The 57,671-nt window shown below is 68.5% G+C and carries 47 protein-coding genes, 2 tRNA genes and 1 other RNA gene (1 of these 50 running past the window's edge); 31 read left to right on the forward strand and 19 right to left on the reverse strand.

The window, feature by feature from the left end:
- From sucB to NJ1_RS20450, 7 genes are all read left to right on the forward strand, one after another.
- On the forward strand, positions 1–1,044 hold a 1,044-nt coding region (gene sucB / locus NJ1_RS20420; RefSeq protein ID WP_067696851.1), incomplete at its 5' end, for a 2-oxoglutarate dehydrogenase, E2 component, dihydrolipoamide succinyltransferase.
- Positions 1,045–1,053: 9 nt separating this feature from the next.
- A complete protein-coding gene (locus NJ1_RS20425; RefSeq protein ID WP_067696855.1) occupies positions 1,054–1,953 on the forward strand; it encodes a TIGR01777 family oxidoreductase in 900 nt (299 codons plus the stop codon).
- Positions 1,954–2,239: 286 nt separating this feature from the next.
- On the forward strand, positions 2,240–2,752 hold the full coding sequence (locus NJ1_RS20430) for a GNAT family N-acetyltransferase (RefSeq protein WP_067697130.1): 513 nt from the start codon (positions 2,240–2,242) through the stop codon (positions 2,750–2,752).
- Positions 2,749–3,639 (forward strand): lipoyl(octanoyl) transferase LipB, encoded by an 891-nt coding sequence (lipB, locus tag NJ1_RS20435; protein ID WP_084478560.1) that lies wholly within the window; start codon positions 2,749–2,751, stop codon positions 3,637–3,639. The genes NJ1_RS20430 and lipB overlap by 4 nt, the downstream gene beginning before the upstream one ends.
- 97 nt (positions 3,640–3,736) lie before the next feature.
- Entirely contained in the window at positions 3,737–4,777 is a 1,041-nt protein-coding gene (gene lipA / locus NJ1_RS20440; protein WP_067696858.1) for a lipoyl synthase, read from the forward strand.
- A gap of 301 nt (positions 4,778–5,078) precedes the next feature.
- A complete protein-coding gene (locus tag NJ1_RS20445) occupies positions 5,079–7,268 on the forward strand; it encodes an elongation factor G-like protein EF-G2 (protein ID WP_067696861.1) in 2,190 nt (729 codons plus the stop codon).
- Positions 7,269–7,477: 209 nt separating this feature from the next.
- Positions 7,478–8,221 carry a DUF4191 domain-containing protein gene (locus NJ1_RS20450; RefSeq protein ID WP_174557101.1) on the forward strand — a complete coding sequence of 248 codons (744 nt, stop codon included), beginning with the start codon at positions 7,478–7,480 and terminating at the stop codon, positions 8,219–8,221.
- 87 nt (positions 8,222–8,308) lie between these two features.
- Here NJ1_RS20450 and NJ1_RS20455 read toward each other — a convergent pair whose 3' ends face one another.
- The 5 genes from NJ1_RS20455 to NJ1_RS20475 form a co-directional block, all read right to left on the reverse strand.
- A complete protein-coding gene (locus NJ1_RS20455; protein WP_067696867.1) occupies positions 8,309–8,608 on the reverse strand; it encodes a DUF6510 family protein in 300 nt (99 codons plus the stop codon).
- 2 nt (positions 8,609–8,610) lie between these two features.
- Complete coding sequence (locus tag NJ1_RS20460; protein ID WP_067696871.1) at positions 8,611–9,489, reverse strand: ferredoxin reductase; 879 nt, start codon at positions 9,487–9,489, stop codon at positions 8,611–8,613.
- A complete protein-coding gene (locus NJ1_RS20465) occupies positions 9,489–10,088 on the reverse strand; it encodes a sulfite oxidase-like oxidoreductase (RefSeq protein WP_067696874.1) in 600 nt (199 codons plus the stop codon). Before NJ1_RS20465 ends, NJ1_RS20460 begins: the two co-directional genes overlap by 1 nt.
- Positions 10,089–10,210: 122 nt before the next feature.
- The gene (locus tag NJ1_RS20470; protein ID WP_067696877.1) at positions 10,211–11,137 is read right to left on the reverse strand and encodes an alpha/beta hydrolase; all 927 of its coding nucleotides are present in this window, start codon (positions 11,135–11,137) and stop codon (positions 10,211–10,213) included.
- A gap of 269 nt (positions 11,138–11,406) precedes the next feature.
- Complete coding sequence (locus NJ1_RS20475) at positions 11,407–11,937, reverse strand: RDD family protein (protein WP_067696880.1); 531 nt, start codon at positions 11,935–11,937, stop codon at positions 11,407–11,409.
- A 393-nt stretch (positions 11,938–12,330) separates the two neighbouring features.
- On the opposite strand from NJ1_RS20475, the gene glnA (NJ1_RS20480) reads away from it, so the two are divergent.
- From glnA (NJ1_RS20480) to NJ1_RS20510, 7 genes are all read left to right on the forward strand, one after another.
- On the forward strand, positions 12,331–13,767 hold the full coding sequence (glnA, locus tag NJ1_RS20480) for a type I glutamate--ammonia ligase (protein WP_067696882.1): 1,437 nt from the start codon (positions 12,331–12,333) through the stop codon (positions 13,765–13,767).
- A gap of 182 nt (positions 13,768–13,949) precedes the next feature.
- Positions 13,950–14,408, forward strand: a complete 459-nt coding sequence (locus NJ1_RS20485) for a GNAT family N-acetyltransferase (RefSeq protein ID WP_067696885.1) — start codon at positions 13,950–13,952, stop codon at positions 14,406–14,408.
- 227 nt (positions 14,409–14,635) lie between these two features.
- Positions 14,636–15,544, forward strand: coding sequence for a tyrosine-protein phosphatase (locus tag NJ1_RS20490; RefSeq protein WP_245717490.1), 909 nt, complete (start codon positions 14,636–14,638; stop codon positions 15,542–15,544).
- Between the two features lie 639 nt (positions 15,545–16,183).
- Positions 16,184–17,098: an oxygenase MpaB family protein gene (locus NJ1_RS20495; protein ID WP_067696889.1), complete on the forward strand. Its 915-nt coding sequence runs from the start codon at positions 16,184–16,186 to the stop codon at positions 17,096–17,098.
- Positions 17,099–17,186: 88 nt separating this feature from the next.
- Entirely contained in the window at positions 17,187–18,845 is a 1,659-nt protein-coding gene (locus tag NJ1_RS20500) for a CocE/NonD family hydrolase (RefSeq protein ID WP_067697135.1), read from the forward strand.
- Positions 18,842–20,200 (forward strand): M20/M25/M40 family metallo-hydrolase, encoded by a 1,359-nt coding sequence (locus tag NJ1_RS20505; protein WP_067696891.1) that lies wholly within the window; start codon positions 18,842–18,844, stop codon positions 20,198–20,200. The genes NJ1_RS20500 and NJ1_RS20505 overlap by 4 nt, the downstream gene beginning before the upstream one ends.
- A 357-nt stretch (positions 20,201–20,557) precedes the next feature.
- Entirely contained in the window at positions 20,558–21,397 is an 840-nt protein-coding gene (locus NJ1_RS20510; protein WP_067696893.1) for an alpha/beta hydrolase, read from the forward strand.
- A 200-nt stretch (positions 21,398–21,597) separates the two neighbouring features.
- Here NJ1_RS20510 and NJ1_RS20515 read toward each other — a convergent pair whose 3' ends face one another.
- Both NJ1_RS20515 and NJ1_RS20520 read right to left on the reverse strand, forming a co-directional pair.
- The gene (locus NJ1_RS20515; RefSeq protein ID WP_067697136.1) at positions 21,598–23,046 is read right to left on the reverse strand and encodes a neutral zinc metallopeptidase; all 1,449 of its coding nucleotides are present in this window, start codon (positions 23,044–23,046) and stop codon (positions 21,598–21,600) included.
- A 97-nt stretch (positions 23,047–23,143) separates the two neighbouring features.
- Positions 23,144–24,151, reverse strand: a complete 1,008-nt coding sequence (locus NJ1_RS20520) for an endonuclease/exonuclease/phosphatase family protein (RefSeq protein WP_245717491.1) — start codon at positions 24,149–24,151, stop codon at positions 23,144–23,146.
- 121 nt (positions 24,152–24,272) lie between these two features.
- Between NJ1_RS20520 and NJ1_RS20525 the strand changes: the two genes are divergently transcribed.
- From NJ1_RS20525 to NJ1_RS20545, 5 genes are all read left to right on the forward strand, one after another.
- On the forward strand, positions 24,273–25,094 hold the full coding sequence (locus NJ1_RS20525; protein WP_067697141.1) for a class I SAM-dependent methyltransferase: 822 nt from the start codon (positions 24,273–24,275) through the stop codon (positions 25,092–25,094).
- 47 nt (positions 25,095–25,141) lie between these two features.
- A tRNA-Lys gene (locus NJ1_RS20530) sits at positions 25,142–25,216 on the forward strand.
- A tRNA-Pro gene (locus tag NJ1_RS20535) sits at positions 25,217–25,288 on the forward strand.
- A 27-nt stretch (positions 25,289–25,315) separates the two neighbouring features.
- On the forward strand, positions 25,316–27,601 hold the full coding sequence (locus tag NJ1_RS20540) for a hypothetical protein (RefSeq protein ID WP_067696895.1): 2,286 nt from the start codon (positions 25,316–25,318) through the stop codon (positions 27,599–27,601).
- Between the two features lie 124 nt (positions 27,602–27,725).
- Positions 27,726–29,408, forward strand: coding sequence for a hypothetical protein (locus tag NJ1_RS20545; RefSeq protein ID WP_157574112.1), 1,683 nt, complete (start codon positions 27,726–27,728; stop codon positions 29,406–29,408).
- Positions 29,409–29,599: 191 nt separating this feature from the next.
- Here the strand turns inward: NJ1_RS20545 and NJ1_RS20550 are convergent, their stop codons facing one another.
- From NJ1_RS20550 to NJ1_RS20560, 3 genes are all read right to left on the reverse strand, one after another.
- Positions 29,600–32,620, reverse strand: coding sequence for a bifunctional [glutamine synthetase] adenylyltransferase/[glutamine synthetase]-adenylyl-L-tyrosine phosphorylase (locus NJ1_RS20550; protein ID WP_067696899.1), 3,021 nt, complete (start codon positions 32,618–32,620; stop codon positions 29,600–29,602).
- Between the two features lie 130 nt (positions 32,621–32,750).
- Entirely contained in the window at positions 32,751–34,091 is a 1,341-nt protein-coding gene (glnA, locus tag NJ1_RS20555; protein WP_067696901.1) for a type I glutamate--ammonia ligase, read from the reverse strand.
- A gap of 175 nt (positions 34,092–34,266) precedes the next feature.
- A complete protein-coding gene (locus NJ1_RS20560; protein ID WP_084478586.1) occupies positions 34,267–35,781 on the reverse strand; it encodes an alpha/beta hydrolase in 1,515 nt (504 codons plus the stop codon).
- A 179-nt stretch (positions 35,782–35,960) separates the two neighbouring features.
- On the opposite strand from NJ1_RS20560, the gene NJ1_RS20565 reads away from it, so the two are divergent.
- The 5 genes from NJ1_RS20565 (at position 35,961) to NJ1_RS20585 (ending at position 40,726) form a co-directional block, all read left to right on the forward strand.
- A complete protein-coding gene (locus tag NJ1_RS20565) occupies positions 35,961–37,085 on the forward strand; it encodes a S1C family serine protease (protein WP_067696903.1) in 1,125 nt (374 codons plus the stop codon).
- Positions 37,086–37,201: 116 nt separating this feature from the next.
- Positions 37,202–38,083 carry a 3-methyl-2-oxobutanoate hydroxymethyltransferase gene (gene panB / locus NJ1_RS20570; RefSeq protein ID WP_422615764.1) on the forward strand — a complete coding sequence of 294 codons (882 nt, stop codon included), beginning with the start codon at positions 37,202–37,204 and terminating at the stop codon, positions 38,081–38,083.
- Positions 38,084–38,276: 193 nt separating this feature from the next.
- Complete coding sequence (locus tag NJ1_RS40595) at positions 38,277–38,744, forward strand: hypothetical protein (protein WP_067696907.1); 468 nt, start codon at positions 38,277–38,279, stop codon at positions 38,742–38,744.
- The gene (pip, locus tag NJ1_RS20580; RefSeq protein ID WP_067696909.1) at positions 38,744–39,700 is read left to right on the forward strand and encodes a prolyl aminopeptidase; all 957 of its coding nucleotides are present in this window, start codon (positions 38,744–38,746) and stop codon (positions 39,698–39,700) included. The genes NJ1_RS40595 and pip overlap by 1 nt, the downstream gene beginning before the upstream one ends.
- Positions 39,701–40,726 carry a CHAD domain-containing protein gene (locus NJ1_RS20585; RefSeq protein WP_067696911.1) on the forward strand — a complete coding sequence of 342 codons (1,026 nt, stop codon included), beginning with the start codon at positions 39,701–39,703 and terminating at the stop codon, positions 40,724–40,726.
- A gap of 3 nt (positions 40,727–40,729) precedes the next feature.
- Here the strand turns inward: NJ1_RS20585 and NJ1_RS20590 are convergent, their stop codons facing one another.
- From NJ1_RS20590 to rnpB, 4 genes are all read right to left on the reverse strand, one after another.
- Entirely contained in the window at positions 40,730–42,178 is a 1,449-nt protein-coding gene (locus NJ1_RS20590) for an RNB domain-containing ribonuclease (RefSeq protein ID WP_084478563.1), read from the reverse strand.
- A 14-nt stretch (positions 42,179–42,192) separates the two neighbouring features.
- Positions 42,193–42,372, reverse strand: a complete 180-nt coding sequence (locus NJ1_RS40600; RefSeq protein ID WP_245717492.1) for a hypothetical protein — start codon at positions 42,370–42,372, stop codon at positions 42,193–42,195.
- 497 nt (positions 42,373–42,869) lie between these two features.
- Complete coding sequence (locus tag NJ1_RS20600; protein WP_084478564.1) at positions 42,870–43,742, reverse strand: slipin family protein; 873 nt, start codon at positions 43,740–43,742, stop codon at positions 42,870–42,872.
- Between the two features lie 87 nt (positions 43,743–43,829).
- An RNA gene (gene rnpB / locus NJ1_RS20605) (RNase P RNA component class A) lies at positions 43,830–44,240 on the reverse strand.
- Between the two features lie 30 nt (positions 44,241–44,270).
- Here rnpB and NJ1_RS20610 point away from each other — a divergent pair.
- Positions 44,271–45,158 carry an alpha/beta hydrolase gene (locus NJ1_RS20610; RefSeq protein WP_067696915.1) on the forward strand — a complete coding sequence of 296 codons (888 nt, stop codon included), beginning with the start codon at positions 44,271–44,273 and terminating at the stop codon, positions 45,156–45,158.
- Between the two features lie 81 nt (positions 45,159–45,239).
- On the opposite strand, the gene NJ1_RS20615 is transcribed toward NJ1_RS20610, so the two are convergent.
- Together NJ1_RS20615 and NJ1_RS20620 are read right to left on the reverse strand one after the other, a co-directional pair.
- Positions 45,240–46,664: a bifunctional RNase H/acid phosphatase gene (locus NJ1_RS20615; RefSeq protein ID WP_067696917.1), complete on the reverse strand. Its 1,425-nt coding sequence runs from the start codon at positions 46,662–46,664 to the stop codon at positions 45,240–45,242.
- Between the two features lie 261 nt (positions 46,665–46,925).
- Entirely contained in the window at positions 46,926–47,663 is a 738-nt protein-coding gene (locus NJ1_RS20620) for a zinc ribbon domain-containing protein (RefSeq protein WP_067696919.1), read from the reverse strand.
- Positions 47,664–47,829: 166 nt separating this feature from the next.
- On the opposite strand from NJ1_RS20620, the gene NJ1_RS20625 reads away from it, so the two are divergent.
- Positions 47,830–48,276: an OsmC family protein gene (locus NJ1_RS20625; RefSeq protein ID WP_067696921.1), complete on the forward strand. Its 447-nt coding sequence runs from the start codon at positions 47,830–47,832 to the stop codon at positions 48,274–48,276.
- 284 nt (positions 48,277–48,560) lie between these two features.
- Here the strand turns inward: NJ1_RS20625 and NJ1_RS20630 are convergent, their stop codons facing one another.
- Positions 48,561–49,691, reverse strand: coding sequence for a Nif3-like dinuclear metal center hexameric protein (locus tag NJ1_RS20630; protein ID WP_067697148.1), 1,131 nt, complete (start codon positions 49,689–49,691; stop codon positions 48,561–48,563).
- Between the two features lie 203 nt (positions 49,692–49,894).
- A complete protein-coding gene (gene cobC / locus NJ1_RS20635; protein ID WP_245717493.1) occupies positions 49,895–51,094 on the reverse strand; it encodes an Rv2231c family histidinol phosphate aminotransferase CobC in 1,200 nt (399 codons plus the stop codon).
- A 44-nt stretch (positions 51,095–51,138) separates the two neighbouring features.
- Here cobC and NJ1_RS20640 point away from each other — a divergent pair, with 44 nt between their 5' ends.
- From NJ1_RS20640 to sigJ, 5 genes are all read left to right on the forward strand, one after another.
- Positions 51,139–51,654 carry a low molecular weight protein-tyrosine-phosphatase gene (locus NJ1_RS20640; protein ID WP_067696923.1) on the forward strand — a complete coding sequence of 172 codons (516 nt, stop codon included), beginning with the start codon at positions 51,139–51,141 and terminating at the stop codon, positions 51,652–51,654.
- A 59-nt stretch (positions 51,655–51,713) separates the two neighbouring features.
- A complete protein-coding gene (locus tag NJ1_RS20645; RefSeq protein ID WP_067697152.1) occupies positions 51,714–52,583 on the forward strand; it encodes an SURF1 family cytochrome oxidase biogenesis protein in 870 nt (289 codons plus the stop codon).
- Positions 52,584–53,478: 895 nt separating this feature from the next.
- Entirely contained in the window at positions 53,479–53,823 is a 345-nt protein-coding gene (locus NJ1_RS20650; protein WP_067696925.1) for a YrdB family protein, read from the forward strand.
- A 488-nt stretch (positions 53,824–54,311) separates the two neighbouring features.
- Complete coding sequence (locus NJ1_RS20655; RefSeq protein WP_067696927.1) at positions 54,312–55,283, forward strand: cobalamin biosynthesis protein; 972 nt, start codon at positions 54,312–54,314, stop codon at positions 55,281–55,283.
- A 363-nt stretch (positions 55,284–55,646) separates the two neighbouring features.
- The gene (sigJ, locus tag NJ1_RS20660) at positions 55,647–56,606 is read left to right on the forward strand and encodes an RNA polymerase sigma factor SigJ (RefSeq protein WP_067696929.1); all 960 of its coding nucleotides are present in this window, start codon (positions 55,647–55,649) and stop codon (positions 56,604–56,606) included.
- Positions 56,607–56,683: 77 nt separating this feature from the next.
- Here the strand turns inward: sigJ and ald are convergent, their stop codons facing one another.
- A protein-coding gene (gene ald / locus NJ1_RS20665; RefSeq protein WP_067697154.1) for an alanine dehydrogenase crosses the window boundary here: on the reverse strand, positions 56,684–57,671 show its 3' portion. Its footprint extends 113 nt past the window's final position; the window shows 988 of its 1,101 coding nt (coding positions 114–1,101); the start codon falls outside the window, past its right edge; the stop codon is at positions 56,684–56,686.

The following is a 57,671-nucleotide window of genomic DNA, read 5'->3' on the forward strand; positions in this document are numbered from 1 at the left end:
CCGAAGCCCGCACCGGCTCCGGCCCCCGCCGCCCCGGCTCCGAAGTCCGCTCCGGTTCCGGCCGCGGCGACCCCGGCCGACGAGCCCTCCAGCAACGGCGGCGGTCCGTACGTGACCCCGCTGGTGCGAAAGCTGGCCTCGGAGAACAACGTCGACCTGTCGAGCATCACCGGTTCCGGTGTCGGCGGCCGCATCCGCAAGCAGGATGTGCTGGCCGCCGCGGAAGCCAAGAAGGCCCCGGCTCCGGCCGCTGCCGAACCGGCTCCCGCCGCCGCACCGGCCGCGCCCGCCGCCACCGCGGCCCCGCGTCCGAGCCTGGCGCACCTGCCGGGCACCGTGCAGAAGGCCAGCCGTATCCGGCAGATCACCGCCACCAAGACCCTGGAGTCGCTGCAGAGCACCGCGCAGCTCACCCAGGTGCACGAGGTCGACATGACCAAGGTGGCCGCGCTGCGCAACCGCGCCAAAGCCGCGTTCAAGCAGCGTGAAGGCGTGAACATCACGTTCCTGCCGTTCTTCGCGAAGGCGGCGATCGAGGCGCTCGGGGTGCACCCGAATGTCAACGCCTCGTACAACGCCGATACCAAGGAGATCACCTACCACTCGGTGGTCAACCTGGGCATCGCCGTGGACACCGACCAGGGTCTGCTCTCGCCGGTCATCCACAACGCGAACGACCTGTCGCTGGCCGGCCTGGCACGCGCCATCGCCGATATCGCCAACCGCGCTCGCAACGGCGGCCTCAAGCCGGACGAGCTCTCCGGTGGCACGTTCACCATCACGAACATCGGTTCGCAGGGTGCGCTCTTCGACACCCCGATCCTGCTCCCGCCGCAGGCCGGAATGCTGGGCACCGGCGCGATCGTCAAGCGCCCCATGGTGATCGCGGACGACGGCAACGAGTACATCGGCATCCGCTCGATGGCCTACCTGCCGCTGACCTACGATCACCGCCTCATCGACGGCGCCGACGCGGGCCGTTTCGTGAGCACCATCCGGCATCGGCTGGAAGAGGCGGGCTTCGAGGGCGACCTCGGCCTGTAGGAAGTACGAATGAAGGTCGTGATCGCCGGTTCGTCCGGGTTGATCGGGACGGCGCTCGTCGCGGCACTGCGCCGCGACGGGCACCAAGTCACCCGTCTGGTGCGCCGTCCCGTCCGTGCGCGGGATGAGTTCACCTGGGACCCATCCCGAGCCGACCTGAACGAACGGGCGCTGCGCGACGCCGACGCCGTGGTGAATCTCTGCGGCGCGGGCATCGGGCAGCAGCGGTGGACCGGCAGCTACAAACAGGAGCTGCGCGACAGCCGCATCGTCCCGACCGACGTGCTGGCCGCCGCGGTCGCCGCCATGGGGGTGCCGACGCTGGTGAACGCCAGCGGAGTGCACTACTACGGCGGCGACAGCGGTGACCGCGTCGTCACCGAGAACTCCTCCGCCGGAACAGGATTCCTCGCGAGCCTGTGCGTGGACTGGGAGGACGCCACCCGGGAGGCTTCCGAGGCCGGGGTGCGCACCGTGCTGCTGCGTTCGGCGGTGGTCATGGCACGGCACGGCGGAATGCTGGGGATGTTGCAGCCGCTGTATTCCCTCGGATTGGGCGGCAGGCTCGGCAACGGGCGGCAGTACGTGCCGTGGATCTCGCTCGACGACGAGGTCGGCGGAATCGTCTTCGCCCTGAACAACGAAACCGTCTCCGGCCCTGTCAATCTGGTCGGGCCCGCGCCGGTGACCAACGCGGAGTTCACTCGTGCGCTGGGTCGCGCGCTGCACCGGCCCACTCCCCTGCCGATCCCCGCGTTCGCGCTGAAGCTCGCCGTCGGCGAGCTCGCGGAAGAGGGAATCCTGCACGGCCCCAGGGCAATTCCCACCGTCCTGGAAGAAGCCGGATACGACTTCCGGCATCCCACCATCGGCGCGGCCCTGGCCGCCACGATCGGCCGCCGTAGCTGAGTCGCGGCATCGGGGTCGTGCCCCCCGGGGCAATCGCCCTCTCGATGGACGCGCCGATTTCGCGAGCGCGACGTTCCGGCACCGATCGGCACGCCACGATGCACCGCGTCATAGCGATCGCCGGGCCGCCCGGCCGATATCCCGCAGTCGTGCACACCGACCACCGATGCGGTTGTGTAACCGGCGTGCCGCGTGGGTGTGTGACCGGCGCGATACAGGTCACAGGGGGTGCGGGGATAGCGTGTGGGGCGTGAGCAACGAACCATCGGTGATTGCGCGAGCGGATCTGCTCGTGCGGGACGCGCGTGAGGGTGATCTGCCGGAGATCCTGGTGATTCACAACCTCGCCATCGCGGAGACCACTGCCATCTGGGATACCGAACCCGCTGAGCTGAGCGAGCGGCAGGCGTGGTTCGACGCGCGCGCGGCGGCGGGCTGCCCGATTCTGGTCGCCGAGATCGACGGGGCCGTCGCGGGATACGCGAGTTACGGGCAGTTCCGGCCGAAGTCGGGATATCGGTTCTCGGTGGAGAATTCGGTGTACGTGGCGGATCGATTCCAGCGGCGGGGTGTGGCCGGGGCGCTCATGACCGAGCTGCTGGCGCGGGCGCGAAAGTCGGACGTGCACACCATGATCGCGGCCATCGAATCGAGCAACACCACCTCGATCACCCTGCACGAGAAGTTCGGGTTCCGGATCACCGGGCAGATGCCCGAGGTGGGGTACAAGTTCGGGCGCTGGATGGATCTGACACTGATGCAGATCGTGCTCGACGATGGCGTAACGTCGCTGTCGTGAGCGAGAGCACCACCGCCGCCCCGAGCACACCGGCCGTCACCACGGCCTCAGGCTCCGCCGCCGATACGGCCCGCGGCCCAGTACCTACTTCCGATCAGACCTCGACTTCAGGTCGGGCAGCGCCTCCCGGCTCCTCCGGTGCGACAGCGACCTTTGCGGGCGCGACAGCTTCCGCCCGCCTCGACAGCACTCCCCTGGTCATCGAGGATCTGGGTCTGATCGACTACCGGGCAGCGTGGGAGCGGCAGCGCGAGATCGCCGCCGAACGCGCCGAGGGCTCGGGTCAGGATCGCCTGCTGCTGCTCGAGCATCCGTTCGTGTTCACCGCGGGCCGGCGCACCGAGGCCGCCGACATGCCGATGGACGGCAGCCCGGTGATCGAGGTGGATCGCGGCGGCAAGATCACCTGGCACGGGCCGGGGCAACTCGTGGGTTATCCGATCATCCGGCTCGCCGAACCGGTCGACGTCGTCGCGTACGTGCGCAGGCTCGAGGAAGCGCTGATCTTCGTGTGCGCCGGGTTCGGACTCGAGACCGGCCGGGTCGACGGCCGCTCCGGAGTCTGGCTGCCCGCCACCGACTATCTACCCGAGCGCAAGGTCGCCGCGATCGGTGTGCGGGTGCAGCGCGGGGTCGCCATGCACGGCATCTCACTGAACTGCAATTCGACGCTGGACGGTTTCCAGGCCATCGTGCCGTGCGGAATTCGCGACGCCGGAGTCACCACGCTGAGCCGGGAACTGGGCCGCGAGGTGACGGTGTCCGAAGTTCGCCCGCTGGTCGCCGATGCCATCCTCCGGGCCTTGGACGGCGACCTTCCGGTCACCCGGCACAGCGTCGCGCGACCGGTCCCGGCCGCCGAGAAGGTGCCCGCCGAAGCCGAATGATCACGAGCGTAGGGTGGACAAAGTGACCTCCGTCGATACCCCGACACCCGATAATCCAGCCGGAGCTGAACCGACAGCGACGGTCCCGGACCCCTCCGTGGTTACGCAACCCGCCGCCCCCGGAGCCAACGCTTCGCTCGCGGCCGGCCGCAAGCTGCTGCGCATCGAGGCCCGCAACGCCGAGACCCCGATCGAGCGCAAGCCCAAGTGGATTCGCACCAAAGCCACCATGGGGCCGGAGTACACCGAGCTCAAGGGTTTGGTGAAACGCGAAGGGCTGCACACGGTCTGCGAGGAAGCGGGCTGTCCCAACATCTTCGAGTGCTGGGAGGACCGCGAGGCCACCTTCCTCATCGGCGGTGAACAGTGCACCCGCCGCTGCGACTTCTGCCAGATCGCCACCGGCAAACCCACCGCACTCGATCGTGACGAGCCCCGGCGCGTGGCCGAGAGCGTGCAGGCCATGGGGCTGCGCTACTCCACCATCACCGGTGTGGCCCGCGACGATCTCGAGGACGGCGGCGCGTGGCTGTACGCGGAGACCGTTCGCGCGATCAAGCGGCTCAATCCGAGCACCGGCGTGGAGTTGCTGATCCCGGACTTCAACGCCGTGCCCGAGCAGCTGGCCGAGGTGTTCTCCTCGCGTCCGGAGGTGCTGGCGCACAATGTGGAGACGGTGCCGCGCGTGTTCAAGCGCATCCGGCCCGCGTTCCGGTACGAGCGCTCGCTCGCGGTGATCACCGCGGCGCGTGAGGACGGACTGGTCACCAAGTCCAACCTCATCCTCGGCATGGGCGAGACGTTCGAGGAAGTCACCCAGGCCATGCAGGATCTGCACGACGCCGGAACCGACATCCTCACCATCACCCAGTACCTGCGGCCCTCACCGCTGCACCACCCGGTCGACCGGTGGGTGAAGCCGGAGGAGTTCGTCGAGCACTCCGACGCCGCGACCGCGATGGGCTTCGCCGGTGTGATGGCGGGGCCGCTGGTGCGCTCGTCGTACCGCGCCGGTCGCCTCTACGCGCAGGCGATGGCGCACCACGGCCGCGAAATCTCCCCGGAGATGGCACATCTCGCCGAGGGCGGCACCGCCAGCCAGGAAGCCACCAGCGTGCTCGCGCGCTTCGGCTCGTAGATTTCCCGACGACACCGCAACCGCCGCCGAAGATTCCCGATCGGACTTCGACGGCGGTTGTGTGCTGTCCGGGTGGATGCGGGGACGCACTCGCCGGCGGTCCAGCGGCATTTCGACCGCCGAGCAATCACCGCCGCGAGGTCGCGGACTCTAGTTCCCACGCAGTTCGGTCAACGTTCCGCACCGGGTCGGCTGCTCGTCGACCGGGTGTCACGCGCATCGGATCGGGCGAATCGTGGACGGGACGCGGGTGCCGGTGGGAAGCTCGAAGCACGGCACGAATCGATCTCGGAGCGAGCCAATGGTCGAGCGAACGACGGCGTCCTCGGGCGTCAACGGCAGAGTCTTCACGGCCGAAAGACCGGACGACATACGGAATGTGGCGCTGGTCGGCCACAGCGGATCGGGCAAGACCACGCTGGTGGAAGCCCTGGCCGTGGCCACGGGGGCGGTGGTGCGAGCCGGGCGCGTGGAGGACGGCACCTCGGTCTCGGACTACGACGACATCGAGCAGCGACAACAGCGTTCGGTGCAATTGTCGGTGGTGCCGATGGCCTGGGAGCGGATCAAGGTCAATCTGCTGGACACACCCGGGTACGCGGATTTCGTCGGGGAACTCAGGGCCGGTCTGCGAGCAGCGGACGCGGCCCTTTTCGTGCTCTCGGCCGCCTCGGGCGTGCAGGGAGTCGGCGGTGCGACGCGGGCGCTGTGGGAGGAATGCGCGGGCGTGGGCATGCCGCGGGCGATCGTGCTCACCCATGTGGACACCGCGCGAGCCGATTTCGACGAGATGACCGAGACGTGCCGGGAGGTACTCGGCGGCGGAGTCTCGGAATCGATACTGCCGCTGCACCTTCCGGTGTACGGGGACAAAGGCGGGGACGGCCACCGGCCGGTCGTCGGGCTGATCGATCTATTGACCCAGCACGTCTACGACTACGCGAGCGGGGAGCGCCTGGAAACGCCCGCGGACGACGAGCAACGAGAGGTGATGCGGGAGGCGCGCGATCGGCTCATCGAGGGGATCATCGCCGAGAGCGAGGACGAGACTCTCATGGACCGCTACCTCAGCGGCGAGGACATCGACCTGGGCACGCTGGTGCGGGATCTGGAGAAGGCCGTGGCGCGCGGCAGCTTCCATCCGGTGCTGATCGCCGCACCGCCGCCCGAGGGTGCGCGGCAGGGACTCGGGACGGTGGAGATCCTGGATCTGATCACGCGCGGATTCCCCACTCCCGCTGAGCATCCGGTGTCCGCGACGAGCATGAACGGGAAGGTCTCGGCGCTCACGTGCGATCCACGCGGTCCGCTGGCGGCCGAGGTGATCCGAACCGCCTCGGACCCGTACGTGGGCCGAATGTCGCTGGTGCGAATCTTTTCCGGCACCCTCACCGCCGACGACACCGTGTACGTGTGCGGGCACGGGCCGACCGAGACCGGCATCCACGATTCCAGCGAGCGGGTCGGCGCGGTGTCGGCTCCGTTCGGCAAACAGCAGCGCCCGCTGGGGCAGGCGATCGCGGGCGACATCGTGTGCGTCACCAAGCTCTCGCGCGCCGAGACCGGAGACACGCTGTCCGCCAAGGACTCTCCGCTGCTGATCGAGCCCTGGCACATGCCCGATCCGCTGCTGCCGGTTGCGATCGAGGCACACAGCAAGGCCGATGAGGACAAGCTCTCCCAGGGGCTGGCTCGGCTGGTCGCGGAGGATCCGACGGTGCGGCTGGAGCAGAACCCGCACACCCATCAGCTGGTGCTCTGGTGTCTGGGCGAGGCGCATCGGGAGGTCGCGCTGGAGCGGCTGCGCGCACGGTTCGGCGTGCAGGTGAACGTGATCGAGCATCAGGTGGCGCTGCGGGAAACCTTCGCCACCAACGGTTCCGGCAAGGGCAGGCATGTGAAGCAGTCCGGCGGGCACGGGCAGTTCGCGATCTGTGAGATCGACGTCGCGCCGCTGCCGGAGGGGTCCGGAATCGAGTTCGTGGACAAGGTGGTCGGGGGCGTCGTGCCCCGGCAGTTCATTCCGTCGGTGGAGAAGGGCGTGCGCGCCCAGGCCGCGCGGGGTATCACCGCAGGGTATCCGCTGGTCGATGTGCGGGTGACGCTGCTGGAGGGCAAGGCGCATTCGGTCGATTCCTCCGATGCCGCCTTCCAGCTGGCGGGCGGTCTCGCGCTGCGCGAGGCCGCGGCCGGAGCGCGGATCAGCGTGCTGGAACCGATCGACGCGGTGCGGGTGGTGGTCGCCGACGACTATGTGGGATCGATCCTGGTCGATCTGTCCAGTCGTCGCGGGCGGGTGCTGGGCACCGAGCCGGTGAGCCTGGGCCGCACCGAGATTCGCGCCGAGGTCCCGGAACTGGAACTGAACCGCTATGCCGTGGACCTGCGTTCGCTGGCCCACGGCGCGGCCACCTTCACCCGCAGCTACGCCCGCCACGAGGCGATGCCCCAGCAGTTGGCCGACGGCGTTCGAGCCAAGGCGAAGAGCTGAGCCCGGCTCCATCCGAAAACCGCACCGGGTGATTCAGGAGATCAGATTCGGACGAGTCCGACCAAAACGACGGCGCGCCGGTCGGGGGTGTCGCGGGCGCGTCGAATCCGTGTCCCAACCCCTGGGATACAGCCCGAACCAGACCAGTCGGTCACGCCACGGACGGTCCAGTCGCGACCACGCGCCGCCCGGCCACTATTCTGGACGGCATGGCAGCAGGTAAGGGCGGTACTCCGTCGAAGGAAGCCAAAGCAGCGGCGAAGGCGGCGCGCAAGCAGGCATCGAAGGAACGTCGCCAGCAGCTCTGGCAGGCGTTCCAGATGCAGCGCAAGGAAGACAAACTCCTGCTGCCGCTGATGATCGGCGCGTTCCTCGGCGTGACCGTGCTGTTCCTGGTGATCGGCCTGATCTTCGGACTGCAGTGGTTCCTGCTTCCGGTCGGTCTGCTGCTGGGCGGGCTGGCCGCGTTCATCCTCTTCGGACGGCGCGTGCAGAAGAACGTCTACGCCAAGGCCGAGGGCCAGGCGGGAGCGGCGGCCTGGGTGCTGGACAACCTGCAGGGCAAGTGGCGGGTCACCCCGGGCGTCGCGGCGACCACCCAGTTGGACGCCGTGCACCGCGTGATCGGCCTGCCCGGCGTGGTGCTCGTGGCCGAGGGCTCGCCGTCGCGGGTGAAGTCGCTTCTCGCGCAGGAGAAGAAGAAGGTCTCGCGGATCGTCGGCGACACCCCGATCTACGACGTGATCATCGGCACCGAGGGCGACCAGGTCTCGATCAAGGACCTGCAGCGCTACCTGACCAAGCTGCCGCGCAATATCGACGCCAAGCGCATGGACCTGATCGAGGGACGGCTCTCGGCGCTCGCGACCCGCGGCGGCCCGGCGCTGCCGAAGGGTCCGCTGCCCGGCGGCGCGAAGATGCGCGGCGTGCAGCGCTCCATCCGCCGCCGCTGACACTCGGCTCCACGAAGCCCGCGTCCAACTTGTGGACGCGGGCTTTTTCATGCGGTGAGAGTGGCCGATGGCTCCCGCAGCGATCGATCACTCGGGCACGGGCAAGCAGATCGACGCGCCCGCACCGAGGTCGAGCCAGCGTCCTTCGGGGGTTGTCGTGATGCGGAGGATGACCGTCGAGCAGTGTGCGCAGCGGGCGATGGTCCCCGGACAGTCCAGGTACACCAGGGCGCGAGCCAGGGGCTCGATCACGCCGCAGCCGCCGCAGCGGCAGCCGCAGCCGGTGGGGTCGGTGGCGAAGATCTCGGACAGTGTTCCGGCCAAGGCGTTTCCGTCGAGATAGTGCTCCTCGCCGGTGCCGCTCGCATACGTGTAAGGGTTCGGCATGGCTACTTCCCCGTCGGTCCGAAGCGTTCGGTTCTGATCATGGCCGGGTCGTGTCCGGCGGATACCAGTGCGGCGGCGGCGAATTCGACGAACGGCGTCGGGCCGCAGACGTAGCAGGTGACCTCCGAGCCGGGCGGCAGCGACCACTGCGCGATCTCCTCGGCCGTGAGCCGCTGCGCCGGGCGCTCGAATCCCGGTGGGGCGCTGCGGGTGTAGGCCAGGAAGACATCGATGCCATCGGGCCCCGACTCGGCGAGGTGAACCGGCCCGCCGGATCCGGGGGTTGTCCCACGGCTGCTCTCGCCGACGAGAATCGCACTGTCGACAGCGGCCCTGTCGGCCGGGGCCGCGCTGCCGATCAGCCGTGCCGACTCGGTGCCGATAGCGCTCGAGGCGGACCCGGGCGAGGCGGTCAGTTCCTCGCGGTAGTACAGATCCTCCGGATCGCGCAGGGAGTAGATCACTCGGAACGGGTTGGGGGCGGCGGACTTTCGGCGGGCTCGCAGCATGGCGACGAGCGGGACGATGCCGGAGCCGCCCGCGATGAGGACGGCTGGACCACCGCGGTCGGGGCGCCAGACGAACCAGCCGCCGACCGGGCCTCGGACTTCGATGCTCGCGCCGATCGGGAGGCCGTCGACGAGGTAGCCCGAGACTTCCCCGTCGGGGACGCGCTGGACGGTGAGTTCGATGAGGTCGCCGTCGGCCGGTGCGGCGAGGGAGTAGCTGCGTTCGGCGTGATAGCCGTCGGGGGCGGTGAGGCGCACGTCCATGTGCTGGCCGGGGAGGTGCCCGGGCCAGGCGGGGACGCGCAGGGTGAGGGTGCGGGCGGAGGGGGTTTCGAAGCGGGCGGCGACGAGTTCGGCGGGCTGCCAGCGCATCAGTCGCCCTGGTAGCGCTGCTCGCGCCACGGGTCGCCGTAGCTGTGATAGCCGGCGGCCTCCCAGAATCCGGGCTCGTCCTGGTCCAGGAGGCGAATGCTCTTGACCCACTTGGCCGATTTCCAGAAGTACAGGTGCGGGACCAGCAGGCGAGCGGGGCCGCCGTGTTCGGGATGCAGGTCCTGGCCGTCGAAGGTGTGCACGATCCAGGCTTTGCCGTCGGTGAGGTCCTCGAGCGGCAGGTTGGTGGTGTAGCCGCCGTAGCTGGTGATCATCGCGTATTCGGCCTGGGTGTCGACGTTCTCGAGGAGGTCGTCGAGCGAGACGCCCTGCCAGTCGGTGTCGAGTTTGGACCAGCGGGTCACACAGTGGATGTCCACGTGCGGGCGCGACTGCGGCAGCGACATGAATTGCGGCCAGCTCCAGCTGTACTGGCGGCCCGATTCATCGGTGACCGAGAACTGCCAGCGGTTCAGGTCGACCGTGGGCGTCGGCCCGGTCGAGAGCACCGGGAAATCCTCGGTCAGGTATTGGCCGGGTGGTAGCCGGTCGCTCTTCGGGCGTGGTCTGCCCTGGAACCCGGGCGAAAAAACACTCATCCGATCGCTCCCTCCGACTCAACGGCAGGCGTCCGATCGACACGGGCACCCGATCGGAACTGGGAGTCAGACTACGCCGCAACCTCGGATAACGGGCGATTGCGGCAGGGGCATCCGGATGCTCAGCCGACGTGGCGGCCCAGGAAGCGCACCACGTCGGGAGTGACCGTGCGCCAATACTCCTCGGTGTGCGCACCGGGGCTGACCTGGCCGACCTCCAGCCGCGCCGAGCCGATGAACTGCCGGCAGCCCTCGATGAACCGATCGTGATCGCCCACCCACAGGCCCGTCGGGGACGGCCCGAGCTTGTCGATATTGCGCAGCGGATCCAGCGAGGTCCACTGCTCCTGGTCGGTGAAGGCATTGCGCTTGGACATTTCCGACCAGTTGGTGATCAGGCCGGGTGAGATGGTCGCGATGGCGTTGGCCGGACGTCCGCGCTCGGTGCGGCGGCGCCCGTACAGCAGCGCGCCGAACCCGCCCATGGAGACACCGGTGCAGGCGAACGGTTCGCCGCCCGGTCCGCCGAGCCCGCGCGCGGCCAGCCAGCCGGGGGCCTCGTCCAGCAGCATGCTCATCGGATCGTCACCGGAGTAGTGCTCGTGCCAGTAGTTGTCGCCGCCGTCGACCGCGAGGAAGCCGAACGCGGGGACCAGCCGGGTCGCGACCGCGGCGGCCAGGATGTCGGCGAGCCCGCCGACCGCGGCATTGCGCGCGTTCCCGTGCAGACCGTGCAGCATCAGCGACATGGGCAGCCCCTGGGTGGGCACGCCCGGCGGCAGGATGGTGACGATGTCCACCTCGCGCGAGCGAGCCGCGGAGTACACCCGTTCGGTGCGGATCAGCGGCTCGATGCCGATGGAGGCCGGCGCGACCCCGTTCGGAAGTCGATCACCGTGCAGGGTCCGCGACACACCGTCCGTACCGGGAGTGGCGTTGACGCCCGCACTCACCGCCGCTCCGGCCGCGACCAGGCCCAGCAGGCCTGTGGACGCCAGCAATGACCGACGGCCGATCTTTCGAACGGTCGCGCGGTGTTCCTGGTCCATGGATCCTCCATCAGCACATCAACAGCTATCCCTCATCACGAGCGCATACGCTGCACGACGAAGAACGGCCGCCACGATACCGATCGAAAGCAACACAGGGTGAACGTTCGGCAACATCTGGCACCAGGGTGCACAAGCGCACCATGGGTAATCGACATCGAACCCATGATCGTTATAGATGGCGACTATTGGAATCCCGACGCGCCGAATTACGGGCATCGATATGGATGCCCGGAAGTAACCGGATCACAGGTCCGGACGAGTGCGGATCAGCGGCTGCGAACCAGGCCGGTGCCGGTGGCGCGGTCGTGCATGCCACGGCCGTCGGCATCGGTGAACAGGGCCGGAACCACGAAGACCAGGATGGCCTGACGAGCGAGCGCCCGGACGAAACCGACCGGCGCCGCGATATCGACCCGCGCGACCCTCAGTTTCAGGAAGTACTGGCCCGGTGTGAAGCCGAACAGCGTCACCGCGCCGACCCCGAGCACGAACCAGACCAGCAGGGTCGGCGTGGACAACGAGCCCATCACGACCACGAAGTTCGAGGGCGGCTGCTGACCGGGGGCGAGATCCATCTTGGAGATGATCCTGTCCGCATCCGGCCGCACGATGATCGCGGCCAGACCGATCGAAATGAACCAGTCGACCACCAGCGCCGCGATCCGGCGGGCCATCGGAACGAGCGCGCCGACACCCGCTTTGGGGAGTCCGAGATCCTTGCCGGGATAGTCACCGGGCGATGCTTCTCCGGGATCACCGTTCGGTCCGGACAGCCAGGAACCGGTCATGCGCGCCATGAACCCAGCTTATGCGTCCGGTTTTCCGGCCTTCCGCACCCCATGCGGGACGTGACGCGCGCAACCCTCCAGCGTCTCGAGTTGCCGAGCGGGTGCGGATTGGTGAGGATTCTCACCAACACGCGCCGTCAGGGTGTGAGAGCCCTGTTTTTTCGGCGTCGCGGTGGTCCGTTCCGTGTGGTCAGTGGCAGGATATCGGTGCTGGTCGAGCAACACTCGACTGTCGAAATGGTGGCTCCGAGACCCCGGGGGCACCGCCGAACCCCCGGCCAGCTGTACGTGTAACACTGGCGAAACACAGCCTTGATTGCGAGGAAACACCGCGTCCATAGCGTCTGGACGCGACGAACCCATGCGATAACCGGCTGGGAACCGATCCGTAAGGAGTACTAAGTGGCGTTCAGCACGGCCGACGAGGTCATCAAGTTCCTCAAGGAGGAGGAGGTCGAATACGTCGATATTCGCTTCACCGACCTCCCCGGTGTGCAGCAGCACTTCTCGATCCCGGCGAAGGCTTTCACGGCCGACCTGGCTGAAGAGGGCCTCGCGTTCGACGGTTCGTCCGTCCGCGGCTTCCAGTCGATCGATGAGTCGGACATGCTGCTGCTGCCCGACTTCAGCACTGCGCGGATCGATCCCTTCCGGGCCGCGAAGACGCTGAACCTGAACTTCTTCGTCCACGACCCGTTCACTCGTGAGGCCTACTCCCGCGACCCGCGCAACATCGCGCGCAAGGCGGAGGAGTACTTGAAGTCGACCGGTATCGCCGACACCTGCTACATCGGCGCCGAGGCGGAGTTCTACATCTTCGACTCGATCCGTTACGACTCGGCCATGAACGGCGCCTTCTACGAGATCGATTCGATCTCCGGCTCCTGGAACACCGGCGCGGAGTACAACGCCGACGGCACCCCGAACCGTGGCTACAAGGTTCGCAACAAGGGTGGTTACTTCCCCGTCGCGCCGTACGACCACTACGTCGACCTGCGCGACACCATCTCGACCAACCTGCAGAACGCGGGCTTCGAGCTGGAGCGCGGCCACCACGAGGTCGGCACCGCCGGTCAGGCCGAGATCAACTACAAGTTCAACAGCCTGCTCGGTGCGGCTGATGACCTGCAGCTGTTCAAGTACATCGTGAAGAACACCGCCTGGGCGCAGGGCAAGACCGTCACCTTCATGCCGAAGCCCCTCTTCGGCGACAACGGCTCGGGCATGCACGCCCACATGTCGCTGTGGAAGGACGGCAAGCCGCTGTTCCACGACGAGGCCGGCTACGCGGGTCTGTCGGACATCGCGCGTCACTACATCGGCGGCATCCTGCACCACGCCCCGTCGCTGCTGGCGTTCACCAACCCGACCGTCAACTCGTACCACCGCCTGGTGCCGGGCTACGAAGCCCCCATCAACCTGGTGTACTCGCAGCGCAACCGCTCGGCTGCCGTGCGTATCCCGATCACCGGCTCGAACCCGAAGGCCAAGCGCATCGAGTTCCGCGCGCCTGACTCCTCGGGTAACCCGTACCTGGCCTTCGCGGCCATGCTGATGGCCGGCATCGACGGCATCAAGAAGAAGATCGAGCCGCTCGCTCCGGTCGACAAGGACCTCTACGAGCTGCCGCCCGAGGAGGCCAAGAACATCCCGCAGGCCCCCACCTCGCTGGCCTCGGTCATCGATCGCCTCGAGGAAGACCACGAGTACCTCACCGAGGGCGGCGTGTTCACCCCCGACCTGATCGAGACCTGGATCGACATCAAGCGCAGCCAGGAGATCGCCCCGATCAACCTGCGCCCGCACCCGTACGAGTTCGAGCTGTACTTCGACGTGTAAGCCCGACCTGCATGTGCGGCCTGATCACCAGGCCGTCGGTACGCAGAAGTCGATAACGAAGCGGCGGTGACCATTGTTCGAAATGGTCACCGCCGCTTCGTTTTTTCCGCGACCGCGATAACGGGTATCGGTCTGGATAGAAATCGTTTGTCCGATCGAGTCCGGTGGAATGTACTGCGGGTATGACGTTTTTCTCCCCTGCCGTGCGTGTCGCCACCGTTGATGATCTGGACGCGGTGACGGCGTTGGCTTTTTCGTTCTACACCGAAGACGGCGTCGTCAGCGATGAACGGGCGCTGGGTGCGAATCTCGCGGTGTTGCTGGCCGCGCCCGGGGTGCGGGTCGCCGTCGTGGATTCGGGAGAAGGGCTGCTCGGCTACGCCCTCACCAGTACCGGATTCGGTCTGGAGAGCGGGCCGATCGCCGTGCTCGACGACCTTTTCGTGCTGCCCGCGGAGCGGCGGCGCGGGCTGGCGGGGCGGCTCATCGACGACAGTGCCGCCTGGGCGCGCGAGCGCGGCTGCCCATCGCTGGAGTTGGTCGTGGCGCCGAACGGTCGCGACGTCGGACATCTGTTCGCCTACTACCTCGCGCGCGGTTTCCACGACGACGGCCGTCGCCTGCTGAGCAGGCAACTCTGAGCGGAATATGTGAGTTCGCGGGAGGATTGCCCCGGGGGCCGGTTTCTGATATCCATATTTCTGATCCGCATATGTCGGGGTGGAATTCGGTTGGGGCGGAAGGGAAAACGCTCTCGGGGCGGATGTCCAGGGGTGGTCCTGGTGGGCGGGTGGAGAGTCTTCGTGGGTGGGACGGTTCACAGGTTGCGGGGGTTGTGTGAACGGGTGCTTACCTACTGTCTCGGGCCATGAAGGTCAATTCATTTGCACGGGTTAAATTTTCGATTCTGACAATGGCGGTGGCCGCGGTCGCGGTGTGCGGAGGGACGACGGCGACGGTGGCTTCCGCCGATCCGGCGGGCCTGGCGGCGGCCGGGACGAAGATCGAGTTGCAGGGGGCGGTGAACGTCCGGGATCTGGGCGGGTATCGCACCTACGACGGGGAGAAGATCAAGGCCGGGAAGGTGATTCGGGCGGACGCGCTGGGGAAGTTGACCGATGCGGACGTGCAGAAGCTCGGGACGCTGAAGGTGCAGTCGGTGATCGATTTCCGGACGCCGCTCGAGGTGCAGGTCCTGGGGGCGGACCGGTTGCCGTCGGGAGTCAGCGCGGTGTCCCGCACGATCGACGACACCGGGATGTTCGCCAAGATGAATCAGGCGATCGGGTCGAAGGATCCGGCGCAGCAGCAGGCATTGCTGGGGGACGGCAAGGCCGAGCAGATCATGGCGGACATGTACCGCAGCTTCATGAACGCGGACTCGCTGTCCAAGTTCGGGCAGACCGCGCGGGATCTTGCGGAGACGAAGAACGCGACCCTGTTCCACTGCACCGCGGGCAAGGATCGCACCGGCTGGATGTCGTACGTCCTGCTGCGGGCGGTCGGCGTGCCGGAAACCACCGCGCGCCAGGATTATCTGCTGTCCAACCAGTACCGGGCGGCCGCGGACAAGGCACTGCGCGATCAGCTGAAAGCCGGTGGGATCATGCAGAACCCGGACCTGCTCATTCCGCTGCAGGAGGTGCGCGATGACTATCTCGACGCCGCCGTGCAGGCGATGGAGGACAAGTACGGCGACTTCGGCAAGTTCCTCACCAAAGGGCTCGGCCTGGACGCGGGAACCATTCTGAAGCTGCGCAAGAACCTGGTCAGCTGAATTCGACGCACCTGACAATTCGGCTCAACTGACAACTCGACTCACCTGACAACTTGCCGGAGGAAGTCGGCGGGCCCCGGCACGGAACCGTGCCGGGGCCCGCTCGATCCGCGGGAGTCGCGACGGCATCGACCGGCGACCATCGCGACTCCTGCGAATCAGCTATCTCGAAGCGGTGCCGAGGACCGCGGTCGGGGCGTACCCGGCCAGTCGTCGGGCCCGCTCGTCCGGGGTGTAGGTATGGCGCGCTACGAATTCACGTAGGTGGTCTCGCACCGCAACGAACACCGTGGGCGAGCGAACGAAACTCGCCGACATCACGCTCATGTGCACTCCCGTTCGCTGTCACACAGCACCTGATTCAACAGTGTTCCGTTGAATTATGTTGTGCTGGTTACTTGTTCGTGACGGTCAACCGCACGCTGCCTACAGCACACCGCAGCGGCCTCCGCCGAACAAGATCTGGGGTATCGGATTTACGGAACTTTTCCGGGCGAATACCCACCTCGAGCGGGTTGTCCCGTCCCGCGCGATCGGTGTGAGGGTTGCCACTCGTCGGAGATGATGAGAAGATTTACAAGTAATTCTCTCATCGTGTCGTTGCCGGGTTCCGGCAGCCTGTGATCAAAGGAGATCACCATGACCGCCGCCGTCGCGCCGCTCGATCATGCGACCACCGCTCCCCGTCCCGAGCGCCGCCCGTTCGGGCCCGGCAGCCGGATGTGGGAAGACACCGGCCTGATCACCTTCTCCCTGACCGCGGGATCGGCCTTCCTGTTGCAGACGATGGAGCCGAGCATCGCGGCGGTCGTGGACGAGCACTCCAGCTTCCGCACCGACGCCCTCGGCCGCGCCGCCCGCAGCATCGCCTCGGTGATGATGTGGATCTACGGCGGCGAGGAGGCACTCGGCGAGGCCGACCGCCTGCGCGCGATGCACGCCACCCTGAACTCCACGGACGCCCAGGGCGTCAAGCACCAGGCGCTGTCCTCGGGTCCGTGGGCCTGGGTGCTGCACACCGCGATCTTCGCCTTCACCGAGGGCAACAAGTACTTCTCCACCGAGAAACTCACCGAGGAGGCGAAGGAGTCGTACTACCAGGAGGTCGTGCAGCTGATGCGCAACTTCTCGGTGCCGCCCAAGGAGATTCCGGCCACCTTCGCCGAGTGGGAGCCGTGGTTCGCCGATCAGGTGGAGAACCACCTGATCGTCACGAACGTCGCCTACGACTATCTGAAGGTCTCGCGCGAGCTGGCTCCGCCGAAGCAGGTTCCGGCCGCGCTGCGTCCCCTGTGGCGCGCCACGACCGCGCCCATCGGACGCATGCAGAACTTCTTCACCGTGGGCACCACCCCCGAGATCATTCGCGAGAAGCTCGGCCTGGAGTGGTCCGAGCAGGACGAGCGCACCCTGCGCGTGCTGGGCTGGGTCATCGGCCGCACCGTCCCGAAGCTGCCCGAGCGGGTGCGGTATTTCCCCATCGCCTACGAGGCACGGCGCGTGGAGCGTGACCGCGCGCGGCTGCGCAAGATGATCGCGCTCCGGCCGATCTGACCGCGGCCGAGGCTCGGCTCCGCCGGGCGCACCCTGTTTCCTGGGGCTGGCTTCGCGAGGCGATACCCACGAAGGTCACTATGTGATCATGCGGATGGTGTTGTGGCGGGCCTTGATCGGCCTGCTGCTGGTGGTGGGTTGTGCGGCGGTGCCGGGGCAGGCGAGTGCGGACGCGGACACGATCTACCAGTGGCGCGAGGAATACATCACCGCGCCCGACGGCACACGCCTGCACGCGGACATCCTGCGACCGGCCGGAATCGCGGACGACGCGCGCACGCCGGTGGTGATGACGGTGAGCCCCTACCGCGCGCATCTCGCGTATCTGAGCCAGCCGCGCGTCAAGGGCGGCCCGTCCACCGAGAACCTGCAGGCGGAGCTGTTCCTGAAGGCGGGCTACACCTATGTGGTGGTGGATCTGCGCGGCTTCGGCGGGTCGAACGGCTGCCCGGACTTCGGCGGTCCGGGGGAACGCTCGGATGTGAAGACCGCGGTCGAATGGGCTGCCGCGCAGCCCTGGTCGACCGGCAGGGTCGGGCTGAACGGCACCTCGTACGAGGCGTGGACCGGGCTGATGGGGTTGGCCGAGAAGCCGGCCGGGCTGGCCGCGGTCGCGGCGTTCGAGCCGGTGGTGGATCCCAATTCCTACCTGTACATGCAGGGCGTGGCGTGGAAGTTCTCGCTGAAGCCGATCAGCGAGAACGGGGTTCGGCCGGGTGACTTCGCGGGCTTCGAGCATCTGCTGATCGCCTCGACACCGGGATATCCGACCGATTCGCCCGAGTACCGCGCCAATGCCACCGCTGTCGACGCGGGCTGCTATCAGCGGTATCTGGCCGACACCACGGATCACGACGACTCCACCGCGTTCTGGCAGGAGCGGGACCTGGTGCAGCGGGTGCGCGGCAACACCATTCCACTGTTCCTCGGGCAGGGCTTCATCGACTACAACACGCGCGCGGATCGGGTCTTCCAGCTGTGGAACGGGCTCGGCCCGGGTGAGCACAAGGCGTGGTTCGGGCAGTGGGGGCACCGCAATTGCACCGACAAGTGCGGCACCCCGAATTTCGATTCCGAACTGCTGGCGTTCTTCGACCGGCATGTGGCCGGCAAGGATGTGACGGTGCCGGGACCGCGCATCACCGTCAATCAGTTCGACGGGGGCTGGCGGTCGGAGACGGCATGGCCGCCCGCCGACAGCCGGTCGGTCGAGGTGGATCTGCGCACCGGCGGTTACACCGATCGAGGGCTGACGCCCGGGGCGGACCGGGATCTGTGGTCGGTCAGCCAGCCACTCGCACAGGATCAGCAACTGTCCGGAATCACCACGGCCACACTGGGTCTCGACGGTCCACCGACCGCCTCGGTCACGGTGGAGCTGTACGACATCGCGCCGGACAATGTGGCGACCGTGATCACCCGGGGCATCGCTCCGGTGACGCCGACCGCTCAGGTGCGGCTGCTGGCGCAGGACTGGCCGATCCCGGCGGGGCACCGGATCGGGTTCCGGATCACCGACGTGGTGGACGACGTATGGGCGCACTCCCCCGCGTTCGCTCATGTCGGCGTGACCGCGGCGCACGTCCGGCTCCCGATGCTGACGGCCGTGCGCACGCCCGACCTGCCCGGCGGACTTCCCGAGGGAATTCCCAAGTGGCGCGCCGAGAAGTCCACCCCGCTGGCGGCGGATCTGATCGACAATGCAGCGGTGAGCATCGACTTCCCGCCGCGCACCGGCGCCCGATGACCGGTACCGACCCGGCCGAGCCCACGGTCGACGACGCCATCGCGGAGCGGCTCGCCGCGGCGCTGCGGTGTGCCACCGTGTCCTTCGAGGACCCGGCCGATATCGACCTCGGCGAATTCGACCGGCTGACGGAACATCTCGAACGCAGTTTTCCGCTGGTGCACCGGGAGCTGACCTGCGAGCGGTTCGGCCACGGCCGCTTGTACCGGTGGGACGGAACCGAGTCGGCGAACGGTCGGGCCGCGGCGATTCTGCTGGCGCACATGGATGTCGTACCGGTGGATGGCGCCCAGGGCTGGACGCATCCGCCGTTCGCGGGGGTGGTGGACGAGGAATTCATCTGGGGTCGCGGAGCCATCGACGACAAGAGTCGGGTGCTCGCGATTCTGGAGGCGGTCGAGGGTGCGCTGGCGGCGGGAATTCGACCGCGGCGCACCGTGATTCTGGCCTTCGGACACGACGAAGAGGTGTTCGGCGAGACCGGGGCGGCGCGCATGGCCGAGCGGCTGCGCGAATCCGGGGTGCGGGCGGATCTGCTGCTCGACGAGGGTGGGGTGATCACGACCGGGGTGGCCGACGGGATCGATGTCCCGGTGGCCACGATCATGGTGGGCGAGAAGGGATTCGCCACGGTCCGGCTGACGGTGTCGGGGGTGGGCGGGCATTCGTCCATGCCCGGCCGGCAGACCGCGGTGGGGCGGTTGGCGCGGGCGGTGGCGCGGCTGCAGGATCGTCCGCTTCCGCTGCGGTTGACGCCGGTGACGCTCGACATGCTCACGCGTCTGCGGACATTCATGGGCGAGCCGCGTCGGAGTCTGCTCGGGGTGGCGCGGGTGGCCGCGCCCGCGGTGGTGCGGATTCTGGCGGCTCGGCCGCAGACCGAGGCGCTGGTGCGCACCACCACCGCGCCGACGGTGATTCACGGCGGGGTGAAGGCGAACGTGCTGCCGCAGCGTGCCGAGGCATACGTGAATTTTCGTATCCTGCCCGGTGATTCGGTGCAGACGGTGCTGGCGCACTGCCGCAGGGTGGTGCGCGACGAGGGGGTGACGATCGAGGTGGTCGGCACCGCGTCGGAGCCGACTCCCGATCCGTCCGCCGGTCCCGCATTCGATCTGATCGCCGATATCGCCACCGAGACCGTCCCCGGCATCGCTGTCACCGTCGGCCTCGTCCCCGGTGCGACCGATGCCCGCTACTACGACGGCCTCGCCGATACCCGCTGTAATTTCGCCCCCATCGTCCTGGACAGCGCCGACCTCGAGCGCATCCACGGCACCGACGAGCGCATCTCCCGCGCCAACTACGCCCGCCTCATCACCTTCAACCGTCTCCTGATCGAACGCCTCGCCTGAGCGGTCACCGGTCCAGGCTTCACCGCGCCTCCGGTCCGTTCGCACAGGCAATCGTCCGTCTTCCGGCCTACGGCGGGCCGGTACGGCAATCTCTCGAGCATCGCCCGCGCGCAAGAGGGGCCGGCGGCCGACCATCAGGTACCGGCCGCTCGCATCGGGGACTGTGTTCGGTCCCAGCTCGAGGCGGGGGAACCGCTGATAATCCGGATCGAAGTGGGCGAATCGCACTGATTCGGAAGAGGTGGGTGAGAATGGCTGGGCCGGTAGTCGACGAATCGGGCGGCCGTGGCCCGAGGTCGGTGAGAACCTTCCGGCGTGCGTGACGACCACGATCCCGACCCGAAGGGAACAACAACGATGACCCGACACGAAACCGGCGAATTCCAGGGCAACGGCGGGCGGGTGTTCTGGCAGGCATGGCTGCCGGACGGTGATCCGCGGGCCGTGGTGGTGATCGTGCACGGGTATGCCGAGCATTCGGGTCGGTACGCGCATCTGGCGACGCGGTTGAACGAGGACGGGATCGCGGCGTACGCGCTCGACCACATCGGGCACGGCAGGTCCGAGGGTGCGCGCGCGAACGTGGGGTCGCTGGACGCGGCCGCGGACAATGTGGCGACGCTGCTCGAGCTCGCCTCCGACCGTCATCCCGGCCTGCCGCGCTTCGTCTTCGGGCACAGCATGGGCGGGCTCACCGTGTCCTATCTGGCGACGCGCGGACCGCTGCGGGTGGACGGCGTCGCGCTCTCGGGCCCGGCGGTCGTGGTCGAGGGCGGCAACCCGGTGTCACGGCTGCTCGCGCCGCTCGTTTCCCGGATCGCCCCGAATCTGCCTGTGGTGAAGCTGGATTCGACGCTGGTGAGCCGCGATCCGGAGGTGGTGCGCGACTACGACGCGGACCCGCTCAACCATCACGGCGGCGTCCCGGCGCGCACCGCGCACGAGATGCTGCGCGCGGGCGAGTTCGTCACCGGCCACCTGAGCAATCTCACCGCGCCGCTGCTGGTGCAGCACGGCACGGCCGACGGCCTGGCCTCCCCGACCGGCACGGACCTGATCGAGAAGGGCGCCGCCTCGAAGGACAAGACGGTGATCCGTTACGACGGGCTGTTCCACGAGATCTACAACGATCCGGAGCAGGACAAGGTCATGACCGACCTGATCGACTGGCTGGACGCGCACCTGCCCGCACGGTGAGCGCCGGTACCTGGAGTCGGGCACACCGACTCCGGGACAACCGGTTTCGCCTGCCCGACAGCCGGAAGGCGGTGCGTGTCACCGTCCACGCCTCGGGCACGCAGGAGACTCCCCGCGCGGGCACGCGATCGGTCCACCGGCGAGCCCTCGCGCCATCGTCGTCGTCATCGCGCACCGCCACTGTGACCGGGTGCCGACAGTTACCTGTAGGTCGTGAGGCAGGCCGTATCGCCGTCCAGGACTCCGGTGCGGAATGCCTCGAGCCTGACGAAGCCGCTCGTCACCACGTTGCCGTTCACGTCGGAGGCGGCGAGGCCGTCGGACAGGAGTCCGGAGACCGCCTCGTCGAGATCGTCTGCCGACAGGCGTAATTGGCTCTCGGGCAGGCTGAGTCTGGTCGTGAACGCGCCCGACAGGCAGGCCGTGCGCAGACCGGCGGTGTCCGCGCCGGTCAGGGCGAGCTTGCGATCGTTCTGCAGGGCGAGCATGTAGCGCGAGGCGAACACCACGAAGGCGTTGTAGTCACCGGCGACCAAGGAGGACAGGATCTCGCTGTCGTCGCCGCCGCGCGCGCGTTTGGCCAGCGCCGCGATGTCCGCACCGATGGTGTCGGAGCTCGGGCAATACGAAACCTGCTGCGTGGTGGTCACATTGGAGCAGCCGGTGGTGACGCCGCCGTAGTCGTAGGCGGGGGCGCGCCCGAGCGGGAAGTTCTTCGCCAGCGCCTGCGCGACCAGGTCGAGCGAGGCTCGATCCACTGCCAACTGCCCGGTCTGCTCCCCCGGCTGATAGCTCGCGGGCAGGGTGCCGCGGCGCTGCTGCAATTCCTTGCGGGTGATGCTCTTACAGGTCTGCGCGCCGTCGGTGTAGCCCATCTGGATCGCGGTCACGCGTTCGAACGCGGTGCCGTGTTCGTCCTTGGAGGCTCCCGGTTCCCGGTCCCGGACCGCGATGGCCGCGCCGAGCACTCCGTTCATGCCATCGGTGGTGTTGAGCGTGAAGTGCCGCGAATTGCCCTCCGCCACATAGCGAAGGAAGACTCCGGCGAGGCAGTCCCCCTGTTGTTCGCGCACCACGCTCGGGGTCGACGCCCCGTTGAGGTCGGCCTGCGCCTGCACCGAGTGCCCGTACTCGTGGGCCAGCACCATCACCACCGACATCGGGCCGAACTTCTTCACCAGCTCCGGCAGCAACACCCCGCGATCCCAGCCGATGGACGGATCGACGGTGCAGTACGCGGCGTTGACCTGCCCGGCGGTATTGGACCGGCAGAAATCGATGGACTGCTGCTTGGGCGCGGTGGCATCCCAGGAGATAAAGCGACTCACCGGTGCGAACACGCCGGGAAAGTTCTCGGAGTATCTGCTCGTCCAGTACTCCTGCATATCGGCCATGGCATTCATGGACAGCTTGTCGATCGCGCCGCCGTCGCTGTTCTCGGCGGTCATGGTGGTGTCGGCGACGCCGGTGCGGGGACCGGTCGGCCCCGTCGCCGATGCCGATGCCGAACCGCTGAGTTCGAACGGGTTGTCCGCACCGGTCGAAACACCCGGTGTATCAGTAGTTTTCAGCGAGTCGCACCCGGTGATCGCCCCAGCGATCACCAGCAGTGCGACGGCCAGCCCCGCCCGCAGACGTGGAATCCTCATCGTGCCTCCGACCACGGCCCGGGTGGTACCCCGGACCACTGGTCGGGAGCCGAGGTTCACACCCTGTTCCGACTCCGAGTATCCACTTTTTCGGCGTTCAAAGCCGCAGTCTCGCAACGACTGCTCGATGATCGGACTTCGGAATGCTCAGCGAGTGCACCTCGGTGGCGTGTCCGCCAGCGACCAGCACCCGGTCGATTCCGATGACCGGCCCCCATGCGTGATCGTTCGGGAAGGTCGGCAGCGCCCCGACGCCGACGAGTTCCGCGGAGTCGGCGTACCTGTCGCTCAACAGATCTCGATACAGCGAGTGGTCGTAGGTGGCGTTGAAATCGCCGCCGACGATGACCTGGCCGGTCGGCTGGGCCAGCAGGTCGCGAATGGTGCGCAACTCGTGCTGCCAGGAATCGAAGTCGATGTTCGGCGGCACCGGATGCAGCGAGAACACCGTGACGGGTCCACGATCCGGGTGAATCATGGTGGCGCGCAGGTTGTTCAGCCAGAAGCCGTCGAACTTGACCTCGTCCCGCAGCGGGTAGCGGCTGAAGATGCCCGACCCCTGCCCGCCGCCCGAGGGCTGAGTGAAGTGGTACGGCAGCTCGGCGTCGATACCCGCGGTCTGCAAGCGCTGCAGGATCTCCGGCGTGAGCTCGCTGAGGGTGAGCACCTCGATCCTGTTGTCCCGCACGCCCTGTACGACGGCGTCGGCATCGGCCAGGCCGAACAGCAGGTTGGACTGCATGACAGCGACATCCACCCCCGGCGGGGCGGACCCGTCCGGCCACAGCATGGGCAGCTGCGTCCACACCGCGCCCGCGGTGACGACCAGCGCCGCCGCGGCGGTCTTCCACTGCCGGGCCAGCGCGAACAACACCGTCGCGAGCACACAGCCGAGCATCAGATACGACGCGAAGGACGCCGCGAGCACCAGCGTCCGCACCGGTAAGCGGTTGTAGTGCAACCCCACCCCGGCCACTCCGGCCACCAGGGCGAGCCACCCCGACACCAACGAAATCCACCGCAGCGGACCTCGGCGTTTCTTGTCCGGCGAACCCACTTCGGGCCCCCCACCGGACACTTCCTCTTGCGCCAGCACACGAACCACCAGCAACACCTCCCCTGTTCGCCGCCCACCCTACCTGCACCCTCGCATACCCCGTGACCTGCGCGACCCGCCGCGGAAATGGGCTGCGCCGCCGGTCGTGTCCATGGCACAGTCGGGTGTCGTGAGCGAATACCGACGCCTCAACCGGGCCAACTGGGATGACCGCGCTCCCCTGCACGCCGCCTCCGCGGACTACGCCCTGGACAGGTTCCGCAACGAGCGGGACTTTCTCAGCGAGGTGGTGCGATTCGATCTGCCCAAGCTCGGTGACATTCGCGGACTGCGCGGCGTACACCTGCAATGCCACATCGGCACGGACACCATGTCGCTGACCCGGCTCGGGGCCGAGATGACGGGGCTCGATTTCTCGCCGGCCTCGCTGGCTCAGGCCCGGAAGTTGGCCGAGGAGACCGGCACCGCAATAGAATTCGTGGAATCGGATGTGTACGTCGCCGTGGAGGTGCTCGGTGCGCGGCAGTTCGATCTGGTCTTCACCGGGATTGGCGCGCTGTGCTGGCTGCCCGATGTGAAGCGCTGGGCCGAGACGGTCGCGGGTCTGCTGCGTCCCGGCGGGCGGCTGTTCCTGCGCGAGGGACATCCGATGCTGTGGGCGATCGACGAGGAGCGTCTGGACGCGCTGACCCTGGGCTATCCCTACTTCGAGAACGCCGAGCCGATGGTGTTCCAGGAGCGGACCACCTACGTCTCGGCCGATCGAGCCCTGAGCGAGACGACCACCCACCAGTGGAATCACGGTGTGGGGCAGATCATCGGGGCGGTCCTGAATACCGGGATGATCCTCACCGATTTCACCGAGCACGACAGCGTTCCGTGGAATGCGCTGCCCGGCAGAATGATTCATGGCGACGATGACGAGTGGCGCCTGCTCGAGCACGCCGATCGGCTGCCGCTGTCCTACACGCTGCAGGCGCGCATGCCCTGAAATAGAGGTGCGAATCCGTCCCGGTCCCCGATACGATTCGCACACTTCATGGAGTAGACCAGCGGTAGGTCACCCGGCTCTTCACCGGGAGGGCGCGGGTTCGAATCCCGCCTCCATGTCCACCTGGCGTAGCTCAGTGGCAGAGCACCCGGCTCGGGACCGGGAGGGCGCGAGTTCGACCCTCGCTGCCAGGTCGATGATGTTCGATTCGGGGAGTCTCTTTGTCTGATCACGTGTTTCGCGACGGTCCGGCGCGCTATGCGACCGGGCAGCTGCAGCGGGCGCTCGAGGCGGTCGCCGTCGGCGCGGACGCCGATGCCCGGGCCCGGGCTCAGCGCAAGGTCCGACGCTGGCGGGAGGTGCTGGACGGGGTCTCCGGCGGCACCCTCGAGATCGGGAGCCGCACGCCGGTCGCGAAGCTGCCCGCATGGGCGACTCTGGAAGTGGTGCACGGTGGTTTCGCGACCGGTCGCGCGTCGGCGGACGTGGCGGCGAGTCCGGGTGAGCTGGACCGGCTGCCGGGCGAGGTTCCCGGCGGCACCGATCGGGAGCGGGTCAATCTCTGGTATCTGAGCGATGCGGGACAGGCCGAACTGCTGAACGCGTTGCGCGCGGGGCGCTATCGCATCGAGGTGCCCGAGGAGGCGGCGCTGGCCGTCGTCGCGCTGCTGCTGGACAAGGGATTCGCGGAGCAGGCGCTAAATCTGGTGGCGGAACTGCGGCCGTTCATGTCGCGATTGCGGTTCACCCCGGCCTTCCACGCGGTGCCGCGTCCGGCCGGGGACGCGGTGCGGGTCGCGTCGGTCGGCGAGGTGGTGGGCGCGCTGCGCGCGGTGCGCACGCCGGAGCAGCTGCGGGCGATGCACACCACCATCGAGGTGTGGACGCCGCTCTACGATCGGCTGGTCGCACTGTGGTGCGGGACCGTCGAGGGCGTGCTGCCGTCCCTGGAAAACGGTGCGGTGCACGGTGGTTGGCCGTGCCGGGTGTGGCCCGAGGACTGGGCGGAGCGGCGGGCGCGCTGGCTGACGGACTTCACCGCGGCGCGGCGCGATCACGGGTTCGCTGGGCGGCACGCTCATCCCCGGAGCAACTTCGCGCGGCTGCACGAGGCGCTCGTCGGTTGCGCGCGGGACAGTGCCGCGTTGAATTCGCGGCAGGTCGGGTGGGTTCGCCGAGCGCTGGCCAACACGCTGACCCATCATGACGAGCCCGGCAGCGACACACGGGAATTGGTACGCATGGAGCAGGCCTCGTCGATTGCCGAGCCGCTGTACGCCGACCTGGCGGGTGTGCTGGCCGCTCGGCTCGATCGGTATCCGGCCGGCGGCGGACTGCCGTCGCCGGAGGAGGTCGAGGCTCCGGTCTCGCCTGCCGACACGGTGCGCGTCGCCGACGGAACCGTGATCCCACAGCACCTGCGGGACAAGGCGATACGGGCGCTGGAGGCCACGCCCGGTGAGCTGATCGATCGCGGCATCATCGGTTCCGGTGAGGTGCTGGCGGCGGTGCTGCCGCAGCTCACCTCGCGATTGCTGGCCGCGGATATAGCCGATCCGGCGGCGGCCGGGCTGATGGAGCAGCTGTACACGGCGTTCCGGCAGCGTCGCAGCCTGCTGCTGGTCGGATTGCAGAATCAGGTCGGATTCGACGAGCTGCCCTGGGCGACGGCGCTGAAGACGCTGCGGGACAGGGGAGACGACGCACCGGCGGTCGCGGCGCGAGAGCTGCTGGCGCGTACCGCGCTACTGGCGGTCGAGTCGTTTCCGGAGGCTGTGCTGCCGAATCCGCTGGTGCGGGAGTTCCGCACGCTCGCCGAGCGTGCGGGGCTGCGGCTGCCCCTGGTCGAGGAGGTGGCGGCCGACATCTTCATGGGCACCTTCACCGACAAGTGGCGGGTCGCCGCCGCGACCGCGAGCCGAGTGCTCGAGGGCACGCTGTATCAGCGGTACTACGACCTGCCCTCCGCCGATCACTGGGAGACCGAGAGCCGCAAGGGAAAGCTCTGGGGCAAGAGCACCGCGGAAGGTTTCGCCGAGCTGTGCACGGCCCGCTCCGCAGAGGCGGGGGCGGGCGGCAGCTGGGTCGCGGCCAACGGTGCGGTCCTGGAGCAGAGTCAGATCCTCACCACCCACAACCTGGCCGTGCTGGTGGACGCACTGGATCTGGGCGATCGGCTGCGCGCGGTGGCACCGGCCCTGGCGCGCAGCACCTTCGAGTGGATCCTGCGACGGCTCGACCAGCCCGCCCGGGGCCACGCCGCCCTCATCCAAAGGAAGAACGCCGCCTACGCGTGGCGTCAGGCGCTGTTCCTGCTGAGCTACTGCGACGCCCCGACCCAGCGCGAGGAAATCCGCCGTATCCACACCCGTACGGCCAACCCGATCCTGTTCCCCTACACCCGCGGCCTCGAACACATCGCCGACGGTGGTCGCTTCACCTCCAGCGGAACCGTCCCTCACGGCCCCGGCCGCCGGTTCCTCGGTTGGACGGTCTCGCAGCGCTGAGGGTCGGGCGCGGGTTCCCGGGCAGCCCTCGCTACGACGTGAATCTCCGACTCGCGTCCGAAGGAACCAGCGCGCCCCCACTCGCGTCCAATCGGTAGACGAACCGAGCGAGGAGGGACGGCCGGTGTTCCCGAACCCCGAGCAGCCGAGCACACAGCCGGAGCACGCCCCACGACCTGAACAGCCGGGCGAACAACCCGGACCCGGATCATCGCTACCGACAACGGAATTGCTCAGCGCGCAGCGGATCCAGCGGGGCGCCGAGCAGGAGCAGGCGCGTATTTCGCATGGCGGGGTGGATCCGGACTACATCCGGCAGGTGGAGCATTTTCCGGACCTGTCGCACGAGGAGATCTATCGGCACGTCCAGGCGATGGATCCCGGCGCGATGCACGCTCAGGCACAGGTCTGGGTGAGCATCGCCGACGGACTCTGCGGAGCCGCGACCGCGCTGCACGCCATCATCCAGTCGACCCTGGCCGAGGGTATGCAGGGCCGTTTCGCCGCGGCCGCCGACACCGCGGCCCGGCAGTTCGTCCGATCCGTCATCGACACGGCCGAAGTCGTCCACAGCACCGGCCACCGAATGGCGGCTGCCGCCTACGGCGCGGAGGCGCTCCGCCGCACCGTTCCCCCACCACCGACCCCGGACACCGCGACCTCCCCCATCGACTCTTCCCCACCGGCCACCCTCCGGAACGACACCTCCCCCGGCCCAGAGGCTTTCGAAGCCGTGCGCACGGAACAACACCAGCTCGCCATAGCGGCGATGGAAGCCAACTACCTCACCACCTACCCACCCGCAGGCTCGGGCGTCCCCGCCTTCACGAACCCCGCCGCGGTGAACAGCTCCGACACCACACCGGGCGGAATCGCCTCCGGCCCAGCCGATCCCGCCTCACCATCATCCGAATCCGACACCACACCGGGCGGCTCTCACGACTCGGCACCCGGCACCTCGCCGAGCAACTCGTCCGACTCGATATTCGACGCCGGTCCGCCAACCCGGTGGGACACCACCGCACCGAGCAGCACCTCGAGTTCGACACTCGAGGTGACACCGATCAGTTCGCTGCGCTCGACGATCGGCAGCGCATCGGACCACTCCCCCGGTCCCACGACATTCGGCGACACCCGACCAACCGGCACCGACTCGAACGCCACCAGCCCCGCCGACTACACGACCCGCAAGTTCGACGAGCCGATAACGAACCCGGCCGGGTCATCTCCCCAGAACACCGCACCCCTGGCCACGAACACCCCTGGCAGCCAACCCGATTCACCGCCATCCTCCGGCCGTACCGCTCGGCAATCCCAGCTCACCGGCGTCGCCCGCGCCCTCGACTCATTGCTCACCCCCACCGACCTCGACTCCCGCAGCCGCCTTCCAGCACCCGCCACCCCGACAACCCCACCGGCCACGACCACCCCGCCCTCTCCCCGCACTCCATCCGTTCCCCACAGCCCAGAGGTTCCGCAGATACCCACGCCCGCCCCCCGCCCGGACCCGGGCCGCAGCTACCCCGCCCTTCCCAACTCCGGAACCGTCTCGCTACCAACCCTTCCCGGCAACTCCATCCCGGCTGGGCCGAGCTCCTCACCCCACCCCACAGGCATGTACCCGGGCATGCACGCCCCCACGGCCCGCCCCGCCGACAGCGACACCCACACCTCCCCCACCTGGCTACACCGAACCCGCACCGAAGAACTCCTCGGCACTCCCCTCCCCACCGTCCCACCCGCCATCGGAGCCGAATTCCCCTCCGCCCGAACAGACCCCACCCCCCTCGAACCCAACTCCCCCTAGTCCTGCACGGCGAGCGAGACCACTGCGCTGAGTCCAGCCCCGAGCAACGAACGGTCGGCGGTGATCGAGAGGGCAACCCCGTCACCGCAACTCATCTCTGCGGTGAGGTCGCCGAGCCTCCAGCGCCGACGGACCACTACGCTTGTCGCTCAACCGATTCGGGATCGGTCGCTGAAGTCCGGCGTGCCCCTCTACGGTTGCTCCCCGCCGAACACTCGCTCCACCACGGTCTTCGCGCGGCGTGTAACCCGCATGTAGTGGTCCAGGAATTCGCTGCCGTCGTCGTTGGGCCAGCCGGCGACCTTGGCTACCGCGGACAGCAGGGTGCCGGGGCCGGGGAGTTGGTCGGCGGGTTTGCCGCGGACCAGGACCAGGGCGTTGCGGGCCTTGGTGGCGGTGAGCCAGGCGTCGCGCAGGAGGGCGGCGTCCTCGGGGTCGATGAGGTGGGCGCGCTCGATTTCGTCGAGGGATTCGAGGGTGGAGGTGTTGTGCAGGGCGGGGACCTCGTGAGCGTGCTGCAGCTGCAGCAGTTGCACGGTCCATTCGACATCGGCGAGACCACCGCGGCCGAGCTTGGTGTGGGTGGCCGGGTTGGCTCCGCGCGGGAGGCGTTCGGCGTCGACCCGGGCCTTGATGCGGCGGACCTCGCGCACACCCTCGGGCGACATGCCGCCCTCGCGGTAGCGAATGGGGTCGATGGTGTGCAGGAAGCGCAGCCCGAGATCCGTGTCCCCCGCGATGAAGTGGGCGCGCAGCAGGGCTTGGATCTCCCACGGCTGCGCCCACTGGGAGTAGTAGGCGGAGTAGGCGGCGAGGGTCCGCACCAGCGCGCCGTTGCGGCCTTCGGGACGCAGGCCCGCGTCGACCTGCAGCGGCGGGTCGGTGCTGGGCGCGCCGAGCAGCCGCTGGATCTGTTCGGCAATGCTGTTCGCCCACTTCACCGCGACGGTCTCGTCCTCACCGGGGCGGGGATCGCAGACGAACAGCACATCGGCGTCGGAACCGTAGCCGAGTTCCATACCGCCGAGTCGGCCCATGCCGATGACGGCGAAGTCGGCGGGCGCCGGTTTGCCGAGTTCGGCTTCGCTGGCGCGGATCACGCCGAGCATCGACGCTTCCAAGGTCGCGATCCACACCGACGACAGCGCCTCGCACACCTGCGGAACTTCGAGTATGCCCAGCACATCGGCGGAGGCGACGCGCGCGAGTTCGTGGCGGCGCAGCGAGCGCGCGGTCGCGATGGCGCGCTTGGCATCGTCGTAACGTCGTGCGCCGGAGAGGATTCCACGCTTCACATCGGACGGCTTGGTGGCCAGCAGCAGCGGCCCGTTGGGGCCGTCGGCGTACATGCGAATCGTCTCGGGCGCGTTGATGAGCAGGTCCGGCAGGTACGCCGAGGACCCGAGCACGATCATCAACCGCTGGGCGATCGCGCCCTCGTCGCGCAGTTCCCGCAGGAACCAGATCTCGTTGTCCAGGCCCTCGGACACCCGGCGATACGCGAGCAGCCCGGCGTCGGGATTCGGTGTCTCCCCCAGCCATTCGAGCAGTGTCGGCAGCAGCAGCGCCTGGATCCGCCCCTTGCGCCCGACCTCGCTCGTGAGCGCCTTCAGATGCCCGAGCGCGTTCTCCGGTGCGCCGTAGCCGAGCGCCTTGAGCTGGCGCACGGCGGCTTCGGGGCTGAGCCGCAATTGATCCGCGTCGATCCGCGCGATCGATTCCAGCAGCGGCCGATAGAACAGCTTGGCGTGCAACCGCCGCACCCGCACCGCATTGCGCTTGATCTCGCTGGTGAGCACACCGACCGCGTCCTGCCGCCCGTCGGGCCGCATATGCGCGGCGCGCGCCAGCCAGCGCATGCCCTCCTCGTCGTCGGGGGCGGGCAGGGTGTGGGTGCGCTTGAGTTTCTGCAGCTGCAAACGATGTTCGAGCAATCGCAGGAATTCGTAGGAGGCGGTGAGGTTGGCCGCGTCGTCGCGGCCGACGTATCCGCGCGCGGCCAGCGCCGCGAGCGCGTCCACGGTGCCCTGCACGTGCAGGCGCTCATCGGCCTTGCCGTGCACCAATTGCAGTAGCTGCACGGCGAATTCGACATCGCGCAGACTGCCGTGCCCGAGTTTGAGTTCCCGCTCACGCAGGTCCGCGGGCACCAGGTCCTCCACGCGCCTGCGCATGGCCTGCACGTCGGGGACGAAGTCGGGGCGTTCGGAGGCCGCCCACACCATCGGCATCAGCGCGTCGCGGTACTGGCCGCCGAGTTCGAGATCGCCGGTGGCGGGCCGCATCTTGAGCAGCGCCTGGAATTCCCAGGTGCGCGCCCACCGCTTGTAGTACGCGATATGCGATTCGAGGGTGCGCACCAGCGCACCCGCCTTGCCCTCGGGCCGCAGCGCCGCGTCCACCTCGAAGAACGCGGACCCGCCGACCGTCATCGTCTCGGCGGCGAGCCGGGTGGCGGTGGTGTCGGCCGGTTCGGCGACGAAGATGACATCCACATCGGAGACGTAATTCAGTTCTCGCGCACCGCATTTGCCCATGGCGATCACGGCCAGCCGGGCCGGCACCGGACGGTCGGGGCACACCCGCGCGACGGCCACCGACAGCGCGGCGGTCAGCGCCACATCGGCGAGGTCGGTGAGCTGCCAGCCCACCTCCTGGTATGGCAGCACCGGTTCGTTCTCGACGGTGGCGGCCAGATCGATGGCGGCCAGCAGCATGAGTTGATCGCGATACCGCTTGCGCAGCAACCCGATCGCCTCGGGCCCGGAGATTCCGGCACGGTACAGCATGGGCCCGGCATTGGGCCCCTCCTCCGGCACGGCCCGCACCACCTCGAGCAGCTCGGCCAGCAGTTCCTCGCGGGTCGGCAGTTCGGGGCGCAGCAGCAGTCGCCAGGCGGCGGGGTCGGCCACCAGATGGTCGGCGAAGGCGCTCGAGGAGCCGATCAGCGCGAAGAGCCGGCCGCGCAGCGAGAGGTTCGACCGCAACTCGGAATCCAGCGCGGCCCAGTCGCTTCCGAGTTGCTCCCGCAGCCGCATCAGGGTCAGCAGGGCGAGATCGGCATCGGGCGAGCGCGAGAGCGCCCACAGCAGTGGAACGCTCTCGGCGTTGTCCCACGCCAACTCTCGCAGGGAGTCCGATGCGGACGGCTCGAGCAAACCGAGCCTGCCTACACCTGGGACAGCGGAACGGGCAGTCGGTGGCCGGACCATTATCTCAACCTACATGTCAGGCCCGGCCGACATGCGCGCCAACCCTCCGAAATCAGACATCGTGGCCCAGCCGAGCTCGGCTCGACACGACGCCCGTACGACTCCGATATCGAAGGGCCGCGCAGCCTGTCTACAGACCGAGGTATTCCTTCAGCTCGTAGGGCGTCACCTGATTGCGGTAGCCCGACCACTCACGACGCTTGTTGCGCAGGAAGAAGTCGAAGACGTGCTCGCCGAGCGCCTCGGCGACCAGCTCGGACCGCTCCATATTGCGCAGCGCCTCGTCCAGGCTGGCCGGCAGTTCCCGGAAGCCCATGGCGCGGCGCTCGGCCGAGGTCAGCGACCACACGTCGTCCTCCGCCTCGGGCGGCAGCGTGTAGCCCTTCTCGATACCGCGCAGACCGGCGGCCAGGATCACCGCGAAGGCCAGGTACGGGTTGCAGGCCGAATCGGGGCTGCGGACCTCGACGCGTCGCGAGGACGACTTGTTCGGGGTGTACATCGGAACCCGAACCAGCGCAGAGCGGTTGGACCGGCCCCACGAGGCGGCCGTCGGCGCTTCGCCGCCGTGGATGAGCCGCTTGTACGAGTTCACCCACTGGTTGGTGACGGCGCTGATCTCGTGCGCGTGCTCGAGAATGCCCGCGATGAACGCGCGCGCGGTGTCGGACAGGTTGTTCGGGTCGTCCGCGTCGGCGAAGGCGTTCTGCTCACCCTCGAACAGCGACATGTGCGTGTGCATGGCCGAGCCGGGGTGTTCGGCGAACGGCTTGGGCATGAAGGTGGCGCGCACACCCTCGTCGATCGCCACCTCCTTGATCAGGTAGCGGAAGGTCATGACGTTGTCGGCCATGGACAGCGCGTCCGCGTAGCGCAGGTCGATCTCCTGCTGGCCCGGTGCGCCCTCGTGATGCGAGAACTCGACGGAGATGCCCATCGACTCCAGCGCGTCGATGGCGTGCCGGCGGAAGTTCGGCGCCTCGTCGTGCACGGCCTGATCGAAGAACCCGCCGTTGTCCACCGGGATCGGGGAGGATCCGTCGTACGGGCCGGGCTTGATCAGGAAGAACTCGATCTCCGGGTGCACGTAGCAGCTGAAGCCGAGATCGGCGGCCTTGTTCAGCTGACGGCGCAGCACGTGCCGCGGATCCGCCCAGGACGGCGAACCGTCCGGCATGGCGATATCGCAGAACATGCGCGCGGAATGCTGATGACCCTTCGAGGTCGACCACGGCAGCACCTGGAAGGTGGACGGGTCCGGCTTGGCCACCATGTCCGCCTCGGACACCCGGGCAAACCCTTCGATGGCGGAACCGTCGAAGCCGATGCCCTCCTCGAAAGCGCCCTCGAGCTCGGCAGGCGCGATGGCAACGGACTTGAGATAGCCCAGCACATCGGTGAACCAGAGCCGCACGAAGCGAATATCGCGCTCTTCGAGCGTGCGGAGGACGAATTCCTTCTGACGGTCCATGCCCGCGAGCGTATGCACCCGGAGTTAAATCCGTGTTACATGAGCGTCAGGACGCGGAACGAGTACCCGAAGTCGTACCTCACACCCCTGCCCACCACCGCTGTCGAGTCGCTCCCGGGCGACACGCCGAGATGGTCGCGCGACCCGGAAGCGGCTCGGAACGAGAGCTCGGGCCTCAGCAGGTGAGGCCGGCGGCGGGCACCGTCAGATCGGTCAAATAGGCGATCACCGGGTCGTCCACGCACGCCACGCCCGAGAGCGACACCGTGTGCCGAGTGCCGTTGAAGGTGATCAGCGCGGCGCCCAGCTGGTCCGCCAGATCCACACCGGCCTGGTACGGGGTGGCCGGATCCTCGGTGGTGGAGATCACCACGGTCTTGGGCAGTCCCGGGATCGAAAGCCGATGCGGGGTGCTGGTATTGGGGACCGGCCAGCTCGAGCACAGTTCCAGTGGCGCGGCATCGCTGCCGTGGCCGTCGTCCAGGAACGGGGCCACCCGCCGATATTCGGAGTCCTGCTTGGCGGCGATGCTTCGATCGGTGATGGCCGGATCGTCCACGCAGCGGATCGCGTTGAAGGCGTCGGCGCTGTTGTCGTAACTGCCGTCCTCGCGACGACCGTCGTACATGTCGGCGAGCGCGAGCAGGGTGTCGCCGCGGTTCTGGGCCAGTTCCCGCAGGCCCTTGGTGAGCGCGGGCCAGAAGCGGTTGGAGTACAGCGTCTGCTGCACGCCGGTGATGGCGTCGCCGTAGTGCAGCCCGCGCGGATCCTCGGTCGGCACCGACTTGTTCCACAGCGGGCCCACCAGCTCCCGGAACTTGGCGGTGGCCTGGGCGGGATCCGAGCCGAGCGGGCAGTTCTCCTTGGACGCGCAGTCCGCGGCGTAGGCGTCGAACGCCTTCTGGAAGCTCTGCGCCTGCAGCACCGATTCCTTCACCGGATCCTGCTGCGGGTCGAGCGCGCCGTCGAGCACCAGGGCCCGCACGTGGTCCGGGAACTTCTCGGCATAGGCGTAGCCGAGGCGGGTGCCGTACGAGTAGCCGACATAGTTGAGCTTCGCGTCCCCGACCGCCGCCCGGATGACGTCCATGTCCTGCACGACCTCGCGGGTGCCGACGTGGGCCAGGAAATCCTTGCCGGTGCGCGTGACGCACTTGTCCGCGTACTGCTTGTTCTCGGTCTCGGCCGCGGCGATCCCGGCCGGTGAATTGTCCTTGGGCGCTTCGGCGCGCTCGGCGTCGTTCTCCTCGGAGGTCATGCACTCGATCTTGGGCAGCGAGGCGCCGGTGCCGCGCGGATCGAATCCGATCCGATCGAAGCGCTCGGCCAGCTTCGTGCTGTCGGCGATGCCCACCATGTTGATGCCCGCCACGCCCGGCCCGCCCGGGTTGAACAACAGCGAGCCGATCCGGTCGGGACCGGTGGCCTTCAGCCGCGAGAGCGCGATCTGGGCGGTGCCGCCGTCCGGCTTCTCATAGTCGATCGGCACGGTGACACGGGTGCACTCGGCCCCCTTGGGCATGTCGTCGTCACCGAAATCCGAGCAGCTGCCCCACTTCAGCGTCTGGTTGTAGAACTGTCCCATTCCCTCCGGAGCGGTCGCGGTGGGATTGCCGTCCACCACCGAGGTGCACGCGGCCGCGGTCATCACCAACGCCGTCGCCATGAGCACAGCCCGGCCGGTTCGCATCAACGCCATGCGTCGATCGTGCCATGCGTTGTTCATCGCCCCTGCTTCGCTCCGGCGGGTTCGAGGGTGACGCACGACTCGGTGCCCAACCGCTGGTACACAGCGAATGCCCAGGCGGATCACAGAATTGGCGCGCTCAATGGAACCCGGAGGTCCAACCGATTCGATAGGGGTACGTCATGGCCGGCTTTCCGGGTTCATCCGTCGGGTCCGCACCGCGGGCGCATCAGCGGCGGGTCGCGAGTCTGGCCGCCGCGGCGGTGGTGTCCGCGGCGACGCTGAGTCTGGTGGCGTGCGCGCCGGTGTCCGCGCGGATAGCCGGCAACCCCGTCGCCGCCTCGCCCGGCGCGGTGACCCGGCCTGCCGGGTTCACCACCGCGCCGGATCTGCACGGCGCGGCGCAGAACGTGGTGTCCGGACTCGTGGATGTGAACACCGAACTCGGCATGCAGAACAGCGAGGGCGCGGGCACCGGCATAGTGCTGAGTTCGGACGGCACCGTGCTGACCAACAATCACGTGGTCGAGGGCGCCACCAAGATCGCGGTGACCGACCTGGGCAACGGGCAGACCTACGGCGCGAGCGTGATCGGCTACGACCGCAAGAACGATCTCGCGGTCCTGCGACTGTCCGGGGCCTCGGATCTGCAGACCGCGCCGCTGGGCGATTCGGACAAGGTCGCGGTCGGGGACAACGTCGTCGGCGTCGGGAACGCGGGCGGCAAGGGAACGCCGACCGCGGCGGCCGGACAGGTGACCGCGCTGAACCGCTCGATCACCGCCAGCGATGATTCCGCGGGCGCCGCGGAACAGCTGACCGGGCTCATCCAGGTCTCGGCGAACATCCAGCCCGGCGACTCCGGCGGGCCGCTGGTCAACGACGCCGGACAGGTGGTCGGCATGGATACCGCCGCCTCCCAAGGGTTCCGGCTCGGGGGCGGCAATCAGGGCTTCGCCATTCCGATCGACAAGGCCGTGGCCGAAGCAGCCACGATCCGATCCGGAACCACCTCCGGCACCGTGCACATCGGCGACACCGCCTTCCTCGGCGTCTCGGTCAGCGACTCCGGCGGGCGCGGCGCGATCATCCGCGGGGTGGTCGCCGACGGTCCCGCCGATTCCCTCGGCCTGAGCGCCGGGGACATCGTCACCGCGCTCGACGACAGCGCCGTGGCCACCGCGACCGATCTCACCGACGCCATGGACGGGCATCACGGCGGCGAGACCGTGACCGTGCACTGGACCGACCGCCAGGGCGCCGGCCACGCCGAAGCGGTCCGGCTCACCACCGGACCGGTCGGATAGCCCGGCTCGGATGTGAGGAATTGCATCGCTGCCGGGCAGGGCGAAGGTGGCAGACTTGTCTCGTCAGAACAACCCGGGGACCCGATTGGGCCTCGAGGACGACGAAAGGGACGATGATGTCCGTAAACGATGCAGCTGTCTCCGCATCCACCGAGGAAACCCCTGCTTACGGCGCCGTACCCGCCGCACCGAAGACTCCCGCGAAGCGGAAGACGCGAGTGCAGCACCTGGCGCAGATGAAGCAGGCCGGCGAGCGGTGGTCCATGCTCACCGCGTACGACTACTCCACCGCCCGGCTGTTCGAAGAGGCCGGCATCCCGGTGCTGCTGGTCGGCGATTCGGCCGCCAATGTGGTCTACGGCTACGACACCACGGTCTCGATCACCGTGGACGAGCTGCTGCCGCTGGTGCGGGGCGTGGTGCGCGGCGCGCCGAACGCCCTCGTGGTGGCCGATCTGCCGTTCGGCAGCTACGAGTCCTCGCCCGAGCAGGCGCTGGCCACGGCCGTGCGTTTCATGAAGGAGGGCGGCGCGCAGGCGGTGAAGCTGGAGGGCGGCGAGCGGATGGCCGACACCATCGCCAAGATCACCGCCGCGGGCATTCCGGTGATGGCACATATCGGTTTCACGCCGCAGAGCGTCAACACCCTGGGCGGTTTCCGGGTGCAGGGCCGCGGTGACGGCGCCGAGCAGCTGGTCGCCGATGCCATCGCGGTGCAGGAGGCCGGGGCGTTCTCGGTCGTGATGGAAATGGTGCCCTCCGAGATCGCCGGGCAGGTCACTCGCAAGCTGACCATTCCGACCGTCGGCATCGGCGCGGGCGCCGAATGCGACGCGCAGGTGCTGGTCTGGCAGGACATGGCCGGATACACCAGCGGCAAGACCGCCAAGTTCGTGAAGAAGTTCGCGGCGGTCGGCGACGAACTGCGTTCGGCCGCAGCGACTTACGCGGACGAGGTGCGCCGGGGCGTGTTCCCCGCGCCGGAGCACGGCTTCTGAGCCGATTGCTCGGTCCGCATCGGAAAACGCGCCCTCTCGGAACCTCGCGGGGGCGCGTTTCGGGCTTCGCATAGCCGTTCGCTATCACCACATCTTTTCCCTCGGGTCTTCACAGACCGCCGCCATAAATTCCTGGCAGACTCGTATCCGACGAAGCTCGAACGACCAGAGGGAAGTTATGCATCGCCGTTGGATGGACAGTCGCTGGGTTCGGCGTACGCCGCTGTTGGTCACCGCCGCAGCCGCGATCGCCCTGACCGCCGCGTGCGGGGGGAACCCCGCGACGACCGGATCCTCGCAGCCGCAGGGTTCGTCCGCACCACTGACGAGCTCGGGTAAGCCGGCCCCGTCGGGCAGCAATGCCCCGAACACCACCAAGGCCGGGGACAAGGTGACGGTCTCGGACGACGCCGCCAAGCAGCTGTGCGACATGATCCGTCCGCAGCTCTCGGACTGGCGCGTGCAGGGCCCGACGCTGGGCGGCATCGCGTACAACGCCACCGTGCACGAGTGGGCGGTGCGCAACGGCGGCATCAACATGCAGGTGCTCGGCGACAAGGACGTGATCGACCGACTCACCACCGCCAACTGCTCCGACGTCCGCGATCAGGCCATTCAGGCGCTCGAGATCCCGAATCTGGCCACGGGGCTGGCATTCTGATGCGCACCCTGTACCCGCCGATCTCGCCGTACGAGCAGGGCATGCTCGATGTCGGCGACGGCCAGCAGGTGTATTGGGAGGTCAGCGGCAACCCGGACGGGAAGCCGGTGGTGTTCCTGCACGGCGGGCCCGGTGGGGGCACCGCGCCGTTCCACCGGCAGTTCTTCGATCCGGCGGCGTACCGGATCGTGCTGTTCGATCAGCGGGGATGCGGGCAGTCCACGCCGCACATCGCGGACGGGGCGAGCCTCGAGCACAACACCACCTGGCATCTGGTGGCCGATATCGAGGCGCTGCGAACGCATCTCGGCATCGAGCGGTGGCAGGTGTTCGGCGGATCGTGGGGCTCCACGCTGGCGCTGGCGTACGCGCAGAGCCATCCGGAGCGGGTGAGCGAACTGATCCTGCGCGGCATTTTCCTGCTGCGGCGCAAGGAGATCGACTGGTACTACAATGGCGCTGCGGGGTACGTGTACCCCGACGAGTGGGAGAAGTTTCTGGCGCCGGTGCCCGCGGCCGAACGCACATCCGATCTGGTCGAGGTCTATCACCGCCTGCTGCACTCCCCCGATGCCGAGATTGCCACCGACGCGGCCGTCGCGTGGTCGACCTGGGAGGGTGCCACGAGTTCCCTGCTGCCCCAACCCGATCGGGTCGCCGAAACCGCCGATCCGCGCTTCGCGCTGGCGTTCGCTCGTATCGAGAACCACTATTTCGTGAACCGCGGCTTCCTGGACGACGGGCGGCTGCTGCGCGATATCGATCGCATCGCGCACATTCCCGGAGTGATCGTGCAGGGCCGCCACGACGTGGTGTGCCCGGCCGTGAGCGCCTGGGATCTGCATCAGGCCTGGCCCGGTTCGGAACTGCACATGGTGCCCGATGCCGGCCATTCCGCCTCCGAACCCGGCATCACCCACCATCTGGTGGAAGCCACGGACAAGTACAGGACGTAGATGAGCACCACAGCCGGTCCCGCGTTAGTCGCCGCTCTCGACGCCGATGTGGACCGGCTGTGTGAGGCCGAACCCCAAGTCCGCGAAGACCTTCCGGATTCGGTGCACAGTATGCGGGTGGCCACGCGCCGCCTGCGCAGCGTCCTCAAGTCCTACCGCAAAGTCCTGCGCCGCACCCCCACCACCGAGCTCCGCGACGAATTGCGCTGGCTCGCGGGGCTGCTCGGCGTCGCCCGCGATGCCGAGGTCCGCGCCGAACGATTCACGGCGCTGCTGAGCGAGAGCGGAATCGCCGTGCCCGAGGACGCCGAGCCGCTCGCCGACACCGAGTCACCCGGTAGCACAACCGACTCCGCCAACGCCGGATCCAGCGGCGATTGCACTGTCGCGGTCTCCGACAATGTCGTTCTACTCGCCGAGGAGAGCGCCCTGGGCAATACCGAGGTTCCAGGCGGGAAACCTTCTCTCGTCACCGATTTCGGCGCTCATCTGGTAGCCGTCGAACGCCGCGTCTATGCCGGGGCGCACGCGGCGATTCTCGACGGCCTGGACAGTCGCCGCTACCGCACTCTCACCGATCGCCTGCACGCGCTGACGGCCGATCCCCCGCTGCGCACCGCCCACGCCGAGTTACCCGCCGACGAGGTCTTCGCCGACGTCCTGCGCCACGACTTCCACGAACTGCGCCACCTCGTGCGCACCGAACCTGACCCGTCCGATCCGGCACGCGTGGAACACCTCCACGACATCCGCAAGGCCGCCAAACGCCTGCGCTACTCCGCCGAAGCGGCCAAGGCGGTCCTCGGCGACCCCGCCGCCACCCTGGCCCGCAGCGCCAAGAAACTGCAGGGCGTTCTCGGCGACCACCGCGACGCCGTCGAATCCCTCGCCACCCTGCACGCCCACGCCCCCGACCCCGTCACCCCCAGCTACCAGCGCATGTGCGACGCGGAGGAAGCCGCCGCCGCCAAGGCCCTGGAGTCCTACCCGGCAGCCACCGATTTCCTCCACCACCACCCGCTCTGACCGCTAGAGCTCGTCGGTCTCGTCGAAGGCGAAGGTGACGGTGCGGGTGGTGGGGTCGGCCTCGGTGAGGCGGACGGTGACCTGCGCGCCTTCGGACGGGGAGCCGGTGCATTTGGCGAGGACGGGTGGGGTGGGGATGAAGATCTCGGCGGGGCGGGTGCCGTTGGCTTCGCGCAGGACGGTGGCGTCGAAGTCGGTGCCGACCCGCGGAGCCAGGATGGTGGACTCGGTGAGGTCGACGCAGGCGCGTTCGAGTTTGTTCGCGGTGGCGTCGCTGCGGCGCATGGTGTCCACGACCGGGGAGAGACCGTCGGTGACCCACTGCGGGACTTCGGCTTTCGCGCAGTAGGCGAGGCAGACCTCGGTGGCGTAGCGATCTGCCAAGCGGCGCAGCGGGGCGGTCACGTGGGCGTACGGGGCGCCGATTCCGCTGTGCTGCACGGTGTCCGGGGCCTGACCGTCCAGGATCGTGTAGGTGGCTCCGCGCAGCAGGCTGGTGGCCTCGGACATCAGCACCAGGGTCGCGGGGGCGTTGGGGTCCAGGCCCGCGAGCACGCGCCCGGCGGAGTCGCCCTCGGGCCACGGCACCCCCATCGCGGCGGCCGTGCGGCGCATCGATTCGATGGCCGCGGACGCGGGCGGCGGCATGGTGCGCAGCAATCCGGCATGTTCGGAGTTATAGCCGTCCAGCATTATTCGAGCCGCGCACATGCCGGTGAGCAATGAGACCTGCTCGTTCCAGTCGTCGGCGGCGGTACGGGGTTCGAGCACCAGCTGCCAGTGGTCGACACCGGTTTGCTCGTCGTCGCGAACGACGCTCTGCGCGGGCAGCCGGAGATTGATCGCGCCGCGATTCAATCCGGATTCGATGCGCAGCCGCCCGAATTCCGGGAGAGCGGCGACGGAGGGGTGCAGGCGGCCGGCGTCGGCGTCGGCCTGCACTCCGGCGTAGTCGAGGCGGGCGCGCGAGCGCACCAGCGCCCGGGTCACCGTGGCGTGGAGCGGCTCGGCCTGCGCGTCGAGTTCGATGGTCCACAGCGCGGCGGCCCGGTCCTGATCGGGCAGCAGGCTCGCGCGGTTCTCGGACAGCTCGTGCGGGTGCAGCGGGACGGTGCCGTCGGGCAGGTAGAAGGTCTGGCCGCGGGCCAGGGATTCGCGAGCGAGCGGGCCGTCGGGAGTGACGAACGCGGCCACGTCGGCGATCGCGTAGTACAGGAGAAATCCGGTGGGGGTGCGCTCGAGGGCCAGTGCCTGATCGAGGTCCATCGCGCCGGGCGGATCGATCGTGACCAGCGGTATCTCGCGGCGATCGACCCGAATACCCGCGAACGCGTCGACCGCGTCGCGGGCTTCCGAGACGGCCTCGGACGGATAGTCCGAGGCCAATCCGAATTCGGTTCGGACGGCGCCGAAATCCACCGGCGCCGACACGATCCTCTGATGTAATTCCACTGAGTGCGCAGACCCTACTGCAGGGCCAGCATGGTGCCGTTCAGCTGATCGAACGGACCGTACACGGTGAACACCACCCGGCCTGCCGGATACTGCGCCGACAGCGCCGCCGCCGAATCCAGCGATTCGCCGAAGGAGGCGGCCGAGGGGTGCGGCAGACCGGCGAGGGTCTGCCCGAAGTGGGTGCTCGCCACCCACTGAGTGTCCGACGGAGTGAGATCAACCTGCACTCCGCCCGGCAGCGGAGTCACGGAGAACGCCGAAGCGGATCCGGCACCCAGCATTACCGAAACGGACGCGGCGGCGGCGAGAATCGCACCTGCTGCCAGTTTGCGAGCAATTCGCATTTAGTCGAGACCTGCTTTCCGACGAGAGTTCATGCCCTTCGCCCGCTGCGATCGCAACGGGACTTTCCGACGCGCAACACTTTATGACGTCGATCACGTTCTGTGCCAGTCGCGGGGGTAAGTATCACCCGACACGCCGAGCCGCGCCCGTTATGCGCAAGCGGGCGCGTCGCCATTGTCATCCACGTCGGCGTTCCGCGCACAGTGGGGATAGAGCGGCGTCCCTCACGTTCTGTCGCGCATACCGCCCGGCAGCGCCGCGGAAACGAACTTCAGCAGATAGGCGATCGCGAACAGCACCAGCACAGCCAGCGGCTGGATAAGCATCGACATCGTCGAGCTCCTCATCCTCGTCGATCGGGCGCGTCGAGTGCGTCCGAGGTATTTGCCGTATCTCCAGCGGGTTTCACCGTTTCCGGCAGCGGCCGCTCGGCGGGTCCGCTGCGAGTTTCCTGTGAATCGACGCGCTCCAGAAATCGCAGCAACTCCACAGGAAACGGCAGCACGAGCGTCGAATTCTTCTCTGCCGCAACCTGGACCACGGTTTCGAGGAAACGCAGCTGCAATGCCGCCGGCGCCTTCGACATATTCGCGGCGGCCTCGGCAAGCCGCTGCGACGCCTGGAACTCGCCCTCCGCGGAAATGATTCGAGCCCGCCGTTCCCGTTCGGCCTCGGCCTGGCGGGACATGGACCGTTTCATCGAATCCGGCAGTGCCACATCCTTGATCTCGACGCGATCGATGTGCACGCCCCAGCTCAGCGCCGGATTGTCGATCATCAGCTCCAAGCCCCTGTTGAGCTGCTCCCGATTGGACAGCAGATCATCGAGCTCGCTCTTGCCGATGATGGAGCGCAGCGACGTCTGGGCTACCTGCGCGATGGCGAACAGATAGTTCTGCACCTCGACGATCGCGCGGATCGGATCCACCACCCGGAAGTAGACGACCGCGTCCACCCGCACCGTCACGTTGTCCCGGGTGATGCCGTCCTGCGCGGGCACCGGCATGGTGATCACCTGCGTGGAGATCTTGCGCATCTTGTCCACGCCGGGAATCAGCATCGCGATCCCCGGATCGCGGACCGTGCGGACCCGGCCCAGCCGGAACACCACCCCGCGTTCGTACTGGGCCACCACTCGCGTTCCCGCCGCGGCGACCACGCCCGCGATCACGGCCACCGCCGCCAGCCACGCCAGGAGAATGAAGAGAACGTCCATGGTTCGCTCCGCGAAATTTGCGCCGCACCACGGAAATCCGTCGGTGCACCATCCATGATGGCACCGGCGGAGTGGCCCCGAAAGGGGCGGACGAGTCGGTCTGTAAGCCGGATCCTGTCCCCGGCTCGCACCGGGAGGCGACCATCCATCTGGACACACCGTTGCCGGGTGCCTCGAGCAGTCAACCCGCAAGCTCGGGCGAGCAGCCCTCGAACGCCTGCGCAGTCGCACTCTCGCGAGTGCGACCTTCGACCTTGCTCCGGGCGGGGTTTACCGAGCCGCGCCGGTCACCCGGCGCGCTGGTGCGCTCTTACCGCACCGTTTCACCCTTACCTCCGGCTTGCGCCGAAGGCGGTCTCTTCTCTGTGGCACTGTCCCGCGGGTCACCCCGGGTTGCCGTTAGCAACCGCCCTGCTCTGTGGAGTCCGGACTTTCCTCGACGAGGGGCGGCGGCATTCGCATGCCCGTTCCCTTCGCCGCGGCCGCCCAACCGACTCGTCCGCGGGCACCAAGGTACCGTAACGCTCCATGGAGCGTGTCGAGGTGGGGTTCTCTTCCGGTGGTGAGCAGTGCGCGGGGTGGCTGTATCTGCCGGACGGCCCGCCCAAGCCGCGCCCCCTGATCGTCATGGGGCACGGGTTCGGGGCGGACCGGGAAATGGGAATGGATCGGTACGCGCGGCGTTTCGCGGCGGCCGGAATGGCAGCGCTGGCTTTCGATTACCGGCATTTCGGTGCGAGCGGTGGCGAACCCAGGCAGATGATCAATATCGGACGGCAGCGTGAGGATTGGCACGCCGCGATCGCATACGCGCGTACCGTTCGCGGTATCGACGCCACCCGAATCGCGCTGTGGGGCAGTTCCTTCGGCGGGGGGCATGTGCTGTCGGTGGCGCCGGACGATCATTATCTCGCCGCGGTGGTCGCGCAGTGCCCGTTCACCAGCGGCTGGTCCTCCGCAATGGCCAAGGGCCCGATCAGTCTGGTGAAGACCGGCACCGTGGCCCTGACCGATCAGATCATCGGGCCGATCATCCGCCGCCCGATCACTGCCCGGTTGGCGGGCAAGAGGCATTCCGCGGCCCTGATGAGCGCCGCCGACGTTCCGGACGGATACGGCCGTCTCGCTGAGGAATCCGAGCAGTACCGCCCGAAAGTGGCTGCCCGCATAGGCATGTCGGTGCTGTTCGACGCTCCGGCCCGGCGCACCAAGGACATCAAGGCGCCCGTCTTCTACGCCGTCTGCGACAACGACTCGGTGGCGCCCGCGGGCCCGACCCTCAAGGCCGCCGAACGCACCAAGAACGCCGTGGTCAAGCGATACCCGATCGGGCACTTCGACATCTACTTCGACGACTGGTTCGAGAAGGCCGTCTACGACCAGGTCGAGTGGCTCACCCAGGTACTCCGGCCGTAACGAGAACGTCGGTGCGGGACCGGGTCCGGTAGCCCCGGACTGTCCCGCTCGGCGGTTCGGCAGTTCGGCGAGGCATGTCGGTCAGAGGTACGAGGTGTCGTTCACCAGGCGAACCGATGCACCGCCGTCCGGGTAGAACTCGGCGATCGAGAGCGATGCCAGGTCCAGATGCAGGCGGTAGAGGATCGAGGGGCCGACGCCTAGGGCGAGCTGCAGGAGCGTCTTGATCGGCGTGACATGGCTGACGACAAGCACATTCGCGCCGGGGTACAGCGCCACCAGATCGCGGCGCACGCCTTCGATGCGCTCGCGCACCTGATCGAAGCTCTCACCGCCGGGTGCGGGCAGCGACGGATCGCCGAGCCAGCGGGTGTGCAGATCCGGGTCCTGTTCGCGCGCCTCCTGGAAGGTCAGCCCCTCCCACGCACCGAAATCCGTCTCGATGAGTCCGTCCAGGACCCGCACCGGCAGGCCCAGCGCGCGCCCGGCCGCCTCGGCGGTCTCGCGCGCGCGGCCCAGCGGGGAGCACACGATCGCGGCGATGTCTCCCTTGCCGCCCAGCATCTTCCCCGCGCGAGCGACCTGCTCGCGCCCCAGCTCGGTGAGCGGCGGATTGCCGCGCCCCGAATACCGCCGCTCCACGGACAATTCCGTCTGACCGTGCCGCAGCAACAGCAGCCGCGTCGGCCGTCCCATCGCCCCGCTCCATCCGGGAGCCGTGCCGCCCGCGGCGGCGCCGGAATCGATCGACACCGCACCCGACCCGGACACCGCCGCACCGGAGCCCTGTCCGATCGACACCGCCTCGGGATACTCGGCGGGGTCCTCGGGCCTCGGGGTTGCCTCTCCGGCCGCGGCTGAATCCGTCGTCGCGCCGGTCGGGGCTGTATCCGTCGCTGCGCGGGTCGCACTCTGCTCCCCCGCCGCGCCCGACTCCCTCGCTGCGGCGGTGGCGGCCGAATTCCCCGTGGAGTCGGTCCGATCTCCACCGGAGGTGGTATCAGGTCCGGCCGAATCCCGCACCGCGCCTACCGATTCCGACGAGGCGGGCCGCGTCGATTCCTGGCCGCGCAGGGCGTCGCGGACCTCGTCGACGATGACGGCGTCGTCCATGGCCTCGTTCGCCAAACCGTCGGCGTGCGAATTCTCGGCGCGCGGAATCCAGGTGAAGCTGACGCGGTCGAAGCTGGGGAGCAGGCGGCGCGCACGGTCGGCCAGCGGAATCATGGACGGGTGCTTGACCTTCCAGCGGCCTGCCATCTGCTCGACCACCAGCTTGGAGTCCATGCGCACCGACACCTCACGCGCGCCGAGTTCGGCCGCGGCCTCCAGACCCGCGATCAGACCGCGGTATTCGGCGACATTGTTGGTGGCGGTGCCGATGAACTCCTTGCGCTCGGCCAGCACGTGCGCGCGGTCGGCATCCCAGACCACCGCGCCGTATCCGGCCGGACCCGGATTTCCTCGCGAGCCGCCATCCGCCTCGATGATCACCTTGTCCGTCACCGCTCACACCCTCCATGCCTGAAACCGACCGACGATCCGACGCTCGCACCGAATCGAGCCCGTGCGCTCGAGGCCGCCGCGGCCCTCGCACCGCAATCGGCTCCCGGCGTCCACACTCGATACCGCCTCGGCGAACCGGCCGAACGTTACTCCGGCACGTCCACCGGATCCCACCGGGCGGCGCCGCCGCGCGGTGTCCACCGAAAAATATTGCCGCGCAGGGACATTCATCCGGAGACAGTCATCCGGCGCGGCGTTGGATCACAGTCCGGATTGCTTGGTGCGCACCATGATCGAGTTGCACTCGGGACAGCGCAGCACCACATCGGGCGCGGTCTTGGCGATGCGCGAGATCTCACCGCGATCGAGTTCGATCCGGCAGGCGCCGCACTTGCGGGCCTGGATCAGGGCGGCGCCGACACCGTAGCCGGCGCGCTGCTTGTCGTAGGCGGCGAGCAGATCCTCCGGGAACGCGCCGGTGAGGGCGGCCCGGTCCGAGATGCAACGCTGTTGTGCGACATCGAGATCCGCGACGGCGTCGTCGCGACGGCGCTCGGCGTCGGCCAGATCGGCCGTGGCCTGGTCCAGGTTCGCGCCGGCGTGATCGTGATCGGCGGCAGCGGCCTCGCGGCGCTCCATCACGTCGATCTGGTCGTCCTCGAGCACCTTGCGGCGGCGCTCCAGGCTGCTGAGCTCGTGCTGCAGCTCCGAGAGCTGCTTCGCACCGACGGAACCACCGGTCAGCAGGCCGCGGTCGCGATCCTCACGCTTGCGGACGGCGTCGATCTCGCCCTCCAGTTTGCGGATGTCGCGGTCGAGATCGTCGATGAGGATCTCGACCTTGACGGCGGCGTCCTTACGCGAAGTCCGCTCGGCCTCCAGCCGCTGCACCTCCTGCTGCTCGGGCAGCACCTTGCGGCGGTGCTCGATCCGCGTCAGCTCGGCGTCGACGGCGGCGAGGTCGAGCAGCTTGGCCTGGATCGATGGTTCGGCATTCAACGCGGGGGGTCTCCTGGACGCTATGGACGGGTCAAGGCTCTCACCGTACCCGCATCGGCCGCCCCCAACGGCCAACCCTGCCACAACCAGCACTTTCACCGGGAGCAGCCCGCCGCCCACCGGAAAATCCCCTGCCGCGCGTTACCCGATGTGGCACTGTCGACGCATGGCAGAGCACGCATACGAGGTCGAGACCACCTGGTCGGGGGCCACCACCGGCTATCGCGCCTACTCGCGCAACCACGAGGTCTCCGCACCCGGCCGCCCGCCGATCCCCGGCACCGCCGACCCCAAGTTCCGCGGCGACGCCACTCGATGGAACCCCGAACAGCTGCTGGTCGCCGCCCTGTCGGAATGCCACATGCTCTGGTACCTGCACCTGTGCGCCGAGGCCGGGGTGGTGGTCACCACATACAGGGACAACGCGCTGGGCGTGATGGATGACGAGCGCTTCCGCACGGTGACGCTGCGCCCGCGCATCACGGTGACAGAACCCGCCATGGTCGACGTCGCCGAGCAGTTGCACTCGGAGGCCAACAAGAGGTGCTACATCGCGAACTCGGTGAATTTCCCTGTGGCGCATCAGTCGACGATCGTGGTCGAGTCTGCGTGATTCGGGAAATCCGGCCTGAGGCTCCACGATCGGCCGGATTTCGTCGGTTTTCCGCCGCGGCGCGCGTCTCCCGTGGAGCGGCAGGCCGCAGATCATCTACCGAGCTGTTCGACCGCGCCCGGCGGTGCTCGACGTGCTGTGGTCGGCCGTGCCCACAAGTCTGGCCGGGCGCCTGCTCGGCACATCACGAGGATCCGTTCGACTGCGGCATGCGGAGCCGCTGCGACATCGCGATCCGCCCTGTCTTCCCGGACACGATCGACGTCGGGCGGGACACGGAAAACTCAGCAGGTCGCTTCGCCGAGGGTCCACGGGTCGGTGCGGACGGCGGACACTCGGGTTTCCAGCGAGGGAAGGGCCGCCGCGACGATGCCCTGTGCCTGTGCGCACCAGGGGAATTCGGTGGCCCAGTGGGCGGCGTCGATGAGGGCTGGGCCGTTCGCGCGCAGGTGCTCGTCGGCGGGGTGGTGGCGCAGGTCGGAGGTGACGTAGGCGTCGACGCCGAGGCGGGAGACGGCGCCGAGGAAGGAATCGCCCGCGCCGCCGCAGACCGCGACGGTGCGGATGACGCGGTCCGGGTCACCCGCGGCGCGGATGCCCCAGGCGGTCTCGGGCAGGGCGGCGCGGACGCGGGCGGTGAACTCGCGCAACGATTCCGGGGTCGGGAGAGTGCCGATGCGGCCGATTCCCAGCGACGAGGGCACCTTCGCCCGTTCCGTGACGTGATAGGCCGGTTCCTCGTAGGGGTGGGCGGAGCGCAGAGCGGCCAGCACCGCCGCGCGACGAGCGGGCGGCGCGACGACCTCGACCCGATCTTCGTCGGTCGTGTACAGCTCGCCGACGGCACCCGCCGCCGGAGTGGCGCCGTCGAGCGGGAGGAACTGGCCGGTGCCGGATACCGTCCATGCGCAGTCGCTGTAGTTCCCGATCGCGCCCGCGCCTGCCACGAACAACGCCGACAGCACCGCGCCGGAGTGCGCGCGCGGCACCTGTATGACCCATTTGTCCAGCGCGGTAAGGGATTTCGGCTCCAGCGGGCCGGTGACGGTCACGCCGATGGCTTCGGCCAGTGCGTCCGAAACCCCAGGATCGGCGGAGTCGGCATTGGTGTGGGCGGTGAACAGCGCACACCCGGAACGGATCAGCCGGTGCAGCAGTGCGCCTTTCGGGGTGTCGGCGGCAACGGTGTCGACTCCGCGCAGCAGCAGCGGGTGGTGCACGACCAGCGCCTGCGCACCCCATTCGATGGCCTCGTCCACGACTCCGGCAGTCGCGTCCACCGCGAAGAGCACCCGGGACACCGGTTCGTCCGGGTCACCGGCCACCAGCCCGACCGAGTCCCACGACTCGGCGAGCCCGGGCGGATACGCCGCATCCAGCACCGCAATGAGATCCGTCACTCGCACCGACGTCACCACAACCGAACCTCCTCCGACACAGCCGTTCCCGACTTCGATTCCATCCGATCACGACCTGACCGCGCGCCAGGCTGATTCGCCGCTGCCGATCCGGCGGCGGTTCGGCCCACCGGCGAATGCGCCGCCTCGTTGCGACCGCCGCAGGATCAGCCCGCTGTGGCTGCGGCCTCGATGGCGTCCGGCAATCCGGCTGCGGTACCTCACAACCCGATTTCCCGGATTGCCGCGACCAGTCTGTCCACCTCGGCCGCGGGCCGTACCGCCACGCGCAGGAATCCCGCTTCCAGGCCGGGGAAGGTGTCCCCGCGCCGGACCGCGATTCCCTTGTCCGCAAGACGCTTTCGCAGCAATTCTGCATCAGGCACCCGCAGCAGCAGGAACGGGCCCCGCGCGGGTTCGTGCACCCCGATACCGAGTTCCCGCAGCCGGGGAATCATCGCGGCTCGATCGACCGCGATCCCCTGGGCCCGGCGCTGAGACTCCGCCACCGCCGCCGGGCTGCTGGTCGCCGCGATGGCCTCCAATTGCAGTGTGCCCAGCGGCCAATGCGGCCGGCCGCGATTCATGCGGGCCAGCAGATCCGGAGCCCCGAGCACATACCCGCATCGCAACCCGGCCAGCGCCCACGTCTTGGTGAGACTGCGCAGCACGAGCACATCCGGATATGACTCTCCCGCAATCGATTCCGGCTCGCCCGGCACGGCGTCCGCGAACGCCTCGTCCACCACCACGATCCGGCCAGGCCGCCGCAACGCCCGAATCCCCGCCACCCCGTGCAGCACCGACGTCGGGTTCGTCGGGTTCCCCACCACGACCAGATCCGCGGCCTCGGGCACGAGCGCCCCGTCCAACAGATACGGCGGCTCCAGCACGACCCGAACCACCGGCACCCCGGCCTCCCGCAGCGCCAACTCCGGCTCCGTGAAGGAAGGATGAATCACCGCCGCCAGTGAAGGCTCGAGCCGAGGCAGCATCGCGAACCCCTCCGCGGCGCCCGCCAGCAGCAGCACTTCCTCCACCCGCCGCCCGTGCCGAGCCGCCACTGCCTCCCGAGCCGCCGCCTCGTCGGCAGCCGCCGGATACCGCCCCAGCTCCCCCAGCCGTCGCGCCAGCCGTTCCCGCAACCACTCCGGCGGTGCACTCCCCTGCACATTCACCGCGAAATCGACCATCCCCGCCGACACCTCGACATCCCCGTGATGCCGCAATTTCTCCTGCTCCTCGGCACTCACCCCGGCCAGGGCCGACTCTTGCACATTCACCCCGGAAGCGACGGTCCCCGCCGACACCTCGACCGCGTCCGCACCCGTCGCCGCGTCCATCTCACGCCCCGGCTCGGCAGCCGATGGACGGCTGGCGATGGGGTGGGGTGGGCGGTTCGCCGCGGTGTCCTCGGGCACAGCAGAACACCCTACGTGGCCGCCTCCCGTGCGGACCGGACACAATGGCTGTCGTGGGCGAGCTGCATGTGACTTTCATCTGCACGGGCAACATCTGTCGATCCCCGATGGCCGAGAAGATCTTCGCCGCGCATCTCGAGCGCGCGGGTCTCGCGGATCGGGTTCGGGTGAGCAGTGCCGGGACCGGCAGCTGGCATGTCGGTGACGAGGCGGATCGGCGGACTACGGCCGAGTTGCGCGATCACGGGTATCCGATCGGGCATCGGGCCGCGGTGATCGATGCCGACCATCTGGACGCGGATCTGCTCGTCGCGCTGGACACCGGGCACGAGCGGGAGTTGGCGCGTCTGGGTGTGCCGTCCGATCGTCGGCGACTGCTGCGCAGCTTCGACCCGGATGCCGACGGCCGCGATGTGCCGGACCCGTACTACGGCGATCAGTCCGATTTCGTGCTGGTGCGCGAGCAGATCGAGGCGGCCGTGCCCGGCATGCTCGACTGGGTGCGCGAACAGCTCGGCGAGGATCCCGACTCCACCGGAGCGGCGGACGGTCACCGATGAGCGGCTCGACGACCCCCAGACCTGATGGTGGAACAACCGGTCGCAAGTCGGTGTCCGCGCTGCGTCGCCTGACCTTCCTGATGCGGCCGAGCTGGGTGATCCTGGCCGTGATCGTCGCCGGGTTCGCCTATCTCTGCTTCACGGTGCTCGCCCCCTGGCAGCTCGGCAAGAACACCTCCACGACCGAACGCAATCAGCACATCTCGGATTCGGTCGACGCCGCGCCAGTGGACGTGGCCACCACCCTCGGCGGTTCCGGCAAGAACACCGAATGGCGGCGCGTCACCGCCGATGGCGAGTACGTACCCGATTCGACCGTCCTGGTGCGCCTGCGTCATCTCGACTCGGCCCCCGCGTTCTCGGTGTTGACCGAGTTCCGGCTCGAGGACGGCCGCACCCTGCTGGTCGATCGCGGCCTGATCGCCGCGATCAACGGTTCGCGGGCCCCGCAGATCGCCGCCCCGCCCGCCGGTCCACAGCATCTCGAGGCGCGCATTCGTGCCTCCGAAGGCATCATCGACAGCAAGCCGCCGATGACGGAAGACGGCTACCGCCAGGTCTATTCGATCGACACCGAGCAGGCCTCGACGGTCCTGGGCGGCGTCCCCCTCACCCCGATCCCCACCGAATCGCGCGGCGGCTACCTGCAACTGGACAAGAACCAGCCCGGCAGCTTCACTCCCGTCCCGCTCCCCCAACTCGATGCGGGCCCATACCTTTCCTACGGCCTGCAATGGCTCGCCTTCGGGATCATGGCTCCCCTCGGCCTCGGCTATTTCGTCTACGCCGAAGTCCGAGCCCGCCGCCGCGAACGCGCCGAAGCCGCCCCGGAAACCACCGCACCCGCGACCCCTGCCGCACCGGAGCCCCCGAAGCCCCCCTCGAACGAGGCCCGGCTGGCCGACCGCTACGGCGGCACCCGCAACTGACCGGGTTCGATCACCTCCGGTAGTCGATCACCGGAGCGACACCTGATCGCCCGGGCGTCGGTGGCCGGTTCCGGGGGCTTCACCACCACGTGCCGCGCCCGGCTCCGACACCCGGGAAATCTCTTGCGACAGAACATCTCTCGGCATGCTCGGGCACTGGATCAGCGCAGCGCGTTCCCGACCGGGCTTCGCAGCGCCGCCGGATCCGGCAGGGCGGGCACGAGCAGCGCTCGATCGGAGGTCGGCAGGCAGGGCGATCAGTCGGCGAGCAAGGGCAGTACCCGCTTCGACTGGGATCAGCCTGGAGTCGGTCCGGGTCTCAGTCCAGGGCGGCCATCGAACCATCGGTGTGCGAGCCGGTCGGCGCCGTGGCCCGGGTGATCTCGGGACCGCCATAGGCGGCGCTCGAGGCTTGGCCCTGGTGCATCGACGCGGTGCGCAGATCTGTCGGCCAGACCGACGGCGTCCGAGAAGGCCGGACGAGGGCCGACTCGTCGGCGATGCCGTCCGGATTGCCGGGTCATCGCATGTCGAGACCACCCGACAACCCCTTGCGCTCGTGAACCGCGTGGCGCCGTGGTCACCAGTCATGAACCAGCACGTATGGCCCTGAAGTGCAGCGGAAACGCATACCGAGTCGGAGTGTCGGTGCCGAAACTCGGTGGCATGCCGCGCACCGGGCGCGAGCGAGACGGCTCGGCGACTATTTCCGGGCCGCTTCGCACTCCCGGGGGCGCGAGGGCGATAGCAGGGCGTCGGCGGCGAAAGAAGTGCGGTCCGTCGCGGGGTGGTCTCGTGCACGGGGTGAACGCACGGGTTGACGAAGGCCCCCCACAAGGCGGACACTGCTCACATACGAGAGCACTGCTCTCTACGAGCTTCGGGAGATCGAGTCATGCAGGAAATCTGGAAGTGGGCCAACCTCACGCTGGCGTTCGGGATGGAACTGGTCGCGCTGGGGGCGCTGGCGGTGTGGGGTTGGAAGACCGGCGATGGCACTCCGACCAAGCTCGCACTGGCGGTGGGTGTGCCGGTTGTGGCGGCGGTGGCGTGGGGGTTGTTCGCGGCCCCGCATGCGTCCTTCGGTAATCCAGTGCTCGCGATCGTCACCAAGGTGGTGGTTTTCGGTGGTGCGGCGCTCGCGCTGTGGGCCGTGAACTACCGGGCGGCGGCGGTCGTCTTCGTCGTCGTGGTGGTGACGAACCTGCTGGCGATCAAGCTCGGGCACCTGAGCCCGTGAGCACGGTGCGGCGGGCACCTTCCGACAACCTGGACCCGCCCGGACACGGATCGTTCGCGGCCGAACGCGATAGCGCACCGGCAGGTTTCGCGGCCCGGCCAGGCCGCGCCCGCCAGTTCACGGCCCGGCCCAGGCTGTTCGCCAGGCAGTTTCGTGGCCAAGCCCAGACTGTCCACCGGGCATTCTCGCGACCCAGCCCAGACTGTCCGCCCGGCATTTTCGTGGTCCAGCCCAGGCTGTCCACCCGGCATTCTCGCGACCCAGCCCAGACTGTCCACCCGGCATTTTCGCGGCCCAGCTCAGGCTGTCAACCAGCAGTCCGGTGGCCCAGTCCAGGTTGTCCACCGGCATTTTCGCGGCCCGGCCGGGCTGTCCACCTGCCAGTCTCGTGGCCCGGCGCGGGCTGCCAACCCGGCAGTCCGGTGGCCCGGCGCGGGCTGTGCACCCGGCATGTGAGGAGCCTCGGGCGCCTCGGTTAACCTCGCCGGATGCGTACGGGGACTTCGATCGCGGCCGGGCTGGTGCTGGGTTTCGCGCTGGATCGGGCGCTGGGAGATCCCAGGCGCGGGCATCCGGTGGCCGGATTCGGTTCGGCGGCAATGACAGTGGAGAAGGTCAGCTATCGCGACAGCAGAGCGGCCGGGGTCCTGCACGAAGTGCTGCTGGTGGGAACGGTGCTCGGCCTCGGGGTCGGGGCGCAGCGCGGTGTTGTCGCCGTTCGCGGCGGTCAGGTGTTGCTGACGGCGGTGGCCACCTGGACCGTGCTCGGCGGAACGACTCTCGCCGAGACCGGACGGGAGATGGCCGATCTGCTCGAGGCCGGAGATCTCGCGGGCGCACGGGAGTTGCTGCCGTCGCTGTGCGGTCGGGACCCATCGCTGCTGGACGCGGACGGGCTGGCCCGCGCCGCACTGGAATCGATCGCCGAGAACACCTCGGACGCGACTGTCGCACCACTGTTCTGGGGCGCGGTCGCGGGCGTGCCCGGACTGCTCGGATATCGCGCGGTCAACACCCTCGACGCGATGATCGGCTACCGCAACGACCGGTACAACCGCTTCGGCTGGGCCGCCGCCCGCACCGATGACGTCGCGAATCTGATCCCCGCCCGCGTCGCCGGAGCCATCACGACCCTGCTCGCTCCCGTGGTCGGCGGCCGCCCCGCCGACGCGTGGCGCGCCTGGCGTCGCGACGCGTCCGCACATCCGAGCCCGAATGCCGGTGTGGCCGAATCCACCATGGCGGGCGCACTCGGCGTCACCCTCGGCGGGCGCACCGAATACCGGCACGGCGTCGAACTGCGCCCCACTCTCGGCGATGGCCCGACGCCCCGAGTCCCCGATCTCCGCCGCGCGGTCCGCCTGTCCGAAGCGGTGCAATCGACCACGGTCCTCGCCGCCGCAGTCGTCGCCTTCACTCGCAGTCGTCGCATTCGCTCGCAGCCACCGACACGGTCGTAGCTCACCGGCCTCACCCGACAGCGCGCGATATCGGGCGAGCAGGCGTGGGCCGTGTTCCGCCGGCGCAGGTCCGCCGGAATACCCAGGAATTTCGCGCTCTGTTCGCGATCCGCATAACGGAGTACCGCTGTGGCCCGGACCCGCCGTCGCGGCACGACGCGTCTCACCGAAGCGGACCACCCGCATTCCGTGACTTCGTCGACCGCGCGGCCGCGCGGCCGCGCTCAGGATCATGGACGCCCGTACACGACCGAACCCCCGAAAGCAGCCGCGAACTGGGCGATGTCACAGTAGAGGCGTTGGTTTCGTCGTTCGGGTGTCAGTGGTTGCCGGAACGGGCGAGTGGGATGGAGTGAGGCGAGTATGGGTGGCGACGAGCGGCGCGGGGTACCGGGGCAGGCCGAGTTGGCGCGGCAGTTCGAGGAGCACCGGGGGTATCTGCGCCGGGTCGCCTACAGCACGCTGGGCAGTCTGAGCGACGCCGAGGATGTGGTGCAGGACGCGTGGCTGCGGTTGCAGCGGCACTACGAGAACAACACCGACGGCGAGATCGACAACCTGCGTGCCTGGCTCACCACCGTGACCGGCCGGCTGGCGCTGGACCATCTGGGTTCGGCGCGTGCGCGCCGCGAGCAGTACGTCGGCGAATGGCTGCCGGAGCCGGAGATCACCTCCTGGGACGACCCGGCCGACCGGGTCTCGCAGGACGAGCGGGTCACCACCGCGCTGCTGGTGGTGCTGGAATCGTTGTCGCCCGCCGAGCGCACGGCGTTCGTCCTGCAGGACGTGTTCGGCATGACCGGACCCGAGGTCGCCGAGGTGGTCGGCCGCACCCCGGCGGCGGTGCGGCAGTTGGCATCTCGCGCGCGCAAGCACGTGGAGTCGGGCACCCCGCGCTTCCCCGCCAGCCCGCAGGAGCAGGAGCAGGTGGTCTCCGCGTTCGCGCTCGCATGGCGCTCGGGTGATCTGAGTTCCCTACTGGGCGTGCTGGATTCGAACGTCACCTTCACCTCCGACGGGGGCGGCAAGGTCACCGCGTTCCGCGATCCGATGCACGGCGCGGAGTCCGTGGCCAAGGCCCTGCTCGGCTTCCTGCGCTTCTCGGCACAGGTCGGCGGCGCATGGGGTCGCTCGGTGCTGGTCAACGGGCAGCCGGGCCTGGTGGTGTTCGACGGCAAGAACACCGGCGTCTTCTCGTTCACCATCGACAACGGGCGCATCACCAATATCGATGTGGTCCGCAATCCGGACAAGCTGCACAACCTGCCGAACGAGGGCGAGCCGGACTGGCCGCTCGGTGAGAACCTGGCCGAGCAGGACTGAGCACCGGCACCGTTCGAGCACCGAACAGCCGAGCGCCGCAACCGGATCCGATCCGATCCGATTGCGGCGCTCGTGTCTCAGCTGCCGACGGGATGCACTCCGTGCGCCGCCGCGACCTCGGGCGAATACAGTCGTCCCGCATCGGCCGTCAGTCCGCGCGCCAATCCGGGATCGGCGTCGCACGCGGCCCGCCACCCGTGATCGGCGATGGCGAGCGCATACGGCAGGGTGACGTTGGTGAGCGCCACCGTGGAGGTGTGCGGCACCGCCCCGGGCATGTTCGCCACGCAGTAGAACACCGAATCCGCCACCCGGAAAGTCGGTTTCGAGTGCGTGGTGGGATGCGAACTCTGGAAGCATCCGCCCTGGTCGATCGCGATGTCGACCAGCACCGAACCGGGTCGCATCCGGGCGACCAGCGTGTCCGGCACCAGTTTCGGCGCGCGAGCCCCGGGGACCAGCACCGACCCGATCACCAGATCGGCACTCAGCACGGCCTTCTCGACCTCCGCCGCATTGGATCCGAGCGTGGTGATCCGTCCGCCGAACCGCGCGTCCAATTCCCGCAGTCGCGCGATATTGGTGTCCAGCACCGTGACTCGCGCGCCCATGCCGACGGCGACGGCCGCCGAGTTGCTTCCGGCCACCCCGCCGCCGAGCACCACCACATCGGCCGGGCGCACCCCCGGCACCCCACCCAGCAGCACACCCGCCCCGCCCTGCGGTGACATCAGGTGCACGGCCCCGACCTGGGTTCCGAGCTTTCCCGCGACCTCGCTCATCGGAGCCAGCAGGGGCAGCGTGCCGTCCGGAGACCGGACCGTCTCATAGGCGATGGCGGTGATTCCGGAGTTCAGAATCGCATCGGTGCACTCCCGCGATGCGGCCAGATGCAGGAACGTGAACAGCACCTGCCCCGCCCGCATGCGCGGATACTCCTGTGCGATCGGCTCTTTCACCTTCACCACCAGATCGGCGGCATCCCACACCTCCGCGGCGCCGGGCGTGATCCACGCGCCCGCCGCCCGGTAGGCATCGTCGGCGAATCCCGACCCCGCCCCCGCC

The organism is Nocardia jejuensis NBRC 103114 (genome assembly GCF_001613145.1).
Taxonomy (GTDB): Bacteria; Actinomycetota; Actinomycetes; order Mycobacteriales; family Mycobacteriaceae; genus Nocardia; species Nocardia jejuensis.

Coding starts and splice junctions, on each gene's coding strand:
- NJ1_RS20470 (WP_067696877.1), bottom strand. CDS start 11,137: ATGGACCAGGAACACCGCGCGACCGTTCGAAAGATCGGCCGTCGGTCA.
- NJ1_RS20450 (WP_174557101.1), top strand. CDS start 7,478: ATGGCAGCAGGTAAGGGCGGTACTCCGTCGAAGGAAGCCAAAGCAGCG.
- NJ1_RS20490 (WP_245717490.1), top strand. CDS start 14,636: ATGAAGGTCAATTCATTTGCACGGGTTAAATTTTCGATTCTGACAATG.
- NJ1_RS20515 (WP_067697136.1), bottom strand. CDS start 23,046: ATGAGGATTCCACGTCTGCGGGCGGGGCTGGCCGTCGCACTGCTGGTG.
- NJ1_RS20500 (WP_067697135.1), top strand. CDS start 17,187: ATGCGGATGGTGTTGTGGCGGGCCTTGATCGGCCTGCTGCTGGTGGTG.
- NJ1_RS20655 (WP_067696927.1), top strand. CDS start 54,312: ATGCGTACGGGGACTTCGATCGCGGCCGGGCTGGTGCTGGGTTTCGCG.
- NJ1_RS20640 (WP_067696923.1), top strand. CDS start 51,139: ATGGCTGTCGTGGGCGAGCTGCATGTGACTTTCATCTGCACGGGCAAC.
- panB (WP_422615764.1), top strand. CDS start 37,202: ATGTCCGTAAACGATGCAGCTGTCTCCGCATCCACCGAGGAAACCCCT.
- NJ1_RS20625 (WP_067696921.1), top strand. CDS start 47,830: ATGGCAGAGCACGCATACGAGGTCGAGACCACCTGGTCGGGGGCCACC.
- NJ1_RS20445 (WP_067696861.1), top strand. CDS start 5,079: ATGGTCGAGCGAACGACGGCGTCCTCGGGCGTCAACGGCAGAGTCTTC.
- NJ1_RS20465 (WP_067696874.1), bottom strand. CDS start 10,088: ATGAGTGTTTTTTCGCCCGGGTTCCAGGGCAGACCACGCCCGAAGAGC.
- NJ1_RS20600 (WP_084478564.1), bottom strand. CDS start 43,742: ATGGACGTTCTCTTCATTCTCCTGGCGTGGCTGGCGGCGGTGGCCGTG.
- NJ1_RS20495 (WP_067696889.1), top strand. CDS start 16,184: ATGACCGCCGCCGTCGCGCCGCTCGATCATGCGACCACCGCTCCCCGT.
- NJ1_RS20565 (WP_067696903.1), top strand. CDS start 35,961: ATGGCCGGCTTTCCGGGTTCATCCGTCGGGTCCGCACCGCGGGCGCAT.
- NJ1_RS40595 (WP_067696907.1), top strand. CDS start 38,277: ATGGACAGTCGCTGGGTTCGGCGTACGCCGCTGTTGGTCACCGCCGCA.
- NJ1_RS20505 (WP_067696891.1), top strand. CDS start 18,842: ATGACCGGTACCGACCCGGCCGAGCCCACGGTCGACGACGCCATCGCG.
- NJ1_RS20610 (WP_067696915.1), top strand. CDS start 44,271: ATGGAGCGTGTCGAGGTGGGGTTCTCTTCCGGTGGTGAGCAGTGCGCG.
- NJ1_RS20510 (WP_067696893.1), top strand. CDS start 20,558: ATGACCCGACACGAAACCGGCGAATTCCAGGGCAACGGCGGGCGGGTG.
- NJ1_RS20650 (WP_067696925.1), top strand. CDS start 53,479: ATGCAGGAAATCTGGAAGTGGGCCAACCTCACGCTGGCGTTCGGGATG.
- NJ1_RS20550 (WP_067696899.1), bottom strand. CDS start 32,620: ATGGTCCGGCCACCGACTGCCCGTTCCGCTGTCCCAGGTGTAGGCAGG.
- NJ1_RS20485 (WP_067696885.1), top strand. CDS start 13,950: ATGACGTTTTTCTCCCCTGCCGTGCGTGTCGCCACCGTTGATGATCTG.
- NJ1_RS20560 (WP_084478586.1), bottom strand. CDS start 35,781: ATGCGAACCGGCCGGGCTGTGCTCATGGCGACGGCGTTGGTGATGACC.
- pip (WP_067696909.1), top strand. CDS start 38,744: ATGCGCACCCTGTACCCGCCGATCTCGCCGTACGAGCAGGGCATGCTC.
- NJ1_RS20585 (WP_067696911.1), top strand. CDS start 39,701: ATGAGCACCACAGCCGGTCCCGCGTTAGTCGCCGCTCTCGACGCCGAT.
- NJ1_RS20460 (WP_067696871.1), bottom strand. CDS start 9,489: ATGCGCTGGCAGCCCGCCGAACTCGTCGCCGCCCGCTTCGAAACCCCC.
- NJ1_RS20425 (WP_067696855.1), top strand. CDS start 1,054: ATGAAGGTCGTGATCGCCGGTTCGTCCGGGTTGATCGGGACGGCGCTC.
- NJ1_RS20455 (WP_067696867.1), bottom strand. CDS start 8,608: ATGCCGAACCCTTACACGTATGCGAGCGGCACCGGCGAGGAGCACTAT.
- sigJ (WP_067696929.1), top strand. CDS start 55,647: ATGGGTGGCGACGAGCGGCGCGGGGTACCGGGGCAGGCCGAGTTGGCG.
- NJ1_RS20475 (WP_067696880.1), bottom strand. CDS start 11,937: ATGGCGCGCATGACCGGTTCCTGGCTGTCCGGACCGAACGGTGATCCC.
- glnA (WP_067696901.1), bottom strand. CDS start 34,091: ATGGACCGTCAGAAGGAATTCGTCCTCCGCACGCTCGAAGAGCGCGAT.